We start from the raw sequence: 56,709 nt of genomic DNA, 5'->3' as shown, positions 1-56,709 counted from the left end.
CAATACCGCGTCGAAAACGGCGCGGCGGCACAGCAACGCGGCGGGTCGACCGTCAGGGCCTTCGGCGACGACTGCGCCGGACGCGGTCAGTTGGTGCACGACGTCCGGCAACTCGGCGCGAAGGACGTCGATGACCGGTCCCCGGAAGGTATGGGCGTGATGGAACTGCATGACGCCCTTGCGCTTCCACGGCCCTGGCCCCGACGGGCCCGGATCGCGGTCGATCATCACGACGTCGTGGCCACGCCGTGCAAGGGCGATGGCGGTGAACAGGCCCGTGGGACCTGCCCCCACGATGACCACGCGCATGACTACTCCAATTAAGGTAACGTATAGTGTAATGAATACCTGAGAGGTTACCCAAATGGAACGTGCTGTCAAGCGGGACTATCACTCTGCGCTGCGCGCCTCCCAGGCCGACGACACCAGGCGCGCCATCGTGTCGGAAGCAATGCGACTCTTCGTCGCCCACGGGTACGGCGCAACCACCATCGATGCCGTGGCCAAGGCGGCAGGCGTCAGCCGCAAGACCGTCTTCACCGCTGTCGGCGGCAAGGTCGACCTGTTGAAGACGGCGCTGGACTGGGCGGTGACCGGTGACGACCGACGGGTGGCCCTGGTGGATCGGCCGCGGGTGCGTGCCGTCCTCGAACTGGCCGACCCGTCCGAGCTGCTCGATCAGTGGGCCCAGCTAATGGCTGAACTCGACCAACGCGTCGCGGGTGTCTTCCGCGCGCTCGAAGTCGCCGCGGAGACAGATGTCGATGCACGTCGATTGCTTGAGCAGTCCCAGCAACAGCGGCTCGACGGTGCGCGTGAGGTGGTCAAGCGTTTGGCCAAGCTCGGTGCGCTTACCCCTGCGATGTCGCGGGTGGAGGCTGCAGACGTGGTCTGGCTGGCGACTGACCCCGTGCTCTTCGATCGATTGGTCCGGATGCGCGGATGGTCGGTCAAACGATTCGGCGCCTGGTTGGGCCGGACGTTGACGACTCAGCTGGTGGCCTGACCTGCGCTGCCGAAGTGCGGGAAAGGTGCTCCCCTACTTGATGATTCGGTGCGGCGCGTCGCGTTCGACGCCGGCGGTTTCGGCGCGGCTCACTTCGTCGCGCTTGATCCTGTCATCGTTCTCGACGTCGTCACGCTTCGCGTCGCCCTTCAGTCGCGGGTCGATACCGTCCGCACGCTCCAACTCCGCGTCGAGGTGCTCACGCGACGACGCGGCCTCATGCCGATGACTGCTGGCTCTGTCCGTCAGTCGGGCGGCCTCGGCGGCCTTCGCCTCGGCCTCGGCCGCGGCCGCACGGGCCTTCGCGTCGGTCTCCGCGGCGATCGCCTCACGCTTCTCGACCCGAGTGCTTTGCTCCCGGACTTCGTCACGGATGCGGTCGGCCTCGGCGCTGTGCTTGCGGTCGCGGGCACTACGCGCGAACAGCGCAGCGACCAGGATCAGCAGCAGGACCACGACGACAGCGACGATGATCCAGACAACGGTGTTGGTCATGTCGGACTCCTTCGACCAGAGGCACGTCGCGTATTGACGTGCACGCTGATTGGGTGGATGCCCTGATTCGCACTGGGCCAAACCGACGCTCGTCGATCGGTCCGATGCCCTAGACCGCGCGGGAATTTTACAACGCGCGGGAATCTAAAAGTAGCCGTTGGCAGGCGGCCACACGCCGTTGACGGCGAAGTTGCCGGACGCGTGCGCCTTGTACGCCAACGGATTGTGACTGGCCACGGTTCGCGCGTTGCGCCAGTGTCGATCCAGATTCAGCGTGCGCGCCGTCGCGGAGGCGCCACCGGTGTCGAAGAGCCGCTGTGCGGCAGAGAGCGCGAGTCGCTCGGCGATCAACTGGGCCTTCGCAACCTCGATCGCGAGCTCTGCCAACGCCGCGCCGTCGTCGTGATGGCCGCCGTCGACCACGTCGTCGATGGCGTCTGCCGCGGACAGCACCAGCGCCTCGGCTGCCGACGCCTCGGCCGCGATCTCGCCGACGGCCTCGAGCACGAACGGGTCCTCCCTGGCGCTGTCGGCGAGCGAATGGGCAGCCGGACGAGCCTTTTCGTGAACGTAGTTCACTGCGTCGTCGAGCACGGCGCGGGCGATGCCTGCCGTCACGCCAGCAAGGTACAGCTGAAGGAACGTGGTGCTGTGGCCCAGGTGGTTGCCGTCCGAGACCGTCGTGACCTCGACCGGGTGCACGACGACATCGGTGAAGCGGGTGCTGCCGCTGGCGGTGAGCCGCTGGCCGAATCCGTCCCAGTCGTCGTAGAGTTCGACGCCCTCACGGGCGGTGGGCACGATCGCCTGGAGGTCTTGGCCCTCGGAGTCGACCGCTGACACGGCGATGTGGTCGGCAAACAGCGTTCCGGTCGAGTAGAACTTGAAACCGTTGAGCCGCAACACACCCGAGGCATCGGCCAGCAGCGTCGTGCCTGTGCTCGATGGGGACTTGCCCTTCGCGTCGGTGATCGCGTTGCCGAACACTGCGCCGGACTCGATGACGGGTAGCCAATGCTCACGTTCGGCTTCGGTGGCTCTGTTGCTGAGCAGTCGTTCGGAGAATCCGAAGTGGGCCCGCAGTGCCTGTGCGACGTTCGAACTGCCGCGCGCGAGTTGGACGACTGCCGTGATGACGTCGCGCACGCTCCCGCCGGGACCGCCGTAGCGGACGGGCACCCGGAGTCCGAGCACACCGGTGCGGCGTAGCCGATCGACCGCCGAATACTGAAGCACTCGATCTCGTTCAGCTTTGGCGTCGGCCTGCCGCAGTTCGTCCACCACCTCGGCGAGCCTGGCCAGGCGATCCTCCGGCGAACCTCCCAACGGTTCACCGGTGAAGGCCGGCTGCTGCGCAGGATCGAGATCTAGCGTCATGTCGGGTACCTAGTCCTCACGAGGTCGCCAGATAACGCCGACGCTCCCAATCACTGACCTGCTGGCTGTACTCGGTCCACTCGCTGCGCGCGATGGCCGCGAAGTCGTGAACCGAAGCGGCGCCGAGGATTTCGGCGATCGTATCGTCGCGCGTGGCGAGTTCGAGCGCCACGCCAAGCGATTCCGGCAGCGGAATTCCGCTGCTGTAGAGGTTGCCGCCCTCTGACAGCGGGGGCCGGCGGCCCGCCTCGAGTCCCGCGACCACTGCGGCCAAGGCAGAGGCCACCAACCAGTACGGGTTTGCGTCGGAGGCGCCGGTCCGCAACTCGATCCGGGTGGCCTCTGGCGTGGGCTCGATCAGTGACCGGATGGCCGCGCTCCGGTTGTCGCGGCTCCAGCTGACCGTGGCTGGGGCGAACGAGTCCGGGGTGAAACGCCGGTAGGCATTGACCGAGTGGGCGCCGAACAAGGTGATCGACGGCAGGTGTTCGAGTAGCCCGGCGATGGCCAACAGGGCCAGGTCGTTCTCGTTGCCGTCCTCGGAGCCGAAGGCGGGTTTTCCATCCCGCCACAGCGAAATATGAAGGTGTGCAGAGCTTCCCGAATGCTCGGAGAACGGCTTCGGCATAAAGCTCGCGATCTTGCCGTGCTTGCGCGCGACCTCTTTCGCCGCGTACTTGAGCCTGGCGCTGTCGTCGGCCGCCTCGAGTGCATCGGTGTAGACCAGGTTGGTTTCGACCTGCCCGGGTCCGTATTCGGTCTGGATGCCCTCCAATCTGACGAAGGGACTCAGGGTTTCGTAAAGGTCGGTGAGCACCGGGTCGAGCGCGTTGGCGTTCTCCAGCGAGTACGCGTGAATGTCGCTCTGGAACGGCGTTCCGTCGGGCTCGAGCAGGTAGAACTCCAATTCGACGCCGACCTTGGCTGTATAGCCAAGGGCTGCAAGGCGGTTGAGCACTCGCCTTAGCACCGCCCTCGGGTCGAGCAACGACGGGGTGCGGTCATGCCGAACGATGTCGGAGATGACGTGCCCGACGCCGGGCCGCCACGGCAGCCGCCGAAACGTCGACAGCTCGGGAACGGCGAAGACATCGGGATAACCGCCGTCCCAGTTGGTCAGGTGCAATGACTCGATCACCGTTGCGTCGGCGTTCCACCCCAACGCGGCTTCGCAGAACGCGAACCCCGCGCCCCTGGCCCTGTCGAGAAACTGGGCGGCGGGAATCCGTTTGCCCGCGGCATGACCGAACGGATCGCTCCAGGCCACCTCGAGTTCACGAAGCGAGCCGTCCTCGAGTCCGCGCAGAAGTTCATCCTGGGCGGCTGATGGCCTCCCGTTTACTGCGGTGCCGACCGTGTTGGTCATGCCCGCGCAGCAATGGTGACGGCCATGCAGAACCACCCTCCGTGTGCGCCGAATCTCGGCTAACCGGCACAGTAGGGCTGACGGGTTGGCCGCCACCACATCTGAAGTCAGCATGAGTTAAAGCGCGGTCCTGCCAGGTGGAGGCGCTATTTCACGCCCAACACCCGCTCGTCGACGATGAACAGGGCCAGTGTGATGGCCAGGATGCCTGCGGCCAGCCAGATCGCGTGCGCACCCCACTCCCGGCTGGCGAACGCACCGATGAGGGCGCCGCCCGTGAAACCGACGATCAACGTGCCGTAGATGCCGCAGGCCCGGCGCGAGGGCGCACGCTTCTCGACGAACCCGTCGTATCCGGTTTCGACGAACCGCATGAGGCTTCCCGTCGTGGCCACCGGGAGGTAGGCCAGGTCGCCGATGTTGCGGAACAGTGCCATCTGCATCGCCGCGAGAAAGGCGATGGGCACCGTCACGTAGTTGTGCGCGACGGTGACGGGTACGAAGCCGATGATCGCCAACGCGACCACCTGCACGGCCATGGTCCAGCGCAGCGGGTACGCGACGTGACGTTCGGCGCGCCCCGACTTGATGTGTGCGGCCAACGCCACGCCGACCAGGAAGGCGAGGATGGGCCAGACGTGCGCCAGGGCCGCCGTGATCCTCCGTTCCGACATGTCGATCGCTAGGAAGATGACATTGCCGGTCTGGACGTTCGCGAAGACCCCGCCACGGACGTAGTAGGTGTGCGCGTCCAGGAACCCGTTGGTGAGGGTCAGCAGCAGCGCGAACCACAACGTCCCAGTCCGGTCTGAATCGGTTGGCCCGACGGATTGCGCACTCACGATGCGTCGCCCCGGCCCATTGGAGCAATCTATCCGGCGGGCGTCGGCGCCGCGGTCATCCCGCGCCCAAGGCGTCGAGCATGCCTGCGGCCGAACGCGGCCACGGGAACTGCTCGGCCCTGCGGCGCGCGTCATGGCGCCGGAAGGGTTCTGGCCTGCTGATGATTCGCGTGACGGCCCGCGCGATGTCCACCGGATCGTTGTCGGCCGCTGCGCCACTGTCGGTGGTGAGCAGTTCGGCCAGCGCCGACGTCTTCGACACCACCGCCGGTGTGCCACATGCCAAGGCTTCGAGGGCGGCCAGTCCGAACGTTTCGTGCGGCCCTGGAGCCAGCGCGACGTCCGCGGACGCCAGGATCGAGGCGACGGTGTTTCGACACCCGATGAAGCCGGTGAACGTGACCGGTAGCTTGGCGGCCTGTCGTTCCAGACGGGCACGCAGCGGGCCCTCGCCGACCACGACAAGCCGTGCATCCAGCCCCGAATCACGAAGGGCAGCAACGGTATCGATGCTTCGATGCGCGTGCTTCTCGACCGAAAGGCGCCCGCAGTGGACAAGCAGGGTCTGCTCGCGGGCGGCCCACTGGCTTCGGATCAGCCCAGAACGTCGGCGCGGGTGAAACTGTTCGAGGTCCACGCCGAGTGGCACGGTGACGGCGTTGGTGGCGCGGATTCGGTCGAACTCCTCCCTGGCGAATGCGGTGGTGCAGACGACGGCGTCGAAATTGGCCGCGGTGCGCCGGTTGGCCGCATCCGCGACGACACGGGCCAGCGTGCGCGGAAGGAGTTGGCCCACCAGTCGATCGAGTCGCTCGTGCGAGATCATCACGGTGGCCACGGCGTGGCGGCGTCCCCACGGGCCCAGTGAGCGGAGGGTGAGCCGATCCGAGACCTCGAGTGCGTCCGGGCGAAGTTCCTCCAGAAGTGACCGGACGGGCCCGGGGAGTGCCGCTCGGTATCCGCCGGTGAATGGTATGCGTCTGGCGGGCAACGAGATTCGCACGACGCCCGACGGCATGTCATCGCGCTGCGCTTCCCGGCCAGGGACCACCAGATAGACCTCGTGGCCGGCTGCGCGGTACTCCGCGCCCAACCGATCCACCGCGGTGCGCAACCCTCCCGAGCGTGGGCCGTAGAAGTTCGCGACCTGCACAACCCGCATTCGTCGATCACAACGGGAGCGCATGTGCGGTGAAGAACGGTAGGTGAACGGTCAATTGAATGGGCGGTGAATACGTGACACCGCCGGTACCGGCGCTAGCCGAGGTACTTGGTGAACCAGTCCTGGACCTTCTGCCAGGCGTCGGCGGCGGCCTTCGGGTCGTAGCGGTCGCCGGTGTCGTTGAAGAACGCGTGATTGGCGCCCTGCTCGACGACGAGTTGGTTGACCAGTCCGGCCTTGTCGAGCGCGGCCTTGGCGGCGTCCTTGGTGCCAGTGACCCGCGCATCCTCGGAGCCGTAGAAGGCCAGCACGGCGGCGTCCTTGGATCCGCTGAAGTCCGCGCCGTCGGGCAGCGGCCCGTAGAACGGCACCGCAACTGCGAGTTCTGGTTCCCCGGAGGCCAACAGCTGCCAGACGAGGCCGCCGCCCATGCAGAATCCGACGGCGGCCACTTTCACACCGGGCGCGCGGCGTTGCAACTCCCCGACCGCCGACTTCATGTCAGCGACGAAGTCCTGCGGCGAGATCTTGCTCAGTGCGGCGGTGGCTTCCGCGGGATCCTTGAACGTCGCGGTGCCACCCTCGGCCGAGAGCAGGTCGACGGCGAGTGCGGAATATCCGATCCCCGCGAATCGGCCCGCGACCGAGCGCACCCAGTCGGTGAGGCCCTTGTTCTCATGGATGACCAGCACGGCACCCTTTGGTGCGCCGGCCGCCGCCCAGGCGCCTTGGAGATCACCCCTTGGGCCGGCCCAGGTCACCGGCGCTGTCGCGACTTCGTTCTCGATGCCGGGCGGCGGGGCCTTCTCTGTGGCGGGCGCACTCGACGTGACCGGGGTGTCCGCTGTCGGTTTCTGGGTGGTACTGCACGCGGCTATCAGGGTGGAGGCCGCGGTGGCTCCGACCCCGATCAGGGCCAGCCGGCGCAGCGCCTCCCGTCTGGAGAACAGGCCGTCGACGTGGTCGGTCGCGATCTCTTCGGCGATGTAGCGCTGCAGCGGAGTCACCCGGGCGAGTATGCCCGCATTTGCTGAACTCCAGTTGAAGATGGGCTGTGCAGCGAATACTGATGGGATGCCCCAACATCCCGGTCGACCACCCCTCGAGGGCCGTGTGGCCGTCGTCGCCGGGGCCACGCGCGGCGCGGGCCGTGGTATCGCAGCCGCGCTCGGAGAGGCGGGCGCGACGGTGGTGTGCACCGGACGCAGCAGCGTCACCGGCGCACTGCAATCCGACTACGACCGGCCGGAAACCATCGAACAGACCGCGCAACTGGTGACCGACCTCGGCGGGCACGGCGTCGCCGTTCCGACCGACCACCTCGACATCGCGCAGGTACGCAGGCTCGCCGACTTCGTCCGCCGCGAATACGGAGTCATCGACATCCTCGTCAACGACGTCTGGGGTGCCGAGATCCTGAAGGGTCCGCCCGCCAGCTGGAACCGGCCCATGTGGGAACACGATCTCGAGGATGGGCTGCGCATCCTGAGCCTCGGGGTCGATACCCACCTCGTCACCTCGCACTGCCTGCTCCCATTGTTGGCGTCGCGACCTGGGGGCCTGCTTGTCGAGGTGACGGACGGAACGGCCGAGTACAACGCATGCCACTACCGGATTTCGGTGTTCTACGACCTGGCCAAGATCTCGGTCAACCGGCTCGCCTTCAGCCAGGGTGAGGACCTGGCCGCGTTCGGTTGCACGGCGGTGGCCGTGACGCCGGGTTGGCTGCGGTCGGAGATGATGCTCGACAACTACCGGGTGACGGAAGCCGACTGGAGCTCGGCGATGAGTCTGGATCGCGGTGACGGCTACCCCATCGCTCCGCCTGGGTTCGCCGATTCGGAAACCCCGCGATTCCTCGGCCGCGGCGTCGCAGCCATCGCAGCTGACGTCGACCGGGCGCGCTGGAATCAGCGTTCGGTGAGCTCCGCCGAATTGGCCAGGGTCTACGGATTCACCGACACCGACGGTCGGCTGCCGGATGCCTGGACACCCGTGTAGACAATTTTCTGGATCTGTTCACTTTTTCATTGACACCGCTGACTCGAGGGCTGTTCTATGGCGGGGTGAGCTACGACACGATCATCCGCAACGGCCGTTGGTTCGATGGCACCGGCGGGACCTCCGCGGTCCGCAACATCGGCATCCGTGGCGGTCACGTCGTCGCCATCTCCCCCGACGAACTCGACGCCACCGCTTGCCCGCAGGTGATCGACGCGACCGACAAGTGGGTGATGCCGGGCATGCTCGACATCCACACTCACTACGACGTGGAGGTGCTGAACGGACCGGCGCTCGCCGAATCGCTGCGCCACGGGGTCACGTCGGTGATGCTGGGCTCCTGCTCACTGTCGACGATTCACGTCGACGGAACCGAGGCGGGCGATCTGTTCGGTCGCGTCGAGGCCATTCCGCGTGAGCACGTGATCGCAGCCGTCGACGGCCACAAGACCTGGTCGAGCTGCGACGAGTACGTCTCTGCGCTGGAATCGCTACCCCTCGGGCCGAACCTGTCGGCCTTCATCGGGCACTCCGACATGCGCACCGCGGTGATGGGCCTGGACCGGGCGACGCGAAGCAGCGAACGTCCCACCAGGGCCGAGCAGGCGTCGATGGAGCGCATGCTCGCCGACGCGCTCAAGGCTGGTTTCGTCGGGATGTCGTCGATGCAGCTGCTCTTCGACAAGATCGACGGTGACGTCTGCCGTTCGCGCACCCTGCCGTCGACCTATGCCAAGCCGCGTGAACTGCGCAGGTTGAAGTCGTTGCTCCGCAAGGCCGGTCGGGTGCTGCAATCCGGGCCCGACATCAAGAACCCGCTGAACCTTGGCTCGCAAGTGGCTCAGTCGCTCGGGGTGTTCCGCAACCCGCTCAAGACCAGCCTGCTGTCGGCGGCCGACGTGAAGTCGAATCCGTACGCGATTCTGATGATGGGGCCGCTGGCCCGCGTCGTCAACCGACTCGGTGGCAACTTCCGCTGGCAGCACCTGCCCGTGCCCTTCGAGGTATATGCCGACGGCATCGATCTGGTGGTCTTCGAAGAGTTCGGTTCGGGTGCCGCGGCGCTGCACCTGCGCGACGAAGTCGAGCGCAACGAGCTGATGCGCGACGAGGGCTACCGCCGCCAGTTCCGCAAGGACTACGAGCAGAAGTTGCGCGTCCGGGTCTGGCAGCGTGACTTCTACGACGCCGACATCGTCGAATGCCCTGATACCTCGGTCATCGGCAAGACTTTCGGCGCGGTGGGAGACGAACGTGGGCTCCACCCCGTCGACGCGTTCCTGGATCTGGTGCTGGAGCACGGCAAGTCGTTGCGGTGGCGGACGACGATCTCCAACCACCGGCCCGACGTGCTCAAGAAACTCGCTCGCGACCCCGGTGTCCAGATGGGCTTCTCCGATGCGGGCGCACACCTGCGGAACATGGCCTTCTACAACATGGGCCTACGGCTGCTGCGCCACGTCCGAGATGCCGCGGAGGCAGGCACCCCATTCATGACCGTCGAGCAGGCCGTGCATCGGCTGACCGGCGAACTCGCCGACTGGTACCGGCTCGACGCCGGGCACCTGCGCATCGGCGACAGAGCCGACGTCGTCGTCATCGATCCGGCGCTGCTGGACGAACGGTTGGACGAATACGCCGAGGAGGCCGTCGCGCAGTACGGCGGGTTGTCCCGGATGGTCAACCGCAACGACGCGACGGTGACGGCCGTTTTCGTCGGCGGTCGGGCGGTATTCCTCGACGGTGTTGCGACAGAACTAGTCGGACGTCAGCGCACCGGACGGTTCCTGCGGGCCGCGCACAAGGCGCCCGCGCTTCCTACTCAGAAGGGTGAATTGACAAGTGTCGGTTGAGGATACGGTCTACGGGCTATGGAAGGCGCTGTCGGCGCGCGATTGGGAAGAATTGAAGACCTTCCTTTCCGACGACTGCATCTACCTCGACGTGCCGGTGGGGCCGACGGCGGCCGCAAAGGGGCCGGAGAACATCGTCAAGCGCCTGAAGATCGGGATCGAGCCGCTGGCCTCCTACCAGAACTTCGACGGCCTGCTCGTCGACAACGGCCGGGACGCGATGTACGAGCACCATGAGGAATGGCATTGGACGACAGGCGAATCGGCCGTGCTCAAGTTCGTCAGCGTGCACCGCGTGGAAAACGGCAAGGTCACGCTGTGGAAGGACTACTGGGACATGGGCGCGCTGGCGAACTTCGCGCCACCCACCTGGCTGGAGGACTTCGCCACCGCGGACATGTCGTGGGTGTACGACGCCTCGGGTGAGATCTAGCCGGCTACTACAGGGTGATCTTGCAGCTCTGGCCGATGTCGAGGGTGCGCAGCATGCGACCCATGCCTACCCACATTGCGCAGGACAACGCCAGGTCCGTCAGTAGCTCGTCGTCGAACTGCAAACTGCAGCGGGCCCAGAAGTCCTCGTCGTCGCGCAGTGCGGTGTGGTCACTGGCGAAGCGCTCCGCGAATTCCGCGGCAACGCGCTCCTGCGGGCTGTACCCGGGCCAGGTGCGCCACTCGGCCGCGTGGTCGTACAGGTCCTCGTCGACGCCTGCCGCGATGCCATCGGAATCGCGGGTGTTCTGACACACCACGCATTCGTTGTCCAAGGCGATCACCATGCGGGCCAACTCGCGGGTACGCATCGGCAGCCGGTTCTTGGTGTAGACGGCGTTGGTGAAACCGGCCATCGCGATGCCGATGTCGGGAGACCGCTTCACCCAGGCAGCAGCGTCATCGTCGGCGAAGTCCCCAATTCTGCTCATGGGCGCATCGTACGCCCGGATGAGCAGAATTGGAACGCGTTCTAGTTTTGGTTACCCCTGGGATCCAGGCGGCCGCGACACGCATTGCGCGAGGTAGAGCTCTTCGCCCAGCTTGATCATCAGTTCGAGTTGGGTCTCGAGGTAGTCGACGTGCTTCTCCTCGTCGGCGACGATCATCTCGAACAGGTTGGCCGAAGTGCTGTCCTCCTTCTCGCGGCAGAAGACGATCGCCGGCTTCAGCCGGGTCAGCACTTCGTACTCGATCGCGAGGTCGGCCTCGAACTGCTCGCGCACCGTCTGGCCGACGCGCAGCGAGAAGAGCCGCTGATAATTCGGCAGCCCGTCCAGGATCAGAATTCGATCGGTTATTGCCTCGGCATGGCGCATTTCGTCGAACGATTCGGCCCGCGTGTGCTCGGCCAATTCGGTGAAGCCCCAATTGTCCTGCATCTTGGAATGCAGGAAATACTGATTAATGGCGGTGAGTTCACTCGTCAACTGCTCATTCAGCAGTTTCAGGACTTCGGGATCGCCTTGCATGATCGCTCCTATAAGACCGGGCGGGCTGGTCGTGTGTCGGTGCTCGTTCGTGGCTGTCGAACGCTCTCAATCTAGTCGACTGAGGGCTCCCCTGGGAGCAAATCTCGACCGGCGCGGGCGTGTCTGTAGCCGAATTTTCCCATGTCTTTGGTGAGGCGAACCTTAGCTGGACCTCGGGTTATGGACTGCCTGCCCTAAGTAAGGTTAGACTGCGCTAACACGTTGGCCGCGCGGCCCGGATCGTCGGGTTCAGCGCATTCGGATTTGGAGCGCAATTGATGGCTGATCATCGCCTGCATTCGCTCCTCGGTGCTGCCAATTACCGGGTCAACGAGGTCGCGGCGATGCAGTCGCCATTTGTCAGCAGCCAATTCGCACGGAGAACCGGCCGCGCATTCGAAACTATCGGCTTCGGCCGCGTGAATTCTTTTGTAGAAATGCTGCAGCCGACAAATTTCGAATTGTTCGACATTTCGGTGGTTGGTGGAGATTCGACCGAAGCGCGGATGCGCTGATGTTCGTCTGCCTGTGCACCGGCGTGACCAGCCAGGTCGTCTCCGACCTGGTCGCCGCGGGCGCCTCGACGTCGAGGCAGATCGCCGACGCGTGTGGGGCAGGCGCGGACTGCGGCCGCTGCCGTCGCACGGTGCGGGCGATCATCGAGGCCTCCGTCGTCGAGGGCTGCCCGAAGCACGCCGCTCGTTGACCGGCCAGCATTCGAGCGCATTCGCGGTGGCCGCGGCGCTGGATGCGAGCAGCGGTAGGCGGACGCAAGGGCTCGGAATCCGTCCGTGTGCGGCCAGCACCGCCTTGATCACGACGGGGTTCGGCTCGGCGAAGAGCGCGCGGGTGAGTGGCACCAGCAGGTTCTGCAGCCTGCGCGCATCGTCGGCCGGACCGGCACGCCATGATGCGACCAAATCGGCGTAGGCGCGCGTGGCGACGTTGGCGGAGGCTGCAATCGCCCCGCTGGCGCCGAGTGCCAGCAATGCCGCGGCGTGCAGGTCATCGCCCGCGAGCACCGACGTATCGCCCGACGAGGCGCTCATGAATTCGACTGTGACGTCGTCGATCCCGCCGACCGAATGCTTGAATCCGACGACGTTCGGTAGCTGCGCGAGCAGGCTCAGCGTGGCCGCGGTCAGTGGCCTGCCGGTGCGATAGGGGACGTGGTAGATCAGCACTGGCACCGGGCTTGCCGCCGCGACTTGGCGGAAGTGCTCGACGACACCTTCCTCGGACGGGCGCGAGTAGTAGGGCACGACGGCCAGCACTGCCGCGGCCCGTGGATCGACGTCGGCGAGTGCGTCGACCGACTGCGCGGTCGAGTTCGACCCGGTCCCGACGATCAACGGCGCCCCGCGGTCCGCGCACACCTCGGCGCACACGTCGACGACCGTGTGCCGTTCGCGGACCGACAGGGTCGCGGCTTCGGCAGTGGTGCCCAACGCCACCAGGCCCGTCGCCCCGTCGTCGAGCACGGTACGGGCGAGCGCCGCGAGCGCGTCGACGTCGAGTTCGCCGGCTGCGGTGAACGGTGTGACAAGGGGCACGAAGAGCCCCGACAGCAACATGTGCTCCACGATCCGGCAACGGAATCATCGCGTCCAGTTCGCATTTCTTTCGCAGAGCATAAGGTGAACTGATGCTCGACGTCCGTAAGCTCCGGCTGCTCCGTGAGTTGGCCCGGCGCGGAACGATCGCGGCCGTCGCCGAATCGCTTGCCTACTCGCCGTCGGCGGTCTCGCAACAGCTCACCGCCCTCGAACGCGAGACGGGAGTGGCGCTGCTCGAGCGGACCGGCAGGCGGGTCACGCTGACTACCGCAGCCCTCGTATTGGTCCAACACACCGAGTCGATTCTCGCGATTTTGGAGGAGGCTGCCGCCGGTCTGGCGGCGACCGAATCCGAGCTCGTCGGGACCTTGCGCATCGGAGTCTTCCCCACCGCGGTGCCGACGATTCTCACGCCCGCCCTCGTCGCGCTCAGCACCGATCATCCCGGCCTCGAGCTACAGGTCGCGGAACTGGATCCGGCGGCGGTGCCCGAGGCGCTGCGGGAGGAAGCCCTGGACGTCGCCCTGGTGCAGGACTACGACTACGTGCCGTTCGTATCCGATGCCGCCCTGCAGACGGAACCGTTATTCGAAGAGACCGTTCATCTGGCGGCGCTGGATCAGGGTGCACTGGCTGACCGGCGTGAGGCCGGCTGGATTGCAGGCACTCCGCGCACGCTCTGCCATGCGCTTACCGTAAGAGCTTGCGAAGCAGCCGGTTTCACGCCGCGCATCCGCCACCATGCCGACGATTTCGGCGCCGTGCTCGCGTTGGTGGCGGCCGGGCAGGGCGTCGCATTCGTTCCCGACCTCGGCGCCCTTGCGCCGCCGCCCGCAGTCGTCCTGACGCCGCTGCCCATCCGGCGCCGGACCCGGCTGGCCTACCGCCGCGGCAACGACGCCCATCCCGCGATTGCTGCCGCCCGCAGTGCCCTAGTCGCGGCGGTCGGCGAACGCGGCGAGCGCGTCGGCGTTCGCCGCTCCTCCGAGTAGCACCTCGAATTGGGCGTACTCGCGTGCGGCCGCGGCGGCGATCTCGGCCCGGTTGGGCTCGACCATCGTGTGCTTGACCGCGATCAGGCTCGAAATTGGCCGGGACGCAAGCACTTCCGCGTGCCGACGGGCCTCGGAAAGTAGTGTGTCCGGCTCGCAAACCTTCCACGCCAGTCCCATCCGGAGCGCCTCGTCCGCGTCGACCCATTCCGACGACATCAGGATCCAGGCCGCGTTCTGGCGACCGACGAGCTGCGGCAGCAGGTAGGACGAAGCTGCTTCGGGGGCGACGCCCAGGCTGGTGAACGGGCACTTCAAGCGGGCGGTCGAGGACATGAAGACCAGATCGGCGAAGCCGATGATCGTGGCGCCGATGCCGACTCCGAGGCCGTTGATCGCGAGGATCAAGGGCTTGCGCAGGGCGGTGAGCGTCTCGATCATCCCTGCGAATCCGTACTCCCCCGACACGAAGTCGGGATCGGTGACGCGGGCGGCCATCTCGACGAGGTCGTTGCCAGCGCTGAACGCCCGCCCGGCCCCTGTCAACAGCACGACGGCGACGGCGGGATCCTCGTCGGCGGCGCGCAGGGCCACCGTCGTCGCGTCGTACAGCGCCTCGTTGAAGGCGTTCAAGGCCTCCGGCCGGTTGAGTGTGATGGTGCGGACCCCGTTGGCGTCCTCGAGCTGAACAAGCACGCCCGCAGCCTACTGGGCTGGCTCAGCCGTTGGAGTACACCCGGGTGGGTGCGCTCAACACGACGGTGCGGCGCTGCTCGGCCATCGTTCGGTCGTACTCGTCCCAGTCGTCGTGGGTACCCCCTGCTGCGGTGAACACGTCGCGCAGCAGCAGTCGCAATGCGTCGGGCTCGGTCAGCCACGGCTGCGCGTCGTCGGGTCCGGCGAGTTCGGCAGTGCCCTCGACCGTCGCCCACTGCCAGCCCTTGCGGAAGGTCACCGCCAGCTGAGGACGGGCGCGCAGGTTCGCCAACTTCACCTTGCCGTAGGTGACGAAGGCGAGCGTGGCTTGGCCCGTCGCAGGGTGCGGGACAACGCCCGCATTGACGAGCGAGGCCTGAATGCTGCCGTCGGCGCGCAGCGTCGACACGACTGCCAGCCCGCTCTCGTCGGCGGCAAGTGCAACGGCATCGGAAAGGCTTGTCATCGAACCGGTTCCGAAGTAGGTGCGCTCGCGAACGGGGACCGGAAGACGTAGCGACTCGTCGGCACCGTGTCCACGTTGGTGTTGGCGCCGAACGCCGACGTGCTGGCCACCATCCGGTTCATGCGGTCGGCCAGGTCGGCGTCATCGGCCGCGCCGAAGAACGCGTGCAGGTCACTGGTGGCCTCGAGCGGGAAGAGTTCCTCGACGATCGCGTCGAGATGGGGGGCGCCAGGGGTGAGTGACCGGACGACCGCGTTCTGGGTGTATCCGAACGTCGACTGGGTCGCGATCGCGACCGGCGTGTGATCGATGTGCCACCGTGCGAACCAGGTCTCCTGGTCGAGGTCGGCCGGCCTGCGCAGCAGCGCGACGTTGGCCAGCCCGTCGGTGCGCTCGCCGGGGCCCGGCGATGGTGGGGGCAATGGCACGGACTCAGTGACGAGGTAGGCGGCCACGTCGCTGCAGGCCTGGCGCAGACGGGCGAGCGCGGCGTTCAACTGCGCACCGTAACTCTGGTGGGTCCACACCGTGACCAACCCGACCACGGGCGGGTCGAGGGTCGTTAGCGTCATCATCGAGTCCCGCACCGGTTCGTCTCGCACGTTGACCGCCAGCCCCGGCAGGTCCAGCGCCAGTAGGTCGTCGGCGACGTCGCTACGCAAGGCCTTGCACCACGCATCGTCGGCCGCCGCGCCTCGCAGCGTGATGATCACCTTCTCCACGGCCACGAACCTACTCCTCGGCAGCCGGCAACTCGCCGGAGCGCCAACCCGCGGAAACCCCGGATCCACGGGCAGGCGGGTAAGAATGGACTGGTGATGAAGGGCCTGGCCATTCGGCCGACGCTGCCCGACATCGGGGCCGTCGTTCGTAGTCTGCTTGGCGTTCTGATCGTCGCGGGCGCGGCGCTGCACTGGGGTGGCGCCGGCGCCGCCACCGCCGCGGGAGGCGCGGCCGCCATCGCGGGCGCGGTTGCGCTACAGGACAGCCCGCGTGGTCGGTTTCGGCTCGTCGTCTGGGTAGCCCTGGCGATGGGTGCCGCCGTACTGATCGCCACATGGCTCGGGCGGTACGGGCTGGTGTTTGCGGAGTTGGTGGCGGCGTGGTGTTTCGGGGCGGGGATGGCATGGGCGGTCAGCGCCAACGCCGGGCTCGTCGCCGCAGCGGCTACCGCGCTGTTGGTCGTCACGTCGCCTGCGGTACCGGCTTGGCCGGGCGCCGCGACCGCTGGCGCGCTGGCCGTGCTCGGTGGACTGGTCCAAGCCCTGCTCATTGCGACCTGGCCGCGCCGGCGCTGGCGGGTGCAGCGATCCGCATTGTCGCGGGCCTACCTGTCGCTGGCCGACGATGCGCGCACCATGGCCGACGACCCGACGCGGCGCGTCGATCCCGAACCGCTGATCGCGCTGCGCGACGCCTTCACGCTGACCGAAGGTCAGGCCGCCCGCCGCCCACTTTCCTACCGCACGTGGTACGGACTGCCGGAACGCCTCTCGGTGACCATTAGCGCTGTCGCGGGCAAATCGACTGGCGCGAAGACGCTGTCACCAGTGCTGGTGGCGGCCGCAGACGTGCTGGCGGCCATCGCCGAACCCAGCCCGGCCCGACGTCGGGCAGCGGCCTATGCGCTCGGTAGGTTCGACGCCACGGTTGTGGCGGTGACGGGGCCGGAATCGGCATTGGTACACCGACTTTCCGGACAACTCCGGGAAGCAATCGGACTGCGCTACGGCGAGGTGTCGCCGTCGCCGGACCTCGTGGAGCTTCGGCGGACAGGGCTGCATGGCGAGCTACGCGTGGTGGCCGCTGCGGTACGCGCTCAGCTCACCTGGGAGGCTCCGGTGCTTCGGCACGCGCTTCGGCTGTCCGTGGCCGCCGCGGCCGGGGTGGTGATCGCTCGGTTCGCCGACCTCGATCACGGCTACTGGATACCTCTGACCGTGGTCATGGTGCTGCGTCCCGAGACCGCACACACCTACACCCGGTGTGTCGGCCGGGTGGCGGGCAACGCGCTCGGCATCCTGGTCGCCTCCATCGTCATCGTCGTGCTCCACCCCAGCGGGCTGCTGGCGGCCAGCCTGGCCGTCGTGTTCCTCGCGGTCGCCTACGCGGTCTCCGAATTCGGCTATCTCGCCGTCAGCGCGGCATTGGCCGCGGCGATCGTCTTGCTGGTGGACGTCGGCGGCTCCGCTGGCGCGGCGACGGTCAGCGACCGGTTACTCGCGACACTCATCGGCGGTGCACTTGCGGTACTCGCCCACGTGGCCCTCCCCGACCACGCGGTGGTCCGGCTGCGCCAACGCGCCGGCGAGCTGCTCAAGACGGAAATCGACTATGCGGCAACGGTGATCAAGGCGTTCGTGCACGAGCTCGATCGGCCGACCGAAGCGCTCTCGGCGGCGTGGGAGCGCGCGTACCGCGCCAGGGCGGCCTTCGAGGCGGCGGCCGGATCCGGTCCGACCGATGACGGCGACATCCGCATATGGTTGCGGTCATACCGAACCGCGCTGAACGTGGTGACCGCGTCGTGCACGGCGCTGGAGACCAGTCTGCCTGCGCGCCCACCGGCCACATGGGACCGGGATTTCGTCGGCGCGGTAGACGAATACGTTCAGGCGCTGTGCGGTGACCCGGTGACGCCTGGCTCGCCGTGGAGCGCCGATGTCGACCAGCTCACGGTCGCGGCCGACCGGGTGCGAGGCGCGTTGCCGTCTTCGGATGCGGCCACGGCGCGCTTGCTGGTTGCTGAAATCGGCACCATCACAAACCAACTGGCCACGATCACGGCAGGAACCGAGCGGTTGCCACACTCGCCGTGACCGCATCGCACGGTCGATGCTCAGTCGTGCGGAACACCCCTTCGCACCCACTGGCCTGACGTAGGCTCTTGAGCGCTTCGCTGCTCACCGGGGGCGGTGCGGGCACCAATTCGGTTTAGGAGCACGCCGTGGCCAAGACGTCGAAGAAGCCCGCGAAGGAGAAGCCAGTCGCCAAGACGGCCAAACCGAAGAAGGCTCCCGCCGCGCCGAAATCGACGGCCAAGCCGGTCACCGCGGCGACTGCTGAGCCGCATCTGGCACGCGAGCAGTTGCCGATCCCGGATCCGAAGCACGTGGGGCTCACGACCTACGACGCCAAGGATCCCAACACGAAGTACCCGCCGATCACCGAACTCCGGCCGCCCAAGGGGGCGCCGAATGTGCTGATCGTCCTGATTGATGACGTCGGATTCGGCGCCTCTTCCGCGTTTGGCGGGCCCTGCCAGACGCCGGTGGCCGAGCGGCTGGCCGCAGGTGGCGTGAAGCTCAACAGGTTCCACACCACGGCGCTGTGCTCGCCCACCCGGCAGGCGATGCTGACGGGCCGCAATCATCACTCGGTAGGCATGGGTGCCATCACCGAGATGGCAACGTCGGCGCCCGGAAACTGCAGCATCAGGCCCAAAGAGAAGGCGCCCATCGCCGAAACCCTGAAACTGAACGGGTATTCGACGGCGCAGTTCGGCAAGTGCCATGAGGTCCCTGTGTGGGAAGTCTCCCCCGCGGGCCCATTCCATCAGTGGCCCACCGGATCCGGGTTCGAGTACTTCTACGGCTTCGTCGGCGGGGAGGCAAACCAGTACTACCCCGGACTCTACGAAGGCACGACCGCCATCGAGCCGCCGAAGTCGCCCGAGGAGGGCTACACCCTCACGGAGGATCTTGCCGACCGGGCCATCACCTGGGTGCGGCAACAGAAGGCCCTGGTGCCGGACAAGCCGTTCTTCATGTACTTCGCTCCTGGTGCCACCCACGCACCGCACCAAGTTTCGAAGGTATGGTCGGACAAGTACAAGGGCAAGTTCGACGCCGGCTGGGATGTGCTGCGGAATAAGACAATTGCGAACCAGAAGAAGCTCGGCGTCGTGCCCAAGGACGCCGAGCTCACCGCGCGCCATGACGAGATCCCGGCGTGGGATGACATGCCCGCCGAGCTCAAGCCGGTGCTGGCCCGCCAGATGGAGATCTACGCCGGGTTCCTGGAACAGACCGACCACGAGGTCGGTCGAGTCGTCGACGCCATCGACGACCTAGGTTTTCTCGAGAACACGTTGATCTACTACATCATCGGCGACAACGGCGCATCGGCCGAAGGCACACTGAACGGTTGCTTCAACGAGATGACCACGCTCAATGGCATGCCAGGCATCGAGACGACAGAGTTCCTGCTCTCCAAGATCGACGACTTCGGCACCCCCGACGCTTACAACCACTACGCCGTCGGCTGGGCACACGCCCTGTGCGCGCCCTATCAATGGACCAAGCAGGTCGCATCGCACTGGGGTGGCACCCGCAACGGAACGATCGTGCACTGGCCGAAGGGCTTGGCGGGCAAGGGCGAACTGCGCAATCAGTTCCACCACGTGATCGACGTGGCGCCGACCATTCTAGAGGCGGCCGGCCTGCCCGCGCCGACGTTGGTGAACGGCATTGCGCAGGCGCCGCTGGAAGGAGTGAGCATGCTGACGACGCTTCGCGACGGCAAGGCGCCCGAGACGCACGGCGTCCAGTATTTCGAGATGTTCGGCAATCGCGGTATCTACCACCAGGGGTGGACAGCGGTGACCAAACACCGCACCCCGTGGAAGGCCGACACCCCGCCGGCCTTCGACTCCGACGTTTGGGAGTTGTACGGTCCCGAGGACTGGACCCAGGCGCATGATCTGGCGGCGGACAATCCGGCGAAGCTCGCTGAGATGCAACGGCTCTGGTTGATCGAGGCGGTCAAGTACAACGTCGTGCCGCTCGACGACCGCGGTTTCGAACGCATCAATCCCGACATCGCCGGTCGGCCGCAACTGATCCGCGGCAACACCCAATTGCTGTTCGACCGGATGCGGGTCAGCGAGAACTGCGTACTCACCCTGAAGAACAAGTCCTACTCGGTGACGGCCAACCTCGTCGTGCCCGAAGGTGGGGTAAACGGCGTCATCGTCACGCAGGGCGGCAGCGTCGGTGGCTGGTCGTTGTACGCGCACGAAGGAAAGCTGAAGTACTGCTTCAACTTCTTCGGCATAGAGCACTACATCACCGCCGCCGACAAGCCGATTCCGGCGGGCAAGCATCAGGTCCGAATGGAGTTCGCGTACGACGGCGGCGGGCTGGCCAAGGGCGGCGACGTGACGCTCTACTACGACGGCAAGGCGGTGGGTACCGGACGAGTCGAGAAGACCATTCCCATGGGCTATTCCGCGGACGAGGCATGTGACGTCGGTTCCGATACCGGCTCGCCCGCGTCACCGGACTACGGGCCGAGCGGCAACCGGTTCACCGGCGAGATCGAGTGGGTGCAACTCGACATCGGTGAGGACAGCCATGATCATCTGATCACGCCGGAGGAGCGCTTCAACCTGGCCATGGCCCGCCAGTAGGGCCCGCTGGAATCAGCGCGCCCACTTCGGGGTGATGAAGACACCTTCGGCTTCCACCGTGATGCCATCGGCATCGGCCAGGTGGCCGACGGCGAATGTCTTGATGCCCTCGGTACGCACGATCCTGGCTTCGGCGTGCAAGTCGCCAAGCGGGGTGGTGCGCAGGTAGCGCAGGGAGATCGTCCCGGTGAGCCGTGGGTGCTCGGCCGAACTCGCCGATTCCCCAAGGACGTGGTCGAGGATCAGTGCGGAGGTCCCGCCGTGGACGTGGCCGGGTGGCCCTTCGAAGGCGGCGCCGAGGTGGAAGTCGGCGTACACACCGCCGTCCGCCGTGCGCTGCAGAATCAACGGCGGAGCAATCGGGTTCCGCAAGCCGATGACCGGGTTCCCCCACGGCATTTGATGCCCCTCGGAGATCCGTACGCCGTAGGGGCCGTCGAGTTGGCGGCTGCGCAAGCGGGCCGTCGCCGCATCGATCTCGGCCTTCGCGACCGCCACGACGTCGGCATCGACCTCCGTTCTGATGGTGGCGTCGATGAGCTCTCGGACTGACTCGGTGAGCGGTCCAAAGATCTCACGAAGGCGCTCGACCTCGTCGGACCTGAGGTTTTCGATGGTGAATTCGACCACCGCTGAACTAGAACACGTTCTAGCGATGCTGTCGAATTCCGCGGACGCGTGAAGTGAAGTCATCAACTGTTGACAACGTCTTTTGCTGGGCCTACCGTCTAAGTCATCATGTGTTGACTTAGTTCGTGAGGAGCAGATCATGACGAACGCCGAGCGACTGCCCGTCCTCATCGTCGGAGCAGGTCCGACAGGACTCACCGCAGCCATCGAACTGTCCCGACTCGGTGTCGACGTTCGCATCGTCGACAAGGCCCTCGAAGCGTCGAGCACATCGCGAGCACTGGGCGTGCAGGCCCGCACGGTCGAGCTGCTGCGCCCACGCGGCGTCGGCAACGAGCTGCTGCGCCTCGGTAATCGAGCGTCGGCGACCACGCTCTACGCGGACGGACAGCGCCTGGCCGGCATCGAATTGCATCGCATGGCAAGCGAATACAACTTCATCCTGATGCTCGCACAGTCCGAGACCGAACGACTGCTCGCCGAACGGCTCGGCGACCAGGGTGTGACGGTGGAACGCGGGGTCGAGTTCGAGTCGCTCGCTCAGCACGAGGACATGGTCCAGGTGGTGCTGCGTCACTCCGACGGAGGTCGGGAAACGTTGCGCGCGTCGTACGTGATCGCGGCCGACGGCTCGCACAGTCCCATCCGCAAGGCGCTCGGGCTGCCGTTCGTCGGGCGGTCGCTCACGCAGAGCTACGTGCTCGGCGACGTGCACGTTGCCGGCGACGTGGCGGAGGACCAGTTGTCGATATTCCTGGCGTCCAACGGATTCCTCGCGATCTTCCCGATGGGCGACGGTCGCTTCCGCTTCATGGCCACCGATCCCGACGGCGTCACCGGTGATACCCCCGAGCCGTCGCTCGACGACATTCAGCGGCTCTACGACCGCACCGCGCACATCGATGCGCGGCTCTACGAGCTCAACTGGAGTTCACGGTTCCGGATCAACAGCAGGCACATGACCTCGCTGCGCGATCGTCGGGTGTTCTTCGGCGGCGACGCGGCGCACGTGCACAGCCCGGCCGGAGGGCAGGGCATGAACGCGGGCATCCAGGATATGATCAACCTCAGTTGGAAGCTCGCGATGGTGCTGCATGGATCCGCACGCCCCGAGCTTCTGGACACCTACGAAACCGATCGGCTACCGGTGATCCGGCAGCTCGTGGCGATGACGGAACGCGCCACCAAGGTGTTCAACTCGACGAGCCCGGGCGTGCACGCACTGCTCACCCGTCTGGCCCCAAAGCTGCTGTCGCGTAGTCGGATCCAGAACAAGGCTGCGCCACGGCTTGGTCAGCTTTCCGCGTCGTATCGCGATCAGCCGCTCAGCGCGGGTGGTGGGCGGATCGGCGGCCTTCACGCGGGCGACCGGGTGTCCGATGTTCACCTGGCCGAGGGCAGGTTGTACGACCTACTCGACATGGCCACGCTGACATTGTTCGTGATGGGCGACTCGGAGCGGTTCGCTCCGGCTTACCGCGACTGGGATGACGTGATCGCCGTGCGTCACATCGCCGTCGCGCCCGAACTCGGACCCGGGCCGGCCTGGCTGCTGGTTCGCCCGGACGGCTACCTGGCCGCAGCCGGTGGCCTCGACGGGGGTGCACGGTTGAGCCGTTGGCTGGACCGCTGGCTCATCGCGACTCAGCACCCGAAGGCGTCGAGTGCCGCCCTGGTTTCGGGATCGGCGCGGCCGAATTCGAGTTCCATCAGAGCGCATTCGGCGGTCGCGGCCACCCACAGCCTGGCGGACTGACGCGGGTACGGCCGACCGATCGCCTCGAAGTCGGTTGCCACGACGGCGACGCTCGCCGCATTGCGGCGCATCACCTCCTCGGCGATGGGCCGATGTCCACGGGCCTCGAGCAGGAGCGCCTTGACCCCGCGGTCGCGCAGGCAGCCGTCGAGGTACGTGGTGGCCACGGCGGACAATCGCTCCCGGCCCGGCGTCATGGGCCCGATCACCGCCGAGATCTCGTCCGCCAAGGCGTCGTGGAACCGGCGGTGCAATGCGACCAGATAGCTGGTGCGGTCCGAGAAGTGGTGGAAGAAGCTACCTTTCGATACGCCGGCTTCGGCGACGATTGCGTTGACGCTCAATCCTTCGAGCCCGAGTCGTTCGGCGAGCACGAGGCCGGTCTCGATGAGCTTCGCCCGAGTCTGCTCGGCAGCCAGCGTCCGCATGGTCCGTTTCGCAGGTGCCGTCACGTCGTCCGCTCCCCTTGTCAGTGTGCGACTTTAGGCCTAGTGTAACTGACCGACCGCCCGGTCAGTGAAAGGAGCCACCATGCCGACCTTGACGACCTCCCTGGGAACGATCTCGTATACCGATCGCGGCGAGGGGCCACCGCTGCTCCTGCTTCACGCGGCGCTGCACGACAGCACTGACTACGCACCGGTGGACGACGCGTTGTGCGACGCCAGGCGCGTCGTGTCCGTCGATTGGCCGGGTCACGGCGCCTCCCCCGAGCCTTCCGAACCGCTGAGTGCGCCCCAATTGGGTGACCTGGCCGTCGAACTCGTCGACGCCCTCGCGCTGAGCAACCTCGTCGTCATCGGCAATTCGGTCGGCGGGTACGCGGCCTGCCGGATCGCGCTGGAGCGCCCCGACCGGGTATCGGGAATCGTGCTGGTCAACAACGGGGGGTTCACTCCGCACACGCCGTTCAGTCGGGCCTTCTGTGCGGCGGTGGGCCGCCCGGCCGTCGCGAGGTCGGTCTTCCCGCTGTTCGTGCGCGCGTACATGCGTCCGAAGACGGACGACGATCGACGCATCGCCAGGCGCGTCTTGGGACGCGCCCGCTCGCGTGCGGGCGCGCGCACGGCGGCGGCGTTGTGGCGGAGCTTCGCCCAGCCCGCGCACGACCTGAGGAATGCCGGCAAGGACATTGCGGCTCCGGTGCTGATCACCTGGGGAACAAGGGATTTCACTGCCCCGGTGAGATGGGGACGCGTTGTGGCGGACGCCATCCCTGGCGCGCGGCTCACCACCTTGCCGACCGGTCACGTGGTGTTCTCCTCCGACCCCCAACGCTGGCTGCAAGAGGTCGTGCCGTTCGTCGAGTCAGCTCATCGGGCCGAGCGGCCTGCGGCCCGCGGCTGAGGCGAAGGCGAGTGTCTCCGCTTGCGTGCGGGCGTCCGGCAGTTCATGTGTCGAAGTGACCGCGCGCCCGCAACGAAGTACGTTGTCGGAAAGTTCCTACCGCTATGCACATCGACGCGAATCGACTGGAGGGCGACGGGCCATGGGAGCGGCTAGCCTCGACACTTCGCGGCCCGAGTTGCCCGCGACGCTGGTCGAGGTCGCCGAGCACCGGCTGCGCGCCGCCATCTTGAGCGGCACGCTGGCGCCCGGCGAGAAGATCATCGAAGAACAGCTATGTGCCGCCTTCGGCATCAGCAGGGCGCCGCTTCGCGAAGCCTTGCGGCTGCTTGGCCAGCAGGGTCTCGTCGAGCATCTCCCGCGCCGCGGCGCCCGCGTCACCGAATGGTCCACGGCGGACATCATGCAACTGTTCGCCTTGCGGCACGTGCTCGAACGCCACGCCATCGAATTGGCGCTCCCCGTCGCCGACCCTGCATCCGCGCACGCACCGGTCCGGGCCGCCTTGGAGCGAATGCGTGATGCGGCAGACGAATTGGCACGCGACGATGCGCACCGCGGATTTCATGCCGCAGTCGTGGAACTCGCCGGCAATCGGCAACTGAACATCGCGCTGGAACCCATCCTGCTCAAGTTGCAGCTGCCCATGGCCATGAATCTGCGCGAGGAGGCTCGCCATCACCGCGCCGACGACGGCATCGCGCGACATCAGGCCATCCTCACCGCCCTTGGAACGAACGATGCGGGCACCGTGATCACCGCTCTGGAGGACCACGGCCATCTGCACTACCTCGGGCTAGAGACCGGACTCGCACCAAGCGACTGGCATCGCTAACACGATCGACACACAGCCGTACCGAGATCGCCATGATTCTGTCGACAATCGACAGACATGGCATATAACACGCACGGACCGTCGATAGGCCCGTCGGTGGCGGAGCTGCTGGCCTCACATGCCAGCGGAACGGGCTCGCCGACCAAGACCGCGCTGCGCGTCGCCGATGCCATCGCCGCTCGCGGGGACGACGGCACCTGGCTGTCGACGGTTGGCCGCGAGCAACTGCTCGCCGCGGCCGCCGAGATCGAGAGTCGGCCCGGGGCAAGGACATTGCCACTCTACGGAGTGCCGTTCGGGGTCAAGGACAGCATCGACGTCGAGGGGGTACCGACGACGCTGTCCTGCCCGGACTACGCCTACGTGGCGTCGACAACGGCGCACTCGGTGCAGCGACTGCTGGATGCGGGGGCACTGTATGTCGGCAAGACCAACCTGGATCAGTTCGCCACCGGCCTGAACGGCACGCGCACTCCCTATCCCGTGCCGCGCAGCGTGTACGGCACCGAAATGATCTCCGGCGGTTCAAGTTCCGGCTCGGCGCTGGCTGTCGCGCTCGGTCAGGTGCCGTTCGCCGTCGCAACCGATACCGCAGGCTCCGGCCGGGTGCCCGCCGCGCTGAACGGCGTCGTCGGGTTCAAGCCGTCGCGCGGGCTCGTCAGCACGGTCGGGTTGGTGCCCGCGTGTAAGTCGCTGGACTGCATCAGCGTGATGGCCGGTTGCGTCGACGACGTCGACCGGGTGCTCGACGTCATGGTCGCCCGTGATGAAGGCGACGCCTGGTCGCGGGACCGCGGACCGCGCTACGGCGGGTCGCCGATGCGTGTCGGCCTTCCGCCCGTCGACGAACTCGAGTTCTTCGGTGACGACGAAATGCGCGCAGCCCACCTCGGCTTTCGGGACCACCTGGCCAGGCAGGTCACCGTGGTCGACGTTTCGCTCGCGCCGTTTCTGGCCGCGGGCGCCCTGCTCTACCAAGGCCCCTGGGTCGCCGAACGACTCGTCGAGTTCGGCGACTTTCTCAGCGCGCAGCCCGAGTCGATCCACCCCGTGGTGCGCGACATCTTCCGCAGTGGCGAGAAGTACACGGCCGTCGACGCTTTCGCTGCATTGCAACGGTTGCAGGAGCTCAAGGCGGTCGTCGGGCGGTTGTGGGAGCACATGGACGTGCTCGTCGTGCCCACCATCGGCACCACCTTCACGGTCGACGAGGTATTGGCAAGGCCCATCGACTGCAACACGATGCTCGGTCACTACACCCACTTCGGCAACCTGTTGGATCTGGTCGGCGCCGCCGTACCGCTCGGAGTCACCGCCAGTGGCAGGCCGTACAGCGCGATGCTGCTGGGTGCCGCGCGCAGCGACGACACCGTGCTGCAGTTGGCCGCTCAGATTCTCGACGAGCCGCGCGTGGTCAGCCACGCTCCAGCGCTGGCGCCCTTCACATCCCACTCCCCCACGACATCCGAGGAGCTTTCATGAGTGCATCCGTTTCTGTGCCGGCAGCCCCTTCGGCATTCTCGTTGAAGCCGGGCAAGACCGCGCTGATCGTCATCGACATGCAGCGGGACTTCCTGTTACCAGGTGGATTCGGCGAGAGCCTTGGCAACGACGTCGGCCAACTCCTCAAGGTGGTACCGCCCCTCGCGGCGCTGATCGACGCGGCGCGCGAGGCGGGTGTCATGGTGATTCACACCCGCGAAGGGCATGAGCCCGATCTGTCGGACTGCCCACCGGCCAAGCTGACCCGCGGTGCGCCGTCGAAGCGCATCGGTGATCCAGGCAAGTACGGCCGCATCCTGATCCGTGGCGAGTACGGCCACGACATCGTCGACGAATTGGCACCCGTCGATGGCGAAGTCGTGATCGACAAACCGGGCAAGGGTGCGTTCTATGCCACCGAACTCCAGGACATCCTGGTCGCCGCGGACATCACCCAACTCCTCGTCACCGGCGTCACCACCGAAGTCTGCGTGCACACCACGACAAGGGAGGCCAACGACCGGGGCTATGAATGTCTGGTCGTATCCGATTGCGTCGGTTCGTACTTCCCCGATTTTCAACGCGTCGGCCTCGAGATGATCAAGGCCCAGGGCGGCATCTTCGGCTGGGTCGCCGACAGCGCCGTCGTCATTCCTGCGCTCCAGCAGCTCACCAGCGCTCCCCTTTCCCAGGTCTGAAAGGACGTTCACCATGTCGACCGACGTCACCGAAACCCCCGCCGATCCCCCCGCCAACCCACCGGAACCCGAGCCGTCGTTGTCGATCCCGTGGTGGACGCGCGGCGATACCAACGCGTTCTTCGGGCTCGGATTCAACATTCTGGTCAACGTACTGACCCTGACCGGCTTGATGATCGGCGTGGTCAAGGTCCCGGCGGGCGACGTGCTCGGCACCGTGTTGCCTGCGCTCGGTGTCGCACTGATCCTCGGCAACCTGTACTACACGTTTCTGGCCCGCCGGCTGGCGCGCCGCGAAAACCGTTCCGATGTAACGGCATTGCCATACGGGCCGAGCGTGCCACACATGTTCATCGTGGTGTTCGTCGTGATGCTGCCGGTTTACTTGAACACCAAGGATGCCATGCAGGCCTGGCAGGCTGGGCTGGCCTGGGCGTTCATGATCGGTGTCATCGTGATGATCGGCGCCTTCGTTGGCCCATACATCCGCAAGCTGACGCCGCGCGCCGCGATGCTCGGCACGCTGGCGGGCATCTCGCTCACGTTCATCTCGATGAGGCCCGCCGCGCAGATGTGGGAGGTGGCCTGGATTGGCCTGCCGGTGATGGCGATCATTCTCATCGGATTCTTCACGGACATGAAGTTGCCGTTCGGCATTCCGGTCGGGTTGGCCGCGTTGCTCGTCGGTACCGCGATCGGCTGGATCGGTGGCTACATGTCGGCGCCTGACGTCGCGAAGGCGGTGTCGGACATCGCGATCGGCGTGCCCGATCTGCGGCTCGACATGTTGTTCTCGGGGTTGGCGCACTTGGCTCCGTTGCTCGGCACGGCAATACCGTTGGGCGTCTACAACTTCACCGAGGCGATGAGCAACGTGGAGAGTGCCGCCGCCGCCGGAGACAACTACAACCTGCGCAGCGTGCTGCTCGCCGACGGAGCGGGCGCCTGCATCGGTTCGGCGTTCGGCTCGCCGTTCCCGCCCGCGGTCTACATCGGTCATCCCGGCTGGAAGGACGCGGGCGGCCGGGCCGGCTACTCGTTGGCCAGCGGTGTGGTGATCGGAATCTTCTGCTTCCTTGGGCTTTTCGGGGTGCTCGATGCGCTGCTACCGGTGCCGGCCATCGTGCCGATCTTGCTCTACATCGGATTGCTGATCGGCGCGCAGGCCTTCCAGGCGGTACCACGACTGCATGCCGTCGCGGTGGTGGCCGCTATTCTGCCGAACCTGGCGCAGTGGGCCAGTGGCTTGATCGACAATGCACTCAACGCCGCGGGCACGTCGGCGGCCGGCGTGGGAATGGACAAGCTGAACGGTGCAGGCGTCGTCTATGAGGGGCTTCAGACCCTGGGTGAAGGCGCGGTGCTGGTGGGCCTGGTGCTCGGCACCATGGTCGCGTTCATCCTCGAGAAGAAGTTCCTCTACGCGGCCATCGCGTCGGCGGTCGGCGCCGTGCTCTCCTTCATCGGGTTGATCCATGCGCCCGAGGTGGCTTGGGCGGCCAATCCGCAAGTAGCCCTTGGCTATCTGTTCTTCGGAGTCGTGTGCCTCGGTTACTACTTCCTGCCAGGGTCGAAGGACCCGGTCGAGGTGGACGAGGCCGACGTCGTGGCGGGCCACTGACCTCGCGTAGGGAAGTTAGTTGGGCAGGAACGGAACTTCGGTGCCCGGCGCTAGCACGACGTACATCCGGCGCCACGGATCGGTGCCCTGCAGCTGCCATTGATGGCCTGAGCCCTCGGTGTCCTCGGCGAGCAGGACGTCGCCGGGCGCAAGGATGAACTCCTCGGCGTCGCGCGTGGTGAACAGCAGTGTGCCGCTGAGCGTCACGACCAGCTGGCGGACGGGTGCGGTGTGCCACGCCAGTGCTCCTCCGCCCGCCGTCTCCTCGACGGTGACGTGTGCTGCCGACATCGCGGCCGACACCAGGTCGGCATTGCGCCCTGGCGCCATGTCGAGGCGGCCGACGGCGACGTGTGAGGTGTCGTCGTGGCCGGTCCACAATCGGACGCATCGGATCATTTCCGCCTCCTGCGGTCGCCAGGTCACTAGCGTGAACGAATCATGACGACGTCCATGTCGCTGGCAACGGTAATCGTGACGATTCTGCTCGCGGCACTCTTCGGGTTCGCGAGTGCGATCAAACTACTCGGCGTGCGGCAGTCGCTCGAGATCCGCGATCACCTCGGCATCTCGGCGACCAACTGGCGCGGGATCGGGCTGCTCGAGATGGCCGGCGTCATCGGCGTGCTGGCGGGCCTGTGGTGGCCGCCGCTCGGCATCGCGGCGGCCACGGGTTTGGCGCTGCTGTCGGTCGGCGCCATCGTCAGTCACGTCCGGGCCTCCGACCGCGCGGATCAGTCGATACCCGCCGCAATCGGGCTGGCGTTGTCGGTCGCCGCCGTGGTGCTTCACACCATCTGACGTCGAGCGGCGCAGGTCACACCCCTGACGACAGGTGTCTTAGATAACCTAATATTTCGTGGTCAGTTGTCTACGAACTGCCTTACGCTATGAGTCATGGCCGCACGCACGCAAAGCGCAGATCCCCGCGCCGAACGCGTCCGCACCCTGTTGCGAGACGCCGCCTTCGTGTTGGCACACGAACGACCCGTTGACGAACTCACCGTCGGCGACCTGGTAGCGCGCGCCGGCGTCAGCAGACAGGTGTTCTACCAACACTTCTCCGATCGCGACGACGCCATCGCCACCGCGTTCGCCGTGGCCTTCGCGGCTGCTGCGGCCGACCTCCGAGGCGACGCGCGGTCGCGGATCGTCGGGCTGTTCGCGTTCGCCGCCGACCACCGGACCATGTACCGCAACGTGGTACCGAGCGCGGTCACCCAGCGCGTCGTGGCGTCGTTTCGCGCCGAGCTCTTACCCGCCTGCGAGGAGATCGCCGCCCAGGGCATGCGCGTAGTCGGCCCTATCGCCGACATCGGGCCCGACGCGGTCAGCCGCTTCCTGGTCGGCGGATTCCAGGAAGTGCTGCGGTCCTGGATGGAAGACCCCGACGCCACCGACCTTCGCGGCAGGGTGACCGCTGCGCTCGACACCGTCGACGCGCTACTCGGGTTACCCGCCACCACTGTTTGATCCCCAAAACGTTTGACCTAGAAAGGATTCGCCGTGGGCAAGCACCACTCAATCGAGGACACGTTGTCCAACCGCCGGGTATCCCGGAATGACGTCCGCAAGATGGCGTTGGCCATGGCGGCGCTCACGCTCTTCGTCGTCGCCATGATCGCGAGCTACTCGGGCGCGTTCGCCAAGCCGACACTTCACCACATGGCGGTCGCCGTGGCAGGGCCGCAGCAGCTCGTCGACGGCATCCGTGGCCAGGAGACGCTGACCGTCACCCAGGTCGCCGACGATGCGACGGCGCGCGACCGGGTCCACGAACGCACGGCCGACGCCGCGTTCGTCGTCGACCCACGCGGCGAGCTGAAGGTCTACGTGGCGGGCGGTGGCGGTCGCAGCGTGGCCAACGCCGCCGAGACCGTCGGCCGCGGGATTGCCGCCAAGGCGGGCCTGACCCCCGTCGTCACCGACGTCGCCCCGACTTCGCCCGCCGATCCTCAGGGCACCGTCGAGTTCTACGCCGTCATCTTCTTGTCCATCGGCGCCACCCTGGGCGCCAGCGCCTTCGGGATCATGATGGGGAGTGTGCGCAGGCCGGCGACGCTCGCCTGGCGCACCCTGAGTCTGGCCGCCTACTCAGGCGTGTTGGCCGGCGCGGTCACGTACTACGTGGACGGCGCACTCGGCGCGCTCACCGGCCATACCTGGCAGGTGTTCGGCACGCTGTGGCTCTACGCCATGGCCGTGGGTGGTGCGGTCACCGGGGTGGCCGCGGCGTTCGGCGCCGTCGCATCCGTGGTCGTGACGTTGTTCCTGGTGATCGTCGGCAACGCCGCGGCCGCAGGCCCCGTCGGCAAACCGCTGCTCTCGGGCTTCTACACCTTGTTCAACGCGATCGTGCCGCAGGGCTCGGGCGTCGCACTGCTCCGTAGCATCGAATACTTCGGTGGCAACGGCGTGCTGACACCGATTGTCACCCTGGCGATTTGGGGTGCCGCGGGATTCATGCTCGCGATGAGCGCAGTGCTCGCCCCCAAGGTCTGGACCACCTATCGTTCCAGTCATGACCGCTACCGCGTCCGCCGGTCCGGACGAGACCGAGCCGTACTACGACCTCGGGTCCTATCACCGGTCGATTGAGACGCCGTCGGTCCAGGCCCAGGTGTGGTTCGACCGCGGCCTGGTCTGGGCATACGCGTTCAACCACGAAGAGGCCATCCGTTGCTTCGAACGCGCGCTGGCCCTCGACCCCGGGTTGGCGGTCGCGCGCTGGGGTATCGCCTATGCCATCGGCCCGAACTACAACAAGGCGTGGGAGGCATTCGACCCCGTCGACCTGGCCGCTTCGTTGGCCAGGGCGCGCGTGGAACTCGGGCTCGCCGCAACGGGCCGGGCGACGGTGGTCGAACGCGGGCTGATCGAGGCGCTGGGCGCCCGCTTCCCCACTGACGACCCGGACGACACCGACGCGCTCTTGGGCGGGCACGCACGCTACGCCGACGCCATGGCAGAGCTTGCCCGGGCCCATCCGAGTGACGTCGACGTGCAGGCGCTGGCGGCCGACGCCTTGATGAATGTCAGCGCGTGGGCGTTGTGGGACACCAAGACTGGGCAACCCGCGGCGGGCTCGCGCGTCGTCGAGGCCACGCAGATCCTGGACGACGTGCTCGCGACCGAGGTCGGACGCGCCCACCCAGGAGTGCTGCACCTCTACCTCCACGCCATGGAGATGTCCGCGCATCCCGAAGCGGCGCTGCCCGCGGCCGACCTGCTCCGCGGCCTGGTGCCGGATGCGGGTCACCTGCAGCACATGCCCAGTCACATCGACGTGCTGTGTGGCGACTATCGAAGTTCCGTCGTCGCGAATCAGCTTGCAGTAGAGGCTGATCGGCGGTTCGTCGATCGGGAGGGCCCGCTGAACTTCTATTCGCTGTACCGGGCACACGATCTGCACTTCGTGGTCTACTCGGCGATGTTCGAGGGCCAGTCCAGGGTGGCGTTGAAGGCGGCCGACGAGCTCGCCAGCCAACTCACTCCGGAGCTACTGGCGATCGAGTCTCCGCCCATGGCCGATTGGCTGGAGGCGTTTGTGCCGTTGCGAACTCACGTGCTCATCCGGTTCGGACGCTGGGACGAGCTGATCGCCGAGCCCGTGCCGGACGACCTCGACCTGTACTGCACCACCGCGGCCACCATCCATTACGGCCGCGGCGTGGCGCACTCCGCCAAGGGACACCTGGCGAAGGCCAGGGCCGAACGCGAGGCGTCTGCGGCGGCATACGCCCGAATCCCCAACAGCCGATACTTGTTCAACAACACCAGCCGCGACATTCTCGCGGTCGGCGAGGCGATGCTGGATGGCGAAATCGCTTACCGGGAAGGGCGATTCGACGAGGCGTTCACCAGCCTGCGGCGGGCGATCGAACTCGACGACGCGTTGCCATACGACGAGCCGTGGGGATGGATGCAGCCAACCCGGCACGCATACGGTGCGCTGCTGCTGGAGCAGGGCCACGTCGAAGAAGCCGCGAAGGTGTACGCCGCCGACCTCGGCTTGGATGCCACGTTGAGCAGGTCCGCTCAGCACCCGGGCAACGTCTGGAGTCTGCACGGGTATCACGAATGTCTGCAGAAGCTGGGCCGCGACGCGGAAGCGATCATCATCGGGCGGCAACTCGAACTTGTGAAGGCTCGTGCCGACGTGCCGATCGTGGCGTCCTGCGCCTGTCGCGTGGACATTGGCGAGCACGGCTGCTGCGGCTGAGCGTTCGAAGCGTCATCCCGAGTACGACTCCCTGCGCGTGTCGAACTCATCGCGGTCGGGCGTTCTCTATCGTCGGTGAACGTGAGGGATGCGTGGGGTCGGGTACGAAGCTACGTGCGGAGTGCTCCACTGACCTACGCCTGGCTCGTCGTACTACTGGCGACGACCTTGGTGCAGCACTCGCTGAGCGCGCGGTTGTTGCGCACGCTGCTGCAGTCGACGTCGACGAACCTGCATCACCTGGCGTCCGATCCGCTCCGGGTGCTGGTCAACAGCCTGCTGTGGATCGACGGCAGCTACTGGTGGCCGTACGTGCTGATATTCACGCTGTTCCTGGCCCCGGCCGAACGCTGGCTCGGTCATCTGCGCTGGCTGATCGCGGGATTGGTGTGTCACCTCGGCGCCACCATCTTGAGCGAGGGTTACCTCTACTGGACCATTCGGGCGGCCAAGGCCTCCCCGCGCCTGGTCGACGCCCGCGACGTCGGCGTGAGCTATTTCGTCGTCGGCATCGCGGGGCTGCTCTTCTACCGAATCCCGAGGCGTTGGCGTTGGCTCTACCTCGGTGCGCTCCTCGCCGTTGCGGTCGCCGCACTGGTCGTCCGCACCAATTTCACGTCGCTGGGACACCTCTGCGCCCTTCTGCTCGGGCTGGCCTGCTACCCGTTGACGTTGGGCCGTCGGCGACACGTCGCCGATTACACTCCGGCTGTGGCCATCAGCGATGACGACCTCCCACACCTGCGCCGCTGCGTGGAGTTGGCGAAGGAGGCCCTCGACGGCGGCAACCAGCCGTTCGGGTCACTGCTCGTCGATGCCCAAGGCGTGGTCCGAATCGAGGAACTCAACCTCACCAAGGACGGCGACGACACCCAGCACCCTGAGTTCGCGATTGCCCGCTGGTCCGCGTCGAACCTCACGCCCGCCGAACGTGCCGGCGCCACGGTCTACACGTCTGGCGAGCACTGTCCGATGTGCGCCGCAGCGCACGCCTGGGTGGGCCTCGGCCGCATCGTGTACGCGACCTCCACCGCTCAACTCAACGGCTGGCTCACCGGCTGGGGCGTAGCGCCCTCCCCCGTTGCCCCGCTGCCGATCTCCGAGGTGGCACCGAGCATCGAATTCGCAGGGCCCGCACCAGAATTCGAGGACAAAATGAAGGCGCTCTACGAGACTGCGTTCAAGTCGTGACGCACGAACCCGACTGGGTCAAGCACGCGATCTGGTGGCAGGTCTATCCGTTGGGCTTCACCGGAGCGTTCCCCGCTGATCCCGCACCCACGGTCGACGAGCACCGGCTGGGCCGGGTCACCGCGTGGCTCGATCACGCGCTAGAACTCGGGGCGTCGGGTATCGCGTTGGGACCAGTATTCGCCTCGCGGACCCACGGCTACGACACCACCGACCACTACGCCATCGATCCGCGACTAGGCGACGACTCCGACTTCGACCACCTGATTGCGCAGGCCCGTGAGCGTGGGATTCGAGTGCTGCTCGACGGCGTCTTCAACCACGTCGGCACTGACTTCGGCCGGTATCAGGATGCGTTGCACGGTGGCGACGATTCGTGGTTCCGCAAGGGGCGCAACGGTTTCACAATGTTCGAAGGCCACGATGGACTCCCTACGCTGAACCACGGAAATCCCGACGTGATCGACTACGTGGTCGACGTCATGTCGCACTGGCTGCGTCGCGGCGCCGACGGCTGGCGGCTCGATGCCGCCTACGCGGTACCCGACGAGTTCTGGGCTCAGGCGCTGCCGCGGGTCCGGCGCGAATTCGGTGACGCATGGTTCGTCGGCGAGGTCATTCACGGCGACTATGCCGCCACCGTGTCAGCGTCCACGTTCGACTCCGTAACCCAGTACGAGTTGTGGAAGGCAGTCTGGAGCAGCCTCAACGACGCCAACTTCCACGAGCTCGACCACGCACTCGGCAGGCACGACCAGTTCCTCGACGCCTTCGTGCCGCTGACCTTCGTCGGCAATCACGACGTCACCCGCATCGCCAGCCGCCTCGACGACGTCCGGCACGTCGAGCACGCGCTGGTGCTCATGCTCACCGTCGGCGGAACGCCGAGCGTCTACGCAGGCGACGAATGGGAGTATCGCGGCGTCAAGGAGGAACGCTTCGGAGGCGACGACGCGGTGCGGCCCGAGTTCCCTGCGCGCCCGGAGGACTCGGAACACCTGGGGCACGACGCGTTCCGCTTGCATCAGCATCTGATCGGATTACGCCGTCGCCATCCGTGGCTACATGCGGCGAAAACGTCGGCGTTGTACCTGACCAACGGTCAATACGTCTACCGAACGAGCGCGGACGAGAGTGCGCTGGTCGTCGCACTCAACGTCGACGACTCGCCCCTGCGGATGTCGTTGTCGGAGTTCGGTATCGACAGCGCCCGGATCGTCGCCGGTTCTGGTGCCCCGGCCGAGGCCGTCGTCGACGTGCTCGATGTCGAGCCGCACGGCTGGGCCGTCCTCGTCGTCTAACGAGGATTCCGCAGCCCGACGGCCGTTCGACATTCACGGAGTCGGGCCGACCAGCGCGTTTTGCGAGTTAGTCTTTGCAATCGATGACGACCACGACGGAAGACACCCCGCGCCACGAGCTGAGCGACTCCACCGAGTCCGCGAAGCGGAGTCGACGCCGATTGATGTCGCGGGTCAGCATCCAGTCCAAGCTCCTGGTGATGCTGCTCCTGACGAGCGTGCTTTCGGCGGCGATCGTGGGCGCCATCGGCTACCAGTCGGGGCGCAGCTCGCTGCGCACATCGGTGTTCGATCGGCTGACGGAGATCAGACAGTCGCAGAGCAGGCAGCTGCAAGCCGGGATCGCTGACCTTAAGAACTCCCTGGTGATCTACTCGCGGGGATCGACGGCGTCGCAGGCCATCGAGTCGTTCACCGCGGGTTTCGACCAGCTCGCCGGATCGACCATCGCCCCGGCGCAGCAGCAGTCGCTCGACGACTACTACGCCAAACGATTCGCGAAGGACGAGAAGGCGCAGACAGGTGACGACGTCAGCGTCGCCGCGTTGGTGCCCACGTCGAACGCGCAGCGCTACCTGCAGGCCAACTACACCGTCCCGTTCGGTGACTACGACAAGCCGACCGCCGACTGGGACGCGGCGATCAAGTTCGACGACGCTCACGACGGCAGCCCGTGGTCGGCAGCGAACGCACGGTTCAATGACTTCTTCCGCGAGATCGTGACGCGCTTCGACTTCGAGGACGCGCTGTTGCTCGACACCCGCGGGAACGTCGTCTACAGCGCCTACAAGGGCGTGGACCTCGGCACCAACGTCCTGAACGGTCCCTATCGGGGTAGTGAGCTCGGCAGCGCCTATCAGAAGGCGATCGATTCCAACACCGTCGACTACGTCGGCCTCACCGACTTCGGCGACTACCAGCCTGCGGACGAGCCCACGGCGTGGTTCATGTCACCCGTCGGACCGCAGGGCAGGGTCGAAGGCGTACTGGCGCTGCAATTCCCGATCTCCAAGATCAACAAGCTCATGACGATGGATGGACGCTGGGAGGAGTCCGGCATGGGTACGACCGGCGAGACGTTCATCGTCGGTCCCGACGATCTGATGCGATCCAATTCCCGGCTGTTCCTCGAGGATCCGCAAACTTACAAGCGCGACGTAGTGAAAGCCGGTACCCCTCCAGACGTCGCCGACAGTGCGATCCGCCAGCACGGCACGACTCTGGTGCAGCCCGTCGCGACCGACGCCACGAAGCTGGCGCAGCAGGGTCAGCGCGGCACGCTGATCGCCGACGACTACCTCGGGCACGAGACGTTGCAGGCCTACGCGCCCGCCGAGATTCCCGGGCTGCGGTGGGCCGTGGTCGCCAAGATCGACACGTCCGAGGCCTTTGCCCCGGTGTCGGCGTTCACCAGGAGGTTGGTGTTGTCGACGGCGGGGATCATCTTCGCGGTCTGCATCGCCGCAATGTTGCTGGCGCGGCTGTTCGTCCGCCCGATCCGAAGACTCGAAAGCGGCGCGCAGCAGATCAGCTCTGGTGCGTACGGAGTGACCATTCCCGTAGTGTCCCGCGACGAATTCGGCGACCTCACAGTGGCTTTCAATGACATGAGCCGCAATCTGGCAATCAAGGAGGACCTGCTCAACGAACAGCGGCGGGAGAATGACCGCATCATGTTGTCGTTGATGCCCGAGCAGGTGGTGGCGCGCTATCGCGAGGGAGAGGAGACCATCTCTCAGGATCATCAGGACGTGACGGTGATCTTCGCCGACATCGTCGGGCTCGACGAACTCTCCGCCGATCTGACGTCCGAAGAATCGCTCGCCATCGTCAACAAGCTGGTGCGGCAGTTCGACTCGGCGGCCGAGAGCCTCGGCATCGAGCGGGTCCGCACGTTGCGCAACGGCTACCTGGCCAGTTGCGGGTTGAACGTGCCGCGCATCGACAACGTCCGGCGCACAGTCGATTTCGCCATCGAAATGCAACGGATCGTTGACCGGTTCAACGGCGGTGCGGGCCAGTCCCTAAGGCTGCGGGCCGGCATCGACACCGGCAAGGTGAGTAGCGGATTGGTCGGCAGGACGAGCCTGGCCTACGACATGTGGGGCGCGGCAGTCGATCTCGCATACCAGGTGCAGAGCGGTTCGCCGCAGCCCGGCGTGTACGTCACGTCGGATGTCTACGACGCGATGCGTGACAGCCGCACCTTCACCGCCGGGGGCGAGGTCGTCGTCGGAGGTGAAGCTCAGCCCATCTGGCGCCTGTCGGAGCGACCCTCGTGACGCAGGTGGTGGACTCGTCCTGGTTCTACTGGGCGGTCGGCGTGGCGATTGGCCTCCCGATCATGCTCGTCGTGCTCACCGAGGTACGAGTCGCGCTGGCAAGGCGAGGCAGCGCGCTGGCTCGTCCAGTCGGCGTGGTACGCAACTACATTCTGCCGCTGGCGGCGCTGCTCCTGTTGCTCGTCAAGGCCACCCAGGTCTCGGCAGAGGCCACGCCTGTCCGCATCGTGTCGACCGTGCTCGGCTTCGTCCTGCTGGTGCTGGTGCTGTCCGGGCTCAACGCCACCCTTTTCCAGGGCGCGCCGGAAGGTTCCTGGCGCAAGCGAATTCCGTCGATCTTCCTCGACGTCGCTCGCTTCCTGGTCATCGCGATCGGGCTGGCAATCATCTTCTCCTACGTGTGGGGTGCCAACGTCGGTGGGCTGTTCACCGCGCTGGGCATCACGTCGATCGTGTTGGGCCTGACGCTGCAGAACTCCGTCGGCCAGATCATCTCCGGACTGCTGCTGCTGTTCGAGCAGCCGTTCCAACTCGGCGACTGGGTCGACACCCCGTCGGCGCGTGGTCGGGTCGTCGAGGTGAACTGGCGTGCCACGCACATTGATACCGGCAGCGGCCTGCAGATCATCCCGAACTCGGTGTTGGCGGGGGCGTCATTCGCCAACCTGAGCCGCCCACCCGGCGAGCACTCGATCGCGGTGGTCACCCTGTTCAGCCCGAACGATCCCCCAGACGACGTGTGCGGAATGCTCGTCCGCGTGGCGGGCACCTTGCCCCATCTGCGCCCTGGTGCGGTGCCGTCCAGCGTGGTGGCCGGCGCGGGCGAGTACAAGACCTCGATTCCGCTGCGCTCCCCCGCCGACGGAGGCCCGGCCAGGGCGACATTCCTGCGGTGGGCCTGGTACGCATCCCGGCGCGCCGGGATGCATCTCGACGAGGCTGACGACGACTTCGCCACGTCGGAACGTGCGGCCACGTCGCTACGGATCCTCGCGCCGACGCTCAGGCTGAGCGAGGCCGAGCAGCAGGATCTGCTCCCCAACGTGCGAATCACCCGGTATGGCGCCGAGGAGACCATCCAATTCCCCGGTCAGATACCCAAACGCATGACGTTCATCGTCAACGGCCGGGTCCGGCTCACCGCAAGGGCCGAGGACGGGGCCATGGTGCCGGTGCGCATCGTCGAGGAGGGCGACTTCATCGGTTCGACCGCGTTGACCCGCGAGGCGGTGACCTCGGGTGCCTACGCCGTCGACGAGGTCACGGTGTTGCAGATCGAGCGTGAGCACATGGAGGAACTGGTGATGCGAAAGCCGCTGCTGCTCCAGGAGATCGGCCGCACTATCGAAGAACGACACGAAGACGTGCTGCGTGCGCTCGCCGCGGCCACCGACTAGGCACGCCGATGAGGCGACGCGTTCCGCGACCACGCGACCTGGCCCCGCTGATCGGCTTTCGCAAGCCGCGCGTCGACCTGACCGCGAGTCGGCTCGCGGCCGCGTTGACCATCGAAGACCTGAGGCGACTGGCCAAACGTCGTACGCCCAAGGCCGCGTTCGACTACACCGACGGGGCGGCGGAGGACGAGCTCTCGCTGAGCCGGGCGCGACAAGCATTCCGCGACATCGAGTTTCATCCGACCATCCTTCGCGACGTCGCCGCGGTGGACACCGGTAGACAGGTGCTCGGCGATCGAGTCGAGCTGCCGTTCGGCATCGCACCGACGGGCTTCACGCGACTGATGCACACCGAAGGCGAGCTGGCAGGCGCCCGGGCCGCCGCACGTCACGGGATTCCGTTCTCGCTCTCGACGCTTGGCACCGCGTCGATTGAAGAGGTGCGCGCGGCAAACCCGAATGGCCGCAACTGGTTTCAGCTGTACATGTGGAAGGACAGGGACCGGTCGATGGCGCTGGTCGAGCGTGCGGCTGCCGCGGGTTACGACACCCTGCTGGTGACCGTCGACGTGCCCGTGGCAGGTGCGCGGTTACGCGACACCCGCAACGGCATGTCCATTCCGCCCACGTTGACATTGCGCACCGTGCTCGATGCGGTGCCGCACCTGCGCTGGTGGTTCGACTTATTGACCACGGAGCCATTGTCTTTCGCTTCCCTAGACCGCTGGCCCGGCACGGTCGCCGAGTACCTCGACACGATGTTCGATCCCACCGTCACCTTCGACGACCTGGCGTGGATCAAGTCGCAGTGGCCGAACAAGTTGGTGGTCAAGGGGATTCAGACGCTCGACGATGCCAAAGCTGTGGCCGAGCTCGGCGTGGATGGACTGGTGTTGTCCAATCACGGCGGTCGCCAACTCGACCGTGCGCCGGTTCCGTTCCACTTGCTGCCGTCGGTCGCCAGGGAGCTCGGCGCGACGTGCGAGATTTTGCTGGACACCGGGATCATGTCGGGCGCCGACATCGTGGCGGCGGTCGCGCTCGGGGCGCGCTTCACCTTGGTCGGGCGCGCCTACCTGTACGGATTGATGGCCGGCGGCGAGGCGGGCGTCGAGCGGTCCATCGACATACTGTCGTCGCAGGTGAACCGCACTATGCGGCTGCTCGGGGTGACGAGTCTGGACGAGTTGGAGCCCCGCCACGTCACTCAATTGCAGCGACTTGGGCCGCGCCCGTCGTAGTCCACGGCCAGTCCCAGTAACCACTTCATTCACACAGGTCACACCGCGGATCGAGCTTCCGTGGGCCTGTGAGGTCTCTGCGCCGAGTCCTGATCGTTAGCCAAATGCGATGTCACGAGTCGGCGTTGACGTGGCGAATGAACCACATGGACGTGATTCACTAACGCTCGCAAAGCAACGGTGATTGCTTTTAGGCACTTGAGGAAAAGGGGTTGTTTGCCGTTATGAAGTTCATCGGAAAGATTCGCGGTGAGTGGTTTCGCCGGTTGGCGGTGGGGGCCATTGCGGCCGTAACGCTGCCCGGGCTGATTGGCTTCGCGGGGGGTTCGGCGACCGCAGGAGCGTTCTCGCGGCCGGGATTACCGGTCGAGTACCTGCAGGTGCATTCGGCGTCGATGAACCGCGACATCAAGGTGCAGTTCCAGGGCGGCGGACCCCACGCGGTGTACCTGCTCGACGGTCTGCGCGCGCAGGACGACTACAACGGCTGGGACATCAATACCCCGGCGTTCGAGTGGTACTACGGGTCGGGCCTTTCGGTCGTCATGCCCGTCGGCGGTCAGTCGAGCTTCTACACCGACTGGTACCGGCCTTCGCAGGGCAATGGGCAGGACTACACCTACAAGTGGGAGACGTTCCTGAACCAGGAGCTTCCCGCCTTCCTTGAAGGCAACTACGGGGTTTCGCAGAACGGCAATGCCGTGGTCGGCATTTCGATGGCCGGCGGAAGTGCGCTGACCTACGCGATCTACCACCCGCAGATGTGGACCTATGCGGCCTCGCTGTCGGGCTTCCTCAATCCGTCCGAGGGTTGGTGGCCGATGCTGATCGGGCTCGCGATGAACGACGCAGGCGGCTACAACGCCGAGAGCATGTGGGGTCCGTCGGGTGACCCGGCATGGAAGCGCAACGACCCCATGGTCAACGTCAACCAACTGGTCGCCAACAACACGCGCGTCTGGATCTACTGCGGCACCGGTACGCCGTCTGATCTCGACTCGGGCACCGATGGCGGCAACCTGATGTCGGCACAGTTCCTGGAAGGGTTCACGTTGCGGACCAACCAGACGTTCCGCGACAACTACATCGCGGCGGGTGGCACCAACGGAGTGTTCAACTTCCCGGCCACCGGCACACACAGCTGGGGCTACTGGGGTCAGCAGTTGCAACAGATGCTGCCTGACATCCAGCGCACGCTGGGGGCTCAGGCCACCGCCTGACAGCCCGCAAGACCAAGGAGCCTGCCGTCACCCCCCTGGGCGGCAGGCTTCTTACTTGTCCGCAGCCCAGGGCATTTGAGGGTGCGGCGTCAGCCTTGAACGGTCGGGCGGATGGTGATGTCGCCGATCTCGACGTCGTGCGGCTGTTCGATGGCGAAGGCGATGGCTCTGGCGACGGCATCGGCCGGCAGCCCGAAGTCCTCGGAGTGGAACTCGGTGCGGACGTATCCCGGCGAGATGGACGTCGTGCGCACCACACCGTCCGTGGACTCCTGACGAAGCGCCTCCATGAACGTACGCACCGCATTCTTCGTGGCCGCGTAGGCGGCCATGGTAGGCACGATCTTGAGCCCGGCCGTCGACACCGTCGTCACGAAGTGGCCTTCGCCCTGGCTCCGAAACACCGGCATGGCCGCCGCAATGCCGTACATCACGCCATGAAGATTGACGTCCACCATCGCCAACCACCCATCGACGTCGCCATCGGCCACTGGGCCGAGACTGGCGACGCCCGCATTCGAGACCAGCACGTCGAGTCTGCCGAACTGTTCGACCGTCCGATCGACCAGGCGCTGCAGATCCTCCCGCCGGGTGACGTCGGTGGTCACGGTCAGGACCGAGGCGCCGTCGGCCCGCAACTCGTCGGCCACCTGATCGAGCCGGTCGGTCCTACGCGCTCCGAGCACCACCGCGGCACCGCGTGCGGCAAGCAGCCGAGCGGTCGCCGCTCCGATGCCGCTGCTGGCACCCGTGATCGCAACGACTTTGTCCGACAAGCTCATCGGCCCGTGCTCAGAATGATCTTGCCGCGGGTGTGGCGTTCCTCGAGCGAGCGGTAGGCATCCCGAACCCGATCCAGTGGGAACACCTCTGCGATTGGGAGCTCCAGATCGCCAGCGGAGATCAGTTCCGCTAGCTCGGCGACCACGGCAGCCGTGGTCGCGTCGGCGCTGCCTATCGACAGCACTCCGAACTCTTCGACGGCAGCGAAGTCGATGATCGTGTCCACCCGCCCGGGCGCGACGCCCAATTCGTCGACGGCGAGCTTCACGTATCCGCCGCCGAACAGGTCGAGGAACGCGTCGACGTGCCCGCCGGGCGCGGCCGCCGTCAATCGGTCAGCCAGGCCGTCGCCGTAGTTGACGGGAATCGCCCCGTGCGCCGACAACCACTCGTCGTTCGTCGGACCGGCGATCCCGAGCACCGTCGCGCCTGCACGCCTGGCGAGCTGGACGACGATCGTGCCCACTCCTCCCGCGGCGCCCGACACGGCGACGACGTCCCCGGCGACGAGGTTGACCGAGCGCACGGCGGCGTAGGCGGTGCTGCCCGCGACATACAGGCCACCTGCCGCTTCCCACGACACGGCGACGGGCTTTGGCGTCAACTGATCGGCAGGCACCGTGACGAATTCGGCATGACTCGAGCGCCGGAGCGAGAAGCCGAGTACCTCGTCGCCTACCGCGAAACCGTCGACGCCGTCGCCCATCGCGGCGACTACCCCGGCCAGATCACTGCCCTCGCCGGAGGGGAACGTCGCGGGCCAGCGATCTTCCAGGAAGCCGCGCCGGATCATCGCCTCTCCGGGATTGATGCCTGCGGCCTTCACCGCGACGAGTACCTCCCCGGCTTCGGGTACCGGACGCGGCACGTCACGCACCTTGAGCACGTCGATGTCGCCGTACTCGTCGAATTGCACTGCCCGTGAAGTGACCGTCATGACAGCTACGACCCGTGAGCCCGGGCGGCTATTCCCTCACAGGAACTGATCAGGCACCGTTCATAGGGTGGGCACGTGAGCCGGTCCCTGCGTCCACTTCTCCAGACCGTGCTGCTCGACATCGCTCCACCGCTGGTTGCCTACTACGGGCTGCGTGCCGCCGGGACGTCCGAGTACGTCGCGCTGCTGTCCGCGACCGTGTTGTCGGGGCTGCGGGTTGTCTATGGCGTGATCAGGAGCCGCAGCCTCGATCCGTTCGCCCTTTATCTGCTACTGACGTTCGGGCTGAGCCTCGCCGTGGGCCTGTCCACCACCAACCCCAAAATGCTTCTGGTCGGCAATTCCGCGGTCAACGGACTCGGCGGGCTGATCTTCCTGGGGAGTTGCGTGATCGGCACCCCGCTCACGCAGGTCATCGGCGATAGGTTCCAGACCCCGGACGCGCCCGATCCCGAGGACGTGCACCGGCGTCGGCGCATCCACGTTCAGCTGTCGGCGATGTGGGGTATCGGCCTGCTGCTCGAGGTCGCCATCCGGCTCGTGGTGATCGCGAACGTCTCCGTCGACGTCGCCAACGGCGTGAACTCGGCGATCTCCCTGCCTGTCGTCGGGTTGCTGGTGCTGGCCACCGTCGTCGTCACGCGCCGCGCACAGTCGACCGCGGCCGTCGCGGCGGGATGACGCGGGAACAAACCCGACTCCGCCAAGGTTGAGCGCTTCAGTATCAACTTTGGAGGACTGATGGCCGAAGCTATGTCTGTGCCCGTGTTGTTTGTCAGCGAGCCGATCGTGCTGCCCGGAATGGTGGTGCCCGTCGAGCTCGACGACGCCGCCCGCGTCGCCGTCGACGCTGCTCAAGCCAGCGAAAACGGCAAGCTGCTGATCGCACCCAGGCTCGACGACCGTTACCCCACCTACGGCGTCATCGCGTCGATCGTCCAGGTCGGCCGCGTGGCCGGTGGCGGGGCCGCCGCGGTAGTGCGTGGTGAACGGCGCGCTCACATCGGCGCCGGAACCACCGGCCCCGGTGCCGCGCTCTGGGTGGAAGTGACCGAGGTCGCGGACGTCGCAGCCGACGATGACACCAAGGCGCTAGCTGCCGAATACAAGAAACTGCTGCTGGCGATGCTGCAGCGCCGCGAGGCCTGGCAGATCGTCGACGTGGTCAACAAGATCACCGACCCAGGTGCGTTGGCCGACACCGCTGGCTACGCGTCCTACTTGAGCGACGTGCAGAAGCGCGAGCTGCTGGAGACCGAAGACGTCGCGGGCAGGCTGCGCAGCCTGATCACGTGGACGGGCGACCTCCTGGCCGAGGTTGAGGTCAACGACAAGATCGCCGACGACGTGCGCTCCGGCATGGAGAAGACGCAGAAGGAGTTCCTGCTGCGCCAACAGCTGGCTGCCATCCGCAAGGAGCTCGGCGAGGGTGAACCCGACGGGTCCGACGACTATCGGGCCCGTGTCGAGGCCGCCGACCTGCCGGAGAAGGTGCGCGAAGCCGCGATGCGCGAGGTCGGCAAGCTGGAACGCTCCAGTGAGCAGAGCCCCGAAGGCGGCTGGATCCGCACCTGGTTGGACACCGTGCTCGACCTACCGTGGAACGTGACGACCGAGGACTCCACCGATCTGAAGTCGGCGCGCGAGGTTCTCGACGCGGACCACCACGGCCTGGAGGACGTGAAGGACCGCATCGTCGAATACCTGGCCGTGCGGGCGCGTCGCAGTCAGCGTGGCCTGCAGGTCGTTGGCGGGCGCGGGTCCGGTGCCGTGATGGTGCTGGCAGGCCCTCCCGGTGTCGGCAAGACGTCGCTCGGCGAAAGCGTGGCGCGTGCGCTTGGCCGCAAGTTCGTCCGCGTCGCCCTCGGTGGCGTCCGCGACGAGGCCGAGATCCGCGGACACCGGCGTACCTACGTCGGCGCGCTGCCGGGACGTCTGGTGCGCGCCATCGGCGAGGCCGGCTCGATGAATCCCGTTGTGCTGCTTGATGAGATCGACAAGGTGGGCTCCGACTACCGCGGCGATCCAAGCGCCGCCTTGCTCGAGGTGCTCGACCCGGCGCAGAACCACACGTTCCGCGACCACTACCTCGATCTGGACCTTGACCTGTCCGACGTAGTGTTCCTGGCGACGGCCAACGTCATCGAGAACATCCCATCGGCGCTGCTGGACCGGATGGAACTGGTGCAGATCGACGGCTACACCGAGGACGACAAGGTCGCCATTGCGCGCGACTTCCTGTTGCCGCGGCAGCGCGATCGCGCGGCGCTGACGGCCGAAGAGGTCACCGTGACCGATGCGGCGTTGCGCAAGATCGCCGCCGACTACACCCGCGAACCGGGAGTGCGGCAGTTCGAACGGCTGCTGGCGAAGGCGATGCGCAAGGCCGCCACCAAGTTGGCGGGCGAAACGGAATCGCTCACGATCGACGAGCCGGATCTCGTTGGCTACCTTGGCCGTCCGCGGTTCACGCCAGAGTCGCAGGAGCGTACGGCGGTGCCTGGCGTGGCGACCGGGCTGGCAGTCACGGGCCTTGGTGGTGATGTGCTCTTCATCGAGGCGGGGTCGACGGAAGGCGAGGCCGGCCTGCAGTTGACCGGCCAGTTGGGTGACGTCATGAAGGAGTCGGCGCAGATCGCGCTGTCCTACGTGCGTTCGCACGCCGAAGAACTCGGCGTCGACCCGAAGGCGCTCGACCGCCGGATCCACGTGCACGTGCCTGCGGGCGCCGTCCCCAAGGATGGTCCGTCGGCGGGCGTCACGATGGTGACGGCGCTGGTGTCGATGGCGACCGGACGAAAGGTCCGCGCTGACGTCGGCATGACGGGTGAGGTGACGTTGAACGGTCGAGTGCTGCCCATCGGCGGAGTGAAGCAGAAGTTGCTCGCTGCGCAAAGGGCCGGGCTGACAACGGTCTTCATTCCTCAGCGCAACGAGCCCGACCTGGACGACGTCCCAGCGGAGGTCTTGGCGGCGCTGACGGTGAAGCCGATGACCGATGTGGCCGAGATCGTCGCGCAGGCGTTGGAACCCGTTGCCGAGGCGCATACCGTCGCGGCGTAGGTGGCAGCGACAGCAGGGCTGACTACGGTCAGCCCTGCTGTCGTGTGCGGAACCGGCGATGCAACTGTTGTTTGGACACGCCAAGCACACTTCCGATCTCACTCCACGAGAATCCCGCCCTCCGAGCCTTCAATACCGACGCGTCGTACCGCTTGCGCGCCTCGGTGACCCCGTCACGTGCTTCGCCGAGTTCGCGCCAACAGGTGCTATCGAGTATTTCCGTCATGACCGGGTCGGGTCCGTCTGGGCCGGCCGGTGCGCGCCGCTCGAGTTCGAGTTCGAATTCTTCGGCGGTGCGGCGGCGGAGTTCCTCCAAGGCAGGGTCATTCGCCCACCAGGGTGTCGGGGCGTCGGTCATATGCGCAGTATGCGGTGACCGGGTGACAGTATTGGAGGGCCGCGGCACCGTTTCCGTCCGGGCGTCATCGTTTGTTGACGGTTGGTGGAGAGGGGTTGACCACAGGCTCGTCGGTCTGGGATGAACTGGCGATTCTGAACCGTCATCATCTGTTGACGACACAGGGCGCAAGGAGATCCAAAATGCCAAGACGAGGCGAGCCGTTGCGCAAGCTCGGTTTCTTGACGATCGGTCGTTTTGACGCCGCGAACCCGGCCCCGGGAATGGAAGAGACGCTCGAGGTAATCACCCGCGCCGAAGCGCTGGGTTTTGACAGCGTCTGGCTGCGGTGTCGCCATCTACAACCCGGCATCTCGTCGCCGGTGGCGATCATGGCGGCAGCTACCCAACGGACGTCGCGGATCGAACTCGGCACCGCCGTCATCCCGTTGGGTCTGGAGAATCCGTTGCGCTTGGCGGAGGACCTCGCCACGGTGGACATCCTGTCGGGTGGGCGGATCAACCCGGGAGTGTCGGTGGGCACGCCGATGCTCTACGACCACTACAAGACTGCGCTGTATCCGGAAACCCATGCAATGGAGGACTTCTCGAAGGACCGTGTGCTGCGGCTGTTACGGTGCCTGCGGGGCGAACCGGTGAGCGACTTTGCAGGGACCGTCGGGATCGAGCAGTTCACCGACCACGTCCAGCCGCAATCGCCCGGCCTGGCCGATCGAGTTTGGTACGGCGGCGGACTCTCGTCGGCGATCTGGGCAGGCCAGCAAGGCATCAACTACCTGACCAGTTCGGTCGTCGGCACCGAGGGCACCGAGGCTCGCGACTTCGCCACCATCCAGGGTGAGCAGATCGACGCGTTCCGCGCCCACCATCCCGACCCCGCACGGGCCCGCGTTTCGCAGGGGCTGGTCGTCATACCGACCGACTCCGCCACCGACGAACAGATCCGCCGCTACCGGGAGTACGCCGCGAGTCGCTTCGAACGCACCAAATCTCCCCAGGGGCCGCGCGGCATGCTGTTCTCCCCCGACTTCGTCGGCACGTCCGACGAACTCGCCGACCTGCTCCACGAGCACGCGGGATTCCAGCGGGCCGACGAAGTAGCGTTCGCGCTGCCGTTCACGTTCGCCGCGGACGACTACCGACAGCTCATCTCCGACATGGCCGAACATCTCGGGCCCCGGCTCGGATGGCAGCCCGCCGACGGTTGAGTCGATCCACACGGCGGTACTACCGTCGGATTCATGTCGTATGACGAGGACCTCGCCAACCGCATCAGAGAACTGGTGAGTAGCGAGCGCGGCGTCGAGGAGAAGCGCATGTTCGGGGGTCTGGCGTTCCTGATCAACGGGCACATGTCGGTAGCGGCGAGTGGACGCGGGGGGCTCATGGTGCGCGTGCCGCCAGAGGACACCCCGAAGCTGCTGGAGCGCGCTCACGTCGAACCCATGGTGATGGCCGGGCGGGAAACCCGGGGCTGGATACGCGTGGCCACCGAAGGGGTGGCGACCAAGCGTCAACTGCAAGCGTGGGTGATGCGCGGCGTAGGTCACGCCAAGAGCCTGCCGCCGAAGTAGGGGGCGTTTTCCGTCGACAAGAAGGAGTGGTGAGATGCCAACGATCGTCGTCATAGGTGGTGGTCTGGCGGGTGCCAAGGCCGTGGAAGCATTGCGAGACAACGGATTCCAGGGCAAGATCGCGCTCTTCGGCACCGAGCCTCACCTGCCCTACGAACGTCCGCCGCTGTCGAAGGACTACCTGGCGGGTAAGAAGGCCCTCGCGGACTTCACGGTCGACTCCGAGGACTGGTACCGCGAGCACGACGTCGACCTCCATCTCGACACCACGGTGACCAACGTCGACACGGCGACGCGCACCATCGGCTACGGCGATGGGCGCCAAGAGCACTACGACAAGCTGCTGCTTGCCACGGGATCGAGTTCGCGGCGCCCGCCGATTCCAGGTGCGGACGCCGAAGGCGTGCACTACCTGCGCACCGTCGACGATGCGTCCGAGCTCTTGGCGTCACTCAAAGACGGGGCTCGCCTCGCGATCGTCGGAGCGGGCTGGATCGGACTGGAGGTCGCCGCGAGCGCGCGCGGACGCGGCGTCGACGTCACGGTCGTGGAGACCGCCGAGCTCCCGCTACTGGGTTCACTCGGACGCGAGGCGGCCGAGATCTTCGCAGCTCTGCACCGCGAGCACGGTGTCGACCTGCGACTCGAGACGGCGGTGGCCGCAATCACCACCGCCGGTGGCAAGGCGACCGGGCTGAAGCTCGGCGACGGTTCCACCGTCTCCGCCGACGCCGTGCTGGTCGCCGTCGGGGCCAAGCCCAACTCGGAGCTTGCCGAAGCAGCGGGCCTGGAGACGAAGGATGGCGGCGTGCTGGTCGACGGCTCGCTCAAATCCAGCGACGACGACGTCTACGCCGTCGGAGACATCGCCGCGGCATTGCATCCGATCTTCGGTACCCGCATCCGCACCGAGCATTGGGCGAATGCACTCAAGCAACCCGCCGTCGCCGTCGCAGGCATGCTGGGGTCCCCCGGCGTCTACGACGAATTGCCCTACTTCTTCACCGATCAGTACGACCTCGGCATGGAATACGTCGGCTACGCGCCCGATTACGACTCGGTGGTGTTCCGCGGCGACGTCGACAAGCGCGAGTTCACCGTGTTCTGGCTGGATGCCGAGCGGCGTGTCTTGGCGGGCATGAACGTCAACGTCTGGGAGGGGCTCGACGACATCAAGGAGCTCGTTCGGTCGCGGAAGCCCGTCGATGCCGGAAGGCTCGCGGATCCTGGCATTCCCCTTGGCGAGCTCGGCGGAAGCTAGTGAAAATCACCGCGGGCCAGGTCGCCGTCGTCACGGGAGGTACCAGCGGGATCGGCTTCGCGCTCGCCGACCATCTGGTCAGGCGCGGCTTACATGTCGTCATCGCCGACGTCCGCGAACATGCCATCCCGGTCGCCGTCGGCGCGTTGTCCGGCCACGCCGCTGAGGTCGTCGGAGTGCGGACCGACGTCGGTCTCGAGGCTGACGTGCAGGCCCTCGCCGACGCGACGATGGAGCACTTCGGCCGGATCGACCTCGTGTGCAACAACGCAGGCGTGGTGTGCGAGCTGGCGCCGATGTGGGAGCAACGGCCGGAGACGTGGCGCTGGCTGATCGACGTCAAGCTGATGGGAGTCGTTCACGGAGTTCGGGCGTTCGCCCCGCTGGTCGTGGCGCAAGGCTCGGGCCACTTCCTCAACACCGCGTCAGCAGGCGGGTTGATGGCGCTGCCGACGCTGTCCCCGTACAACGCCGTGATGCACGCAGTGGTCGGGCTGACCGAGACATTGCACGCCGAATTACGGCTGCAATCAGATGATTTGGGCGCGACGGTACTGTGTCCGGGCTTGGTTGACACGCCTCTGGGGTCGAACTCCGCGGCCTTGGTGCCTGACGGAGCGGCCGCTACGCCGAGCAACCCCGGTGACGGAATGCCCGCCGGTGCGATGACTCCCGGGACCGTCGCCGACGCGGCGCTCGCCGCGGTGGAAGCCGGGCGAATCCACGCCATCGTCGGCCCGGGCACCGACCAGGTTGTGCGACAGCGGGTCGACGGGCTGCTGGCCGACCTGGGTTGAGCATCCGCTACCGGAGGCTGGCGGTGCCGTCGGTATTGACGTGGACCTTCGCGCCCGCGATGTCCTCGCGCGTGCTGGCCTCGGCCTCCGACGGGTCGGTCAGCACCGCCAGCGTGCGCGCATCGTCGGGTGTCCGCACCGCGAGGTAGGCCTTCTCGGCGACACCGTCCCTGCTGAACGGCGTTGTCCAGGTCTCCACCGTGCCGGTGCCCGACCATTCGACCTCGACCGCGCGGGTGGGCTCCGCATCGACCTCGGGTTGTACGTCCTCCCAACGGAATTCGCGAGTGGGCGGCTCCGTCCCATAGATGCCGAAGCTGTGCTTGGTGAGGTACCCGCCGTTTGCGGTGATGAAGCCGCGCTGTCCGGGCGCGGCCACCAGCCGTTCGGCAAGCGTCGCGATCGAATGCGACACGTAGTTGTTCCACGGCCCGCCCGCGAAGGTCAGCCCGCCGGTCACGGTCAGCGGCCGGCCAGGGTCATCGACGGGCAGGCCCAGTTCGCGGGCCGCGACCTGAACCGCCGAAGGGAAGCAGGAATATACGTCGACCAGCTCGACGTCGGCGATGTCCGTCCCCGCGAGCTCGAGCGCCCGACGGCCCGCAATCCTGATCGCGGGGGAACCATCGAACTCGGCGCGCGCGCTGATCTCGTAGGTGTCGTGTGCATCCGTGCCTGCGTACGGGAAGACCCAACGGTCGGTGGGGATTTGGAGCTGCTCGGCCTTCTCCACCGAGGTCAGGATCAGAACCGCGCCTTGGTCGACCATGTTGTTGGAGTTCATTAGCTTGGGGTACGGCCAACTGACCATCCGATTCGACGGCCCGGGCTGCCAGATGTCCTCGGCGGACGTTGGCTCCTGGGTCCACGCGTGCGAATTGCCTTGCGCCACTTCGCTGAACCGGGCCCACAGCTCGCCGATGCGCCGACGGTGTGCGTCCTGCGACTCCCCCGCCGAGATCCGCACCGCCTGCTCGAACATCGGGTAGACGTAGGCGGGTCGGTCAAGCTTGATGCGCAACTCCCCCGGGCCGGCCATGAGGAAGACATCGTCGGAGCCCGGAGCCATCGGTACCGACTCATCCTGCTTCGTCCAGTCCAGGGTTTCCCCGCGGGCTCGTACTCGGGTTCGGGTGCGCCAGGTCTCCCCGCCCGCGATCAACACGGCATCCGCGCGACCCGCTTGAATGTCCAGGCAGGCCTGGTTGACCAACGATTGCGGCACGTTACCGCCGATGCCTGTGTACCGGGTCTCGGCTGCCGCGGCGCCAATCCGCTGAGCCAGAAGCAGACCGGGGTCGCGGTATCGCCAGGACAACAGGTTGACGATGCGCACCGAGTCGACGGCCTCGAGTACCCGTGGATCGGCTGCGGCGCGGGCGGCGTCCACCATCAGGTCGACGGGCTCGGTTTCGGGATGCTCATCGTGTTGGTTGACCTGGCCGTAGCCGACCAGTACGGGTGTCCTCGGGTCTAGAGGCAACGGTGCGACCTTTCTGCCGTGCGCGAGTGTGTGCATAGTGCGGTCATGACGAACTCTTGGTCGCTAGGTCTTCTGCCCACTGGAACAGGACGCCGTCGGCGATCAGGCGGTCGAGCTGTGCTTCGTCGAGGCCCAACCGGTCGCGGCAGATCACCCGGGTGTGTTCACCGGGCATCGGGGCGGGTCGCAGGTCGGCGTCGGGGATGTGGCGGTACCGCGTGGGCCGCCGTTCGGTAGGCATCGGCGCGTCGAACAAGGGATGGACCAGGTCGGAGAAGACCTCGCGAAACGTCAGCTGCGGATCGGCCAACACGTCGACGGCCCGATTCATCGGCGCCGCTGCCACGCCGGCGTCCTGCAGTTTCTGCGCCACCGCTCGTTTGTCGCGGGTCGCGGTCCACGCCGACACCGCGGCCGCGAACTCCGTTCGGTCACCGGGCAATTCACCGAGGCCCAGGACGACCGCCAGGGCGGCACGGTCGGCCTCGGAGCACACGGAGACGACGCACCACTCGTCATCGCCCGCACAGGGATGGACGCCGTGGATCGCGTCGTCGTCGACCACGGTCAGCCCTTGCGCGCGGGCCGCCTCGACGACGTACGCCGTCGCCAGTTGGTTGACGGCGACCTCGGCTTGGGAGACGTGCACGTGGGCCCCTGAATCAGCCATCGCGCTGTGGATCAGGGCGGCAAGCGCCGCGATCGCCGTGATCCGTGCCGCGACGTGGTCGGGGAAGATCGTCGTCGCATCGTAGAAGCCGGTGTCGGCTGGATCATCGGAGCACCACAGTCGGCTGACACCCGTGGTGGCGCGCACCAAAGGCCCGTACCCCATCCGCGCGCTCCACGGGCCAGTCGCGCCGAACGCGCTGCTCTCGGCCAGCACGATGCCCGGATTCAAGGCTGACAGTGCGTCGTACGAGAAGCCAAGGGCAGCAAGTGTTCCCGGCTTGAAATTGGCGAAGACGGCATCGGATTCGGCCACCAATGTTCGGAAGAGTTCGGCACCTTCGGGATGTCGCAGATCCAGCCCGAGGCTGGCCTCGTTGCGATGCGTCAGCGCCCACGATCGACTCATCGGCTGACCGGGCGGAGTCTGCCGCAGTCCGTCGGGGTAGGCCGCGCTCTCCACTTTGATGACCTCGGCGCCCAGGTCTGCGAACAGCCTGCCGAGCTCGCCCCCGGCGACGATCACGCCCAGGTCGAGAATGCGCAACCCGTCGAACGGGCGCAATGCGTCGGAGCGGGCCGCCGGCTTCGACCGTGCCGTGCGCCAACCTGCATGCTCGGCTACCAAAGGTGCTGCCGGATAGGCGAACCCGGGGTGGTCGCCGTCAACCACGACGGGCCCGCTCGGTACGGCGAGCCGCGTGCCCGAGTCGGATGTCGTCTCGGTGAGTGCGCCAACGGCGCGAAAGTGCTCGGACTCCAACGCCTGGGCCGGGCTCAACACCGCCGCGATGGGCACGCCGCGCGCTTGCCCTTCGGACACCACGTCATCCATCGATTGCCTGCAGAAGAGTTCCTCGATCGCCGCGTTGAGCTCCTTCGAGGCCGCGTACCGCGCGGCGATGGTTTCGAACTTGGGATCCGAGAACCGTTCGGGTTCGCCGAGCCAGGCCCGCATGCCCCGCCACTGACGGGCCGACAGGAGACAGAGCCGGACGTACCCGTCGAGACAGGCGAACGTCGGGTAGATCTGCTGATTCCTGGGGCGGCCGCGCCACAGCTGGCGGGAACTCTTCTGGCCGACGGCGGCCTGCCCCTCGGAGCCGAACGGCGGATCCAGTGCCTGGACGACCGCCTCGAAGCGAGAGAAGTCAAGATAATCGCCAGTGCCGCAGCGCAATCGGCGGTAGTACGCGACGAGGACCGCCCAGCAGGCCTGGACTGCGGCGGTGGCTGATGCGATGCCAGCCGGTGGGAGCACCGGCGGGCCCGTCGTCGGTCCGGACCGCGACAGCGCCGTCGACATCGCGTAGAGCACGGCATCGGTGGCCAGCCAGGAGGACTGGGGCCCCGTCGACCCGAAGTCGGTGACGGACAGTGCGACCAGATGGCCGAACTGGTCGGCGAGCGCGGCAGCCGAGGTGTCGAACTCGGCGCACCCGCCCGGCGACCCGCCATCGACCACGATGTCGGCGCCGCGGGCCAGTTCGAGGAAGCTGGCCCGATCGCTCGGGTCAGCACCGTCGAGTGCGATGCAACGCTTGTTCGCGTTGTCGAGGGCGAACCGCACGCCCGCGCCGGCCGCGCAGGGCGGGGCCACCCGAGCCGTGCTGCCGCCAGGGGGTTCGACCTTGAGCACGTCGGCACCCAGATCCGCGAGCAGTCGCCCCACTCCGTCGGAATTCGGTCCTCCCACGTCGAGCACTCGCACCGAGGACAGCAGTTCCACGACCGTTACGTTAGTGCGCGGCCACCCGCTGCTTCGTCGGCGCGGTCGTCGATCCAAGCTGAACTGGGCATTCGGCCGTCACACGTACACTGGCCCGGTTATGTCCGACGTCAGCGCGCTGCCCGCCCAGGCCGAACATCCGGCCGTCGGGCTGTTGTCGACGTTGCACCACTTCCGCGTTCACGCCGACATCGGGGTGGTCGTCGTGGTGCTGGCCCTGACCAACCTCGTCGCGCACTTCACCACACCATGGGCCAACGTGGTGATCGTGCCTGCGGCGGCCGTCGGGCTGGTCGTCCTGGTCAGATCGCGTGGGTTGGGTTGGACGGAGCTCGGACTGGGTCGTGAGCACTGGCGCTCGGGTGCCGGGTACGCATTGGCCGCGATCGCACTGGTGGGGTCCGTGGTCGCGGTCGGCGCGCTGTTGCCGTGGACCAGGCCGTTGTTCATGAACAACCACTACGCCACGCTGTCCGGCGCCTTGCTCGCGTCGATGATCATCATTCCGCTCCAGACGGTCATCCCCGAGGAACTGGCGTTCCGCGGCGTCCTGCACGGAGCACTCAACAGGGCCTGGGGTTTTCGCGGCGTGGCCGCCGGCGGGTCATTGCTCTTCGGACTCTGGCACATCGCCACGTCATTCGGTCTGACCAGTAGCAACGTCGGCTTTACGAAACTGTTCGGTGGCGGCCTCCTCGGCATGCTGGCCGGCATCGTGCTCGCGGTCATCGCGACCGGCGCGGCCGGATTCATCTTCACCTGGTTGCGTAGGCGTAGCGGCAGCCTCATCGCGCCGATCGCGCTGCACTGGTCGCTCAACGGACTGGGTGCGTTGGCAGCGGCACTCGTCTGGCACGCGTCCACCTGAGTTCCTAAGGGTGTGCGCGCTGCCTCGCCCGGAAGTCGCGGTTCTTGAGCTTGTTGCCGCACGAGGCCATGTCGCACCAGGTCCCGCCGTGGTTTCGCGAGCGGTCGTAGAACGCCCAGAGACAATCGTCGTTCGCACACGCCTTGAGGTGCGCCCACGTGCCGTCGCGCTGGGCATCCTGTACGACGAGCAGTAGGCCGAGTAGGCGGGCCTGAACCGAGTCTCCGACGGGGGCCAGCGTGACGGTGCCGTCCGACTCGACGGCGGCTCGGACGGCGACCTCGGAGGCGATGTCACGCAGCGGCGCTGTGGTGCCCGGCGCGGGTACGGGGCCGCCAGTGTTATGAATTATCAACCCGCGCAACCCTTCCCGCACTTCGCGTAGAAGCCGAAGCTCGTCAGGGGCTGGCATTGCATCAGTCGCGAGTAGCTCGTTGGCGACCAGCCAGGGGCGGGCGTCGTCGACGTTGGCCAATCGGTCCAGGCCAGACTCCCGGTCGATCGTGTTGATCAACCCCTGGACGCGCCGCAGCGCACCGGGTGCGGGTTTGGCCTCGACGTCGCCGAGCCACGTTGTCGACACGCCACCACGATACCTCCGTCGTGACCGGCATACCAGCTTGACTGGTCACCGTGACCGGTATAGCGTTTATGACAGTCACGAACCGGACAGAGGAGCTCGAGATGCAGACACAACACCCGACGTGGTCTGACCTGGTGGGGTTCGAACTGAACATGCTGAACAGGTCGCCTCGGTCCCGTCCCGAACCGAATTGGCAGGCACGCCTGGCGGCGAGGCTGTTCGCCGCGCGCTACGACCGCGCGGTCGACGCCGGAACAAGCCCGGAGCCAGGATCTGCGCTGGCCGTACACGTCACACGACTGGCCGCACCGCGGGCGCGCGAAGAGTTGGCCCATGCCCTGCGCTTGGTGCTGCGGGATGCCGCAGAGGGCCCGGATGCGCTACGACCCCGCGTTCCCGTGCGCACAGATTCGGTGCGCAGGGCCGCGGACGTCGTTCAGTCCATCCTGAGCAGGCTCGAGGGGCCACAACGTGTGCGTGTGCGTGGCGTGGCCCGGCTACGGATGTTGCTTGCCGACGGCAGCGGGCCGCTGTATCGGTCGGGCGCAGGCAGTCTCAACGCTGCGCTGAAGGGAGCGCTTGCCGCGCTCTAGACATCCCAGGTGTGTAAGTCGTCAAGCGGCTGCGGGCATGCGGTGTGCCCAGGCTTTGTGTTCGTCGTAGGGCGTGTGGTGGCGTAGGCAACCGTGGAGGATG

Annotated in this window: 55 protein-coding genes (1 of these 55 only partly in view); 33 read left to right on the top strand and 22 right to left on the bottom strand. The window is 66.6% G+C overall.

Annotated features, from left to right (window positions below):
• Positions 1-309: the beginning of an NAD(P)/FAD-dependent oxidoreductase gene (locus SLQ30_RS27975; protein ID WP_319450111.1), read on the bottom strand. It extends 1,014 nt beyond the left edge of the window; only the first 309 of its 1,323 coding nucleotides appear in the window; its start codon is at positions 307-309; its stop codon lies off the left edge, out of view.
• Positions 310-364: 55 nt separating this feature from the next.
• On the opposite strand from SLQ30_RS27975, the gene SLQ30_RS27970 reads away from it, so the two are divergent.
• A complete protein-coding gene (locus tag SLQ30_RS27970) occupies positions 365-1,006 on the top strand; it encodes a helix-turn-helix domain-containing protein (RefSeq protein WP_319450112.1) in 642 nt (213 codons plus the stop codon).
• Between the two features lie 33 nt (positions 1,007-1,039).
• Here the strand turns inward: SLQ30_RS27970 and SLQ30_RS27965 are convergent, their stop codons facing one another.
• The 6 genes from SLQ30_RS27965 to SLQ30_RS27940 form a co-directional block, all read right to left on the bottom strand.
• Positions 1,040-1,501 (bottom strand): hypothetical protein, encoded by a 462-nt coding sequence (locus tag SLQ30_RS27965; protein WP_319450113.1) that lies wholly within the window; start codon positions 1,499-1,501, stop codon positions 1,040-1,042.
• A 144-nt stretch (positions 1,502-1,645) separates the two neighbouring features.
• Positions 1,646-2,878, bottom strand: coding sequence for an acyl-CoA dehydrogenase family protein (locus SLQ30_RS27960; RefSeq protein ID WP_319450114.1), 1,233 nt, complete (start codon positions 2,876-2,878; stop codon positions 1,646-1,648).
• A 16-nt stretch (positions 2,879-2,894) separates the two neighbouring features.
• The gene (locus tag SLQ30_RS27955) at positions 2,895-4,244 is read right to left on the bottom strand and encodes a glutamine synthetase family protein (protein ID WP_319450115.1); all 1,350 of its coding nucleotides are present in this window, start codon (positions 4,242-4,244) and stop codon (positions 2,895-2,897) included.
• A 146-nt stretch (positions 4,245-4,390) separates the two neighbouring features.
• A complete protein-coding gene (locus SLQ30_RS27950; RefSeq protein ID WP_319450116.1) occupies positions 4,391-5,086 on the bottom strand; it encodes a YoaK family protein in 696 nt (231 codons plus the stop codon).
• Between the two features lie 55 nt (positions 5,087-5,141).
• On the bottom strand, positions 5,142-6,248 hold the full coding sequence (locus SLQ30_RS27945) for a glycosyltransferase (RefSeq protein ID WP_319450117.1): 1,107 nt from the start codon (positions 6,246-6,248) through the stop codon (positions 5,142-5,144).
• Positions 6,249-6,343: 95 nt separating this feature from the next.
• Entirely contained in the window at positions 6,344-7,255 is a 912-nt protein-coding gene (locus tag SLQ30_RS27940) for a dienelactone hydrolase family protein (RefSeq protein ID WP_319450118.1), read from the bottom strand.
• Between the two features lie 67 nt (positions 7,256-7,322).
• Between SLQ30_RS27940 and SLQ30_RS27935 the strand changes: the two genes are divergently transcribed.
• From SLQ30_RS27935 to SLQ30_RS27925, 3 genes are all read left to right on the top strand, one after another.
• Entirely contained in the window at positions 7,323-8,249 is a 927-nt protein-coding gene (locus SLQ30_RS27935) for an SDR family oxidoreductase (RefSeq protein ID WP_319450119.1), read from the top strand.
• A gap of 65 nt (positions 8,250-8,314) precedes the next feature.
• Positions 8,315-10,102, top strand: coding sequence for an N-acyl-D-amino-acid deacylase family protein (locus SLQ30_RS27930; protein WP_319450120.1), 1,788 nt, complete (start codon positions 8,315-8,317; stop codon positions 10,100-10,102).
• Entirely contained in the window at positions 10,092-10,535 is a 444-nt protein-coding gene (locus SLQ30_RS27925) for a nuclear transport factor 2 family protein (protein ID WP_319450121.1), read from the top strand. The genes SLQ30_RS27930 and SLQ30_RS27925 overlap by 11 nt, the downstream gene beginning before the upstream one ends.
• Positions 10,536-10,542: 7 nt before the next feature.
• On the opposite strand, the gene SLQ30_RS27920 is transcribed toward SLQ30_RS27925, so the two are convergent.
• Complete coding sequence (locus SLQ30_RS27920) at positions 10,543-11,025, bottom strand: carboxymuconolactone decarboxylase family protein (protein ID WP_319450122.1); 483 nt, start codon at positions 11,023-11,025, stop codon at positions 10,543-10,545.
• Between the two features lie 51 nt (positions 11,026-11,076).
• Entirely contained in the window at positions 11,077-11,565 is a 489-nt protein-coding gene (gene bfr, locus SLQ30_RS27915) for a bacterioferritin (protein ID WP_319450123.1), read from the bottom strand.
• Positions 11,566-11,843: 278 nt separating this feature from the next.
• On the opposite strand from bfr, the gene SLQ30_RS27910 reads away from it, so the two are divergent.
• Together SLQ30_RS27910 and SLQ30_RS27905 are read left to right on the top strand one after the other, a co-directional pair.
• Positions 11,844-12,080, top strand: coding sequence for a hypothetical protein (locus SLQ30_RS27910; RefSeq protein WP_319450124.1), 237 nt, complete (start codon positions 11,844-11,846; stop codon positions 12,078-12,080).
• Positions 12,080-12,271: a bacterioferritin-associated ferredoxin gene (locus tag SLQ30_RS27905; protein WP_319450125.1), complete on the top strand. Its 192-nt coding sequence runs from the start codon at positions 12,080-12,082 to the stop codon at positions 12,269-12,271. Before SLQ30_RS27910 ends, SLQ30_RS27905 begins: the two co-directional genes overlap by 1 nt.
• Here the strand turns inward: SLQ30_RS27905 and dapA are convergent.
• Complete coding sequence (gene dapA / locus SLQ30_RS27900) at positions 12,222-13,139, bottom strand: 4-hydroxy-tetrahydrodipicolinate synthase (RefSeq protein WP_319450126.1); 918 nt, start codon at positions 13,137-13,139, stop codon at positions 12,222-12,224. The genes SLQ30_RS27905 and dapA overlap by 50 nt on opposite strands.
• A 71-nt stretch (positions 13,140-13,210) precedes the next feature.
• Here dapA and SLQ30_RS27895 point away from each other — a divergent pair, with 71 nt between their 5' ends.
• Positions 13,211-14,113, top strand: a complete 903-nt coding sequence (locus tag SLQ30_RS27895) for a LysR family transcriptional regulator (RefSeq protein ID WP_319450127.1) — start codon at positions 13,211-13,213, stop codon at positions 14,111-14,113.
• Here the strand turns inward: SLQ30_RS27895 and SLQ30_RS27890 are convergent.
• Genes SLQ30_RS27890 through SLQ30_RS27880 form a run of 3 tightly spaced genes read right to left on the bottom strand, consistent with a single transcriptional unit; the run spans position 14,054 to position 15,997 of the window.
• Positions 14,054-14,809: an enoyl-CoA hydratase/isomerase family protein gene (locus SLQ30_RS27890; RefSeq protein WP_319450128.1), complete on the bottom strand. Its 756-nt coding sequence runs from the start codon at positions 14,807-14,809 to the stop codon at positions 14,054-14,056. The genes SLQ30_RS27895 and SLQ30_RS27890 overlap by 60 nt on opposite strands.
• Before the next feature lie 22 nt (positions 14,810-14,831).
• Positions 14,832-15,275, bottom strand: coding sequence for a TIGR03618 family F420-dependent PPOX class oxidoreductase (locus SLQ30_RS27885; protein WP_319450129.1), 444 nt, complete (start codon positions 15,273-15,275; stop codon positions 14,832-14,834).
• Positions 15,272-15,997 carry an EthD domain-containing protein gene (locus tag SLQ30_RS27880; RefSeq protein WP_319450172.1) on the bottom strand — a complete coding sequence of 242 codons (726 nt, stop codon included), beginning with the start codon at positions 15,995-15,997 and terminating at the stop codon, positions 15,272-15,274. The genes SLQ30_RS27885 and SLQ30_RS27880 overlap by 4 nt, the downstream gene beginning before the upstream one ends.
• Positions 15,998-16,093: 96 nt before the next feature.
• Between SLQ30_RS27880 and SLQ30_RS27875 the strand changes: the two genes are divergently transcribed.
• The gene (locus SLQ30_RS27875) at positions 16,094-18,094 is read left to right on the top strand and encodes an FUSC family protein (RefSeq protein WP_319450173.1); all 2,001 of its coding nucleotides are present in this window, start codon (positions 16,094-16,096) and stop codon (positions 18,092-18,094) included.
• 254 nt (positions 18,095-18,348) lie between these two features.
• Positions 18,349-20,685, top strand: a complete 2,337-nt coding sequence (locus SLQ30_RS27870; protein WP_319450174.1) for an arylsulfatase — start codon at positions 18,349-18,351, stop codon at positions 20,683-20,685.
• A 12-nt stretch (positions 20,686-20,697) separates the two neighbouring features.
• Here SLQ30_RS27870 and SLQ30_RS27865 read toward each other — a convergent pair whose 3' ends face one another.
• A complete protein-coding gene (locus SLQ30_RS27865) occupies positions 20,698-21,315 on the bottom strand; it encodes a PaaI family thioesterase (protein ID WP_319450130.1) in 618 nt (205 codons plus the stop codon).
• Between the two features lie 139 nt (positions 21,316-21,454).
• Here SLQ30_RS27865 and SLQ30_RS27860 point away from each other — a divergent pair, with 139 nt between their 5' ends.
• Positions 21,455-23,071 (top strand): FAD-dependent oxidoreductase, encoded by a 1,617-nt coding sequence (locus SLQ30_RS27860; RefSeq protein WP_319450131.1) that lies wholly within the window; start codon positions 21,455-21,457, stop codon positions 23,069-23,071.
• Here SLQ30_RS27860 and SLQ30_RS27855 read toward each other — a convergent pair.
• Positions 22,960-23,523, bottom strand: coding sequence for a TetR/AcrR family transcriptional regulator (locus tag SLQ30_RS27855; RefSeq protein WP_319450132.1), 564 nt, complete (start codon positions 23,521-23,523; stop codon positions 22,960-22,962). The two genes, SLQ30_RS27860 and SLQ30_RS27855, sit on opposite strands and share 112 nt — an antisense overlap.
• Before the next feature lie 79 nt (positions 23,524-23,602).
• Here SLQ30_RS27855 and SLQ30_RS27850 point away from each other — a divergent pair, with 79 nt between their 5' ends.
• The 5 genes from SLQ30_RS27850 to SLQ30_RS27830 all read left to right on the top strand — a co-directional run bounded on the left by SLQ30_RS27850 (position 23,603) and on the right by SLQ30_RS27830 (position 29,054).
• On the top strand, positions 23,603-24,418 hold the full coding sequence (locus SLQ30_RS27850) for an alpha/beta hydrolase (protein ID WP_319450133.1): 816 nt from the start codon (positions 23,603-23,605) through the stop codon (positions 24,416-24,418).
• A gap of 142 nt (positions 24,419-24,560) precedes the next feature.
• A complete protein-coding gene (locus SLQ30_RS27845; protein ID WP_319450134.1) occupies positions 24,561-25,253 on the top strand; it encodes a GntR family transcriptional regulator in 693 nt (230 codons plus the stop codon).
• A 57-nt stretch (positions 25,254-25,310) separates the two neighbouring features.
• On the top strand, positions 25,311-26,735 hold the full coding sequence (locus tag SLQ30_RS27840; protein WP_319450135.1) for an allophanate hydrolase: 1,425 nt from the start codon (positions 25,311-25,313) through the stop codon (positions 26,733-26,735).
• On the top strand, positions 26,732-27,433 hold the full coding sequence (locus tag SLQ30_RS27835; protein WP_319450136.1) for a cysteine hydrolase: 702 nt from the start codon (positions 26,732-26,734) through the stop codon (positions 27,431-27,433). The genes SLQ30_RS27840 and SLQ30_RS27835 overlap by 4 nt, the downstream gene beginning before the upstream one ends.
• Before the next feature lie 13 nt (positions 27,434-27,446).
• Positions 27,447-29,054 (top strand): regulator, encoded by a 1,608-nt coding sequence (locus tag SLQ30_RS27830; RefSeq protein ID WP_319450137.1) that lies wholly within the window; start codon positions 27,447-27,449, stop codon positions 29,052-29,054.
• A 15-nt stretch (positions 29,055-29,069) separates the two neighbouring features.
• Here SLQ30_RS27830 and SLQ30_RS27825 read toward each other — a convergent pair whose 3' ends face one another.
• On the bottom strand, positions 29,070-29,453 hold the full coding sequence (locus SLQ30_RS27825; RefSeq protein ID WP_319450138.1) for a hypothetical protein: 384 nt from the start codon (positions 29,451-29,453) through the stop codon (positions 29,070-29,072).
• 42 nt (positions 29,454-29,495) lie between these two features.
• On the opposite strand from SLQ30_RS27825, the gene SLQ30_RS27820 reads away from it, so the two are divergent.
• From SLQ30_RS27820 to SLQ30_RS27770, 10 genes are all read left to right on the top strand, one after another.
• Complete coding sequence (locus SLQ30_RS27820) at positions 29,496-29,855, top strand: DoxX family protein (protein ID WP_319450139.1); 360 nt, start codon at positions 29,496-29,498, stop codon at positions 29,853-29,855.
• A gap of 96 nt (positions 29,856-29,951) precedes the next feature.
• Positions 29,952-30,527: a helix-turn-helix domain-containing protein gene (locus SLQ30_RS27815; RefSeq protein ID WP_319450140.1), complete on the top strand. Its 576-nt coding sequence runs from the start codon at positions 29,952-29,954 to the stop codon at positions 30,525-30,527.
• A 33-nt stretch (positions 30,528-30,560) separates the two neighbouring features.
• Positions 30,561-31,652, top strand: a complete 1,092-nt coding sequence (locus tag SLQ30_RS27810; protein ID WP_413468202.1) for a hypothetical protein — start codon at positions 30,561-30,563, stop codon at positions 31,650-31,652.
• Positions 31,576-33,276, top strand: a complete 1,701-nt coding sequence (locus SLQ30_RS27805) for a tetratricopeptide repeat protein (RefSeq protein WP_319450141.1) — start codon at positions 31,576-31,578, stop codon at positions 33,274-33,276. Before SLQ30_RS27810 ends, SLQ30_RS27805 begins: the two co-directional genes overlap by 77 nt.
• Before the next feature lie 75 nt (positions 33,277-33,351).
• Positions 33,352-34,467, top strand: coding sequence for a rhomboid-like protein (locus tag SLQ30_RS33190; RefSeq protein ID WP_413468201.1), 1,116 nt, complete (start codon positions 33,352-33,354; stop codon positions 34,465-34,467).
• On the top strand, positions 34,464-35,768 hold the full coding sequence (locus tag SLQ30_RS27790) for an alpha-amylase family protein (protein WP_319450142.1): 1,305 nt from the start codon (positions 34,464-34,466) through the stop codon (positions 35,766-35,768). The genes SLQ30_RS33190 and SLQ30_RS27790 overlap by 4 nt, the downstream gene beginning before the upstream one ends.
• Positions 35,769-35,851: 83 nt before the next feature.
• Positions 35,852-38,050: an adenylate/guanylate cyclase domain-containing protein gene (locus SLQ30_RS27785; protein WP_413468200.1), complete on the top strand. Its 2,199-nt coding sequence runs from the start codon at positions 35,852-35,854 to the stop codon at positions 38,048-38,050.
• The gene (locus SLQ30_RS27780; RefSeq protein ID WP_319450143.1) at positions 38,047-39,447 is read left to right on the top strand and encodes a mechanosensitive ion channel family protein; all 1,401 of its coding nucleotides are present in this window, start codon (positions 38,047-38,049) and stop codon (positions 39,445-39,447) included. The genes SLQ30_RS27785 and SLQ30_RS27780 overlap by 4 nt, the downstream gene beginning before the upstream one ends.
• 8 nt (positions 39,448-39,455) lie before the next feature.
• Entirely contained in the window at positions 39,456-40,688 is a 1,233-nt protein-coding gene (locus tag SLQ30_RS27775; protein ID WP_319450144.1) for an alpha-hydroxy acid oxidase, read from the top strand.
• A 224-nt stretch (positions 40,689-40,912) separates the two neighbouring features.
• The gene (locus tag SLQ30_RS27770) at positions 40,913-41,908 is read left to right on the top strand and encodes an alpha/beta hydrolase family protein (RefSeq protein ID WP_319450145.1); all 996 of its coding nucleotides are present in this window, start codon (positions 40,913-40,915) and stop codon (positions 41,906-41,908) included.
• An 89-nt stretch (positions 41,909-41,997) separates the two neighbouring features.
• Here the strand turns inward: SLQ30_RS27770 and SLQ30_RS27765 are convergent, their stop codons facing one another.
• Both SLQ30_RS27765 and SLQ30_RS27760 read right to left on the bottom strand, forming a co-directional pair.
• Positions 41,998-42,690 (bottom strand): SDR family oxidoreductase, encoded by a 693-nt coding sequence (locus SLQ30_RS27765; RefSeq protein ID WP_319450146.1) that lies wholly within the window; start codon positions 42,688-42,690, stop codon positions 41,998-42,000.
• Positions 42,687-43,628, bottom strand: a complete 942-nt coding sequence (locus SLQ30_RS27760; RefSeq protein WP_319450147.1) for an NADP-dependent oxidoreductase — start codon at positions 43,626-43,628, stop codon at positions 42,687-42,689. The genes SLQ30_RS27765 and SLQ30_RS27760 overlap by 4 nt, the downstream gene beginning before the upstream one ends.
• 75 nt (positions 43,629-43,703) lie before the next feature.
• On the opposite strand from SLQ30_RS27760, the gene SLQ30_RS27755 reads away from it, so the two are divergent.
• Together SLQ30_RS27755 and lon are read left to right on the top strand one after the other, a co-directional pair.
• On the top strand, positions 43,704-44,309 hold the full coding sequence (locus SLQ30_RS27755; RefSeq protein WP_319450148.1) for a VC0807 family protein: 606 nt from the start codon (positions 43,704-43,706) through the stop codon (positions 44,307-44,309).
• 60 nt (positions 44,310-44,369) lie between these two features.
• Positions 44,370-46,691: an endopeptidase La gene (gene lon / locus SLQ30_RS27750; RefSeq protein WP_319450149.1), complete on the top strand. Its 2,322-nt coding sequence runs from the start codon at positions 44,370-44,372 to the stop codon at positions 46,689-46,691.
• Between the two features lie 28 nt (positions 46,692-46,719).
• Here lon and SLQ30_RS27745 read toward each other — a convergent pair whose 3' ends face one another.
• Entirely contained in the window at positions 46,720-47,049 is a 330-nt protein-coding gene (locus SLQ30_RS27745; protein WP_319450150.1) for a hypothetical protein, read from the bottom strand.
• A 182-nt stretch (positions 47,050-47,231) separates the two neighbouring features.
• Here SLQ30_RS27745 and SLQ30_RS27740 point away from each other — a divergent pair, with 182 nt between their 5' ends.
• From SLQ30_RS27740 to SLQ30_RS27725, 4 genes are read left to right on the top strand one after another with little or no spacing between them, the layout of a single operon-like run.
• The gene (locus SLQ30_RS27740; RefSeq protein ID WP_319450151.1) at positions 47,232-48,257 is read left to right on the top strand and encodes an LLM class flavin-dependent oxidoreductase; all 1,026 of its coding nucleotides are present in this window, start codon (positions 47,232-47,234) and stop codon (positions 48,255-48,257) included.
• A gap of 33 nt (positions 48,258-48,290) precedes the next feature.
• On the top strand, positions 48,291-48,623 hold the full coding sequence (locus tag SLQ30_RS27735) for a TfoX/Sxy family protein (protein WP_319450152.1): 333 nt from the start codon (positions 48,291-48,293) through the stop codon (positions 48,621-48,623).
• A gap of 34 nt (positions 48,624-48,657) precedes the next feature.
• Positions 48,658-49,884 carry an NAD(P)/FAD-dependent oxidoreductase gene (locus tag SLQ30_RS27730; protein WP_319450153.1) on the top strand — a complete coding sequence of 409 codons (1,227 nt, stop codon included), beginning with the start codon at positions 48,658-48,660 and terminating at the stop codon, positions 49,882-49,884.
• On the top strand, positions 49,884-50,681 hold the full coding sequence (locus SLQ30_RS27725) for an SDR family NAD(P)-dependent oxidoreductase (RefSeq protein ID WP_319450154.1): 798 nt from the start codon (positions 49,884-49,886) through the stop codon (positions 50,679-50,681). Before SLQ30_RS27730 ends, SLQ30_RS27725 begins: the two co-directional genes overlap by 1 nt.
• Before the next feature lie 7 nt (positions 50,682-50,688).
• Here the strand turns inward: SLQ30_RS27725 and SLQ30_RS27720 are convergent, their stop codons facing one another.
• Complete coding sequence (locus SLQ30_RS27720; protein WP_319450155.1) at positions 50,689-52,164, bottom strand: acetyl-CoA acetyltransferase; 1,476 nt, start codon at positions 52,162-52,164, stop codon at positions 50,689-50,691.
• A gap of 43 nt (positions 52,165-52,207) precedes the next feature.
• Entirely contained in the window at positions 52,208-54,562 is a 2,355-nt protein-coding gene (locus SLQ30_RS27715; RefSeq protein WP_319450156.1) for a CoA transferase, read from the bottom strand.
• Between the two features lie 100 nt (positions 54,563-54,662).
• Between SLQ30_RS27715 and SLQ30_RS27710 the strand changes: the two genes are divergently transcribed.
• The gene (locus tag SLQ30_RS27710) at positions 54,663-55,430 is read left to right on the top strand and encodes a CPBP family intramembrane glutamic endopeptidase (RefSeq protein WP_319450157.1); all 768 of its coding nucleotides are present in this window, start codon (positions 54,663-54,665) and stop codon (positions 55,428-55,430) included.
• Between the two features lie 4 nt (positions 55,431-55,434).
• Here the strand turns inward: SLQ30_RS27710 and SLQ30_RS27705 are convergent, their stop codons facing one another.
• Positions 55,435-56,013 carry a CGNR zinc finger domain-containing protein gene (locus SLQ30_RS27705; RefSeq protein WP_319450158.1) on the bottom strand — a complete coding sequence of 193 codons (579 nt, stop codon included), beginning with the start codon at positions 56,011-56,013 and terminating at the stop codon, positions 55,435-55,437.
• 101 nt (positions 56,014-56,114) lie between these two features.
• On the opposite strand from SLQ30_RS27705, the gene SLQ30_RS27700 reads away from it, so the two are divergent.
• Positions 56,115-56,606 (top strand): hypothetical protein, encoded by a 492-nt coding sequence (locus SLQ30_RS27700; RefSeq protein WP_319450159.1) that lies wholly within the window; start codon positions 56,115-56,117, stop codon positions 56,604-56,606.
• Positions 56,607-56,709: the final 103 nt, after the last annotated feature.

The organism is Mycobacterium sp. RTGN4 (genome assembly GCF_033804635.1).
Classification (GTDB): Bacteria; Actinomycetota; Actinomycetes; order Mycobacteriales; family Mycobacteriaceae; genus Mycobacterium.
Note: the sequence above shows the minus strand (reverse complement) of the source record. Positions and strands in the feature narration are given on the sequence as shown.

What these genes read in the sequence shown, in the direction of transcription:
- SLQ30_RS27970 (WP_319450112.1), top strand. Translation starts at nt 365, where the DNA reads ATGGAACGTGCTGTCAAGCGGGACTATCACTCTGCGCTGCGCGCCTCC.
- SLQ30_RS27965 (WP_319450113.1), bottom strand. Translation starts at nt 1,501, where the DNA reads ATGACCAACACCGTTGTCTGGATCATCGTCGCTGTCGTCGTGGTCCTG.
- SLQ30_RS27960 (WP_319450114.1), bottom strand. Translation starts at nt 2,878, where the DNA reads ATGACGCTAGATCTCGATCCTGCGCAGCAGCCGGCCTTCACCGGTGAA.
- SLQ30_RS27955 (WP_319450115.1), bottom strand. Translation starts at nt 4,244, where the DNA reads ATGACCAACACGGTCGGCACCGCAGTAAACGGGAGGCCATCAGCCGCC.
- SLQ30_RS27945 (WP_319450117.1), bottom strand. Translation starts at nt 6,248, where the DNA reads ATGCGGGTTGTGCAGGTCGCGAACTTCTACGGCCCACGCTCGGGAGGG.
- SLQ30_RS27935 (WP_319450119.1), top strand. Translation starts at nt 7,323, where the DNA reads ATGCCCCAACATCCCGGTCGACCACCCCTCGAGGGCCGTGTGGCCGTC.
- SLQ30_RS27920 (WP_319450122.1), bottom strand. Translation starts at nt 11,025, where the DNA reads ATGAGCAGAATTGGGGACTTCGCCGACGATGACGCTGCTGCCTGGGTG.
- bfr (WP_319450123.1), bottom strand. Translation starts at nt 11,565, where the DNA reads ATGCAAGGCGATCCCGAAGTCCTGAAACTGCTGAATGAGCAGTTGACG.
- SLQ30_RS27910 (WP_319450124.1), top strand. Translation starts at nt 11,844, where the DNA reads ATGGCTGATCATCGCCTGCATTCGCTCCTCGGTGCTGCCAATTACCGG.
- SLQ30_RS27905 (WP_319450125.1), top strand. Translation starts at nt 12,080, where the DNA reads ATGTTCGTCTGCCTGTGCACCGGCGTGACCAGCCAGGTCGTCTCCGAC.
- dapA (WP_319450126.1), bottom strand. Translation starts at nt 13,139, where the DNA reads ATGTTGCTGTCGGGGCTCTTCGTGCCCCTTGTCACACCGTTCACCGCA.
- SLQ30_RS27895 (WP_319450127.1), top strand. Translation starts at nt 13,211, where the DNA reads ATGCTCGACGTCCGTAAGCTCCGGCTGCTCCGTGAGTTGGCCCGGCGC.
- SLQ30_RS27885 (WP_319450129.1), bottom strand. Translation starts at nt 15,275, where the DNA reads ATGACAAGCCTTTCCGATGCCGTTGCACTTGCCGCCGACGAGAGCGGG.
- SLQ30_RS27875 (WP_319450173.1), top strand. Translation starts at nt 16,094, where the DNA reads ATGAAGGGCCTGGCCATTCGGCCGACGCTGCCCGACATCGGGGCCGTC.
- SLQ30_RS27860 (WP_319450131.1), top strand. Translation starts at nt 21,455, where the DNA reads ATGACGAACGCCGAGCGACTGCCCGTCCTCATCGTCGGAGCAGGTCCG.
- SLQ30_RS27850 (WP_319450133.1), top strand. Translation starts at nt 23,603, where the DNA reads ATGCCGACCTTGACGACCTCCCTGGGAACGATCTCGTATACCGATCGC.
- SLQ30_RS27845 (WP_319450134.1), top strand. Translation starts at nt 24,561, where the DNA reads ATGGGAGCGGCTAGCCTCGACACTTCGCGGCCCGAGTTGCCCGCGACG.
- SLQ30_RS27840 (WP_319450135.1), top strand. Translation starts at nt 25,311, where the DNA reads ATGGCATATAACACGCACGGACCGTCGATAGGCCCGTCGGTGGCGGAG.
- SLQ30_RS27835 (WP_319450136.1), top strand. Translation starts at nt 26,732, where the DNA reads ATGAGTGCATCCGTTTCTGTGCCGGCAGCCCCTTCGGCATTCTCGTTG.
- SLQ30_RS27830 (WP_319450137.1), top strand. Translation starts at nt 27,447, where the DNA reads ATGTCGACCGACGTCACCGAAACCCCCGCCGATCCCCCCGCCAACCCA.
- SLQ30_RS27825 (WP_319450138.1), bottom strand. Translation starts at nt 29,453, where the DNA reads ATGATCCGATGCGTCCGATTGTGGACCGGCCACGACGACACCTCACAC.
- SLQ30_RS27820 (WP_319450139.1), top strand. Translation starts at nt 29,496, where the DNA reads ATGACGACGTCCATGTCGCTGGCAACGGTAATCGTGACGATTCTGCTC.
- SLQ30_RS27815 (WP_319450140.1), top strand. Translation starts at nt 29,952, where the DNA reads ATGGCCGCACGCACGCAAAGCGCAGATCCCCGCGCCGAACGCGTCCGC.
- SLQ30_RS27805 (WP_319450141.1), top strand. Translation starts at nt 31,576, where the DNA reads ATGACCGCTACCGCGTCCGCCGGTCCGGACGAGACCGAGCCGTACTAC.
- SLQ30_RS27785 (WP_413468200.1), top strand. Translation starts at nt 35,852, where the DNA reads ATGACGACCACGACGGAAGACACCCCGCGCCACGAGCTGAGCGACTCC.
- SLQ30_RS27775 (WP_319450144.1), top strand. Translation starts at nt 39,456, where the DNA reads ATGAGGCGACGCGTTCCGCGACCACGCGACCTGGCCCCGCTGATCGGC.
- SLQ30_RS27770 (WP_319450145.1), top strand. Translation starts at nt 40,913, where the DNA reads ATGAAGTTCATCGGAAAGATTCGCGGTGAGTGGTTTCGCCGGTTGGCG.
- SLQ30_RS27765 (WP_319450146.1), bottom strand. Translation starts at nt 42,690, where the DNA reads ATGAGCTTGTCGGACAAAGTCGTTGCGATCACGGGTGCCAGCAGCGGC.
- SLQ30_RS27760 (WP_319450147.1), bottom strand. Translation starts at nt 43,628, where the DNA reads ATGACGGTCACTTCACGGGCAGTGCAATTCGACGAGTACGGCGACATC.
- lon (WP_319450149.1), top strand. Translation starts at nt 44,370, where the DNA reads ATGGCCGAAGCTATGTCTGTGCCCGTGTTGTTTGTCAGCGAGCCGATC.
- SLQ30_RS27745 (WP_319450150.1), bottom strand. Translation starts at nt 47,049, where the DNA reads ATGACCGACGCCCCGACACCCTGGTGGGCGAATGACCCTGCCTTGGAG.
- SLQ30_RS27740 (WP_319450151.1), top strand. Translation starts at nt 47,232, where the DNA reads ATGCCAAGACGAGGCGAGCCGTTGCGCAAGCTCGGTTTCTTGACGATC.
- SLQ30_RS27735 (WP_319450152.1), top strand. Translation starts at nt 48,291, where the DNA reads ATGTCGTATGACGAGGACCTCGCCAACCGCATCAGAGAACTGGTGAGT.
- SLQ30_RS27730 (WP_319450153.1), top strand. Translation starts at nt 48,658, where the DNA reads ATGCCAACGATCGTCGTCATAGGTGGTGGTCTGGCGGGTGCCAAGGCC.
- SLQ30_RS27710 (WP_319450157.1), top strand. Translation starts at nt 54,663, where the DNA reads ATGTCCGACGTCAGCGCGCTGCCCGCCCAGGCCGAACATCCGGCCGTC.
- SLQ30_RS27700 (WP_319450159.1), top strand. Translation starts at nt 56,115, where the DNA reads ATGCAGACACAACACCCGACGTGGTCTGACCTGGTGGGGTTCGAACTG.